This is a genomic window from Rhodanobacter sp. UC4443_H10 (assembly GCF_052978325.1).
Map to the genome: position 1 here is coordinate 2781761 of NZ_CM129668.1, position 57671 is coordinate 2839431.

Below are 57671 nucleotides of genomic sequence, written 5' to 3' on the forward strand. Positions count from 1 at the left end.
CTGGACAACATCACCCGCACCCTGCTCGACGACGGCACCCTGGCGCGCTACATCAACGAGGACTCGATCACCGGGCTGACCTCCAACCCGAGCATCTTCGACAAGGCGATCGGCGACGGCGATGCCTACGACGCCGGCATCCACGCCAAGACGCTGGCCGGGCTGGACGGCGAGAAGCTGTTCGTCGAGCTGGCGCTGGAGGACTTGCGCCGCGCCGCCGACCTGTTCGCACCGGTGTACCAGCGCACCGATGGCGTGGACGGCTGGGTGTCGATGGAGGTCTCGCCGCTGCTGGCTGCCGACACCGCCGGCTCGATCGCCGCGGCGCGGCAGATCCACGCCGCCGGCAAGCGCGACAACCTGTTCGTGAAGATCCCGGGCACGCCCGAGGGCGTGGGCGCGATCGAGGAGTCGATCTTCCTCGGCATCCCGATCAACGTGACCTTGCTGTTCTCCTGCGCGCAGTACGAAGCCTCGGCGGAGGCCTACCTGCGCGGCATCGAACGGCGCATCGAGTCGGGGCTGGACCCGCGCGTGCGCTCGGTGGCCTCGCTGTTCGTCAGCCGCTGGGACGTGGCCGCCAACGAGCAGCTGCCCGAGGCGATGCACAACCAGCTCGGCGTCGCGGTGGCGCGGCAGGCCTATCGCGCCTACCGCCAGCTGCTGGCCTCGCCGCGCTGGATGAAGCTGGCTGCCGCCGGCGCCCAGCCGCAGCGCCTGCTCTGGGCCAGCACCGGCACCAAGGACCCGAAGGCCTCCGACACGCTGTACATCAGCACGCTGGCCGCACCCAACACGATCAACACGATGCCGGAGAAAACCCTGCACGCGTTCGCCGAACACGGTCAGCTCGACGGCGTGATGCCGCTGGACGGCGGCGACGCCGACGCGGTGGTGCAGAAGATCGGCCAGGCCGGCGTCGACGTCGACGCGCTGGCGGACAAGCTGCAGCGCGACGGCGCCGAGGCCTTCGTCAAATCGTGGAACCAGCTGCTGCAGCGCATCGCCGACAAGGCCGCGGCACTGGGCGACAAGGGCCAGGGACCGGCGATGTCATGAACCAGTCCCTGCCGACCACGCTGCCGGCCTGGCAGGCGCTGCAGCAACACGCCGCCGTCATCGGCCGCAAGCATCTGCGCGACTTGTTCGCGGACGATCCGCGGCGCGGCGAGACGTTCGCGCTGGAGGACGTCGACCTGTACCTGGACTACTCCAAGCAGCGCGTCGACGCCGACACGCTGCGCCTGCTGCGCGAACTGGCGCTCGCCTGCCACCTGCCGGAACGCACCGCGGCGATGTTCCGCGGCGAGCGGATCAACCGCACCGAGGACCGCGCCGTGCTGCACGTGGCGCTGCGCGCGCCGCGCGGCGAACGCATCGAGGTGGATGGTCGCGACGTGGTCACCGACGTGCACGCGGTGCTCGACCGCATGGCCGCCTTTGCCGAGCGCGTGCGCGGGGGCGAGTGGCGCGGCCACAGCGGCAAGCCGATCCGCCACGTGATCAGCATCGGCATCGGCGGCTCGGACCTCGGCCCGGTGATGGCGTACGAGGCGCTGCGAGACTACAGCCGGCGCGACATGACGTTCGGCTTCGTCTCCAATGTCGACGGCACCGATTTCGTCGAGGCCACGCGTGCCCTGGATGCGGCCGAGACGCTGTTCATCGTCTGCTCCAAGACCTTCACCACGCTGGAGACGCTGACCAACGCGCACGCTGCGCGGGCCTGGTGCGTCGCCGCGCTGGGCGACGAGTCGGCCGTGGCGAAACACTTCGTGGCGGTGTCCACCAACGCGGACGAGGTGCAAAAGTTCGGCATCGACACCACGCAGATGTTCGGTTTCTGGGACTGGGTCGGCGGGCGCTACTCGATGGATTCGGCGATCGGCCTGTCCACCATGCTGGCGGTCGGGCCGGAACATTTCCGCGAGATGCTGGCCGGCTTCCACGCCATGGACGAGCATTTCCGCCACGCGCCGTACGAGCGCAACCTGCCGGTGCTGATGGGCCTGCTGGCGATCTGGAACAACAACTTCCTGGATGCCGCCACCGTCGCCGTGCTGCCCTACGAGCAGTACCTCAAGCGCTTCCCGGCCTACCTGCAGCAGCTCACCATGGAGAGCAACGGCAAGCGCGTCACCCTCGACGGCACGGCTGTGGACTACGCCACCGGACCGATCTACTGGGGCGAGCCGGGCACCAACGGGCAGCACTCGTTCTACCAGCTGATCCACCAGGGCACGCGCCTGGTGCCGTGCGACTTCATCGGCTTCGCGCAGCCGCTCAACCCGCTGGGCAACCAGCACGACCTGCTGATGGCGAACCTGATCGCCCAGGGCGAGGCGCTGGCGTTCGGCAAGACCACCGCGGAGGTGCGCGCCGCCGGCACCGACGCGGCGCTGGCGCCGCATCGCACCTTCCCTGGCAACCGACCCAGCAGCACGATCATCGCGCAGCGACTGACGCCGCGCGTGCTGGGCAGCCTGATCGCGCTGTACGAGCACAGCGTGTTCGTGCAAGGCGTGATCTGGAACATCGACTCGTTCGACCAGTGGGGCGTGGAACTGGGCAAGCAGCTGGCCAAGACCACCATCGCCGAGCTGACCGCGGCCGACGAGCCGAAACTCGCCCACGACAGCTCCACCAACACCCTGATCCGCCGCTACCGCCAGTTGCGCGACGGTCACACCTGACCTTCTTCTTTGTAGGAGCGCACCTTGTGCGCGATGCCTTTCGTGACGTGACGAAGAGCATCGCGCACAGGGTGCACTCCTGCAGGGCACGGCATTCCCATCGCACGAACTCCGAGCATTCATGAGCCAGAAAATCAGCCCGCTCGCCGGCAAGCCGGCGCCGAAATCCATCCTGGTCGACGTGCCGAAGCTGCTCGCCGCTTACGCCGACACCCGGCCCGACCCGTCAGTGCCCGCGCAGCGCGTGGCGTTCGGTACTTCCGGCCATCGCGGCAATTCGCTGGAGGGCAGCTTCAACGAGTGGCATATCCTGGCGATCACCCAGGCGATCTGCGAGTACCGTGCCGGCAAGGGCGTCGACGGCCCGCTGTTCATCGGCTTCGATACCCACGCATTGTCGCAACCGGCGTTCGAGAGCGCGCTGGAAGTGCTGGCCGCGCACGGCGTCACCGCGATGGTTTCCAGTGGCGGCGAGTTCACCCCGACGCCGGCGATTTCGCACGCGATCCTCGTGCACAACCGCGGGCGCAACAGCGGACTGGCCGACGGCATCGTGATCACGCCTTCGCACAACCCGCCTGACAACGGCGGCTTCAAGTACAACCCGACCAACGGCGGCCCGGCCGACACCGACATCACCCGGTGGGTGGAGAACCGCGCCAACGCGCTGATCGAGGGCGGGCTGAAGGAGGTCAAGCGCATGCCGTTCGCGCAGGCGCGCAAGGCGGCCGGCACCCGCGAGCACGATTACCTTGACGCCTACGTGGCCGACCTCGCCAACATCGTCGACTTCGACGTCATCCGCAGCGCCGGCGTGCACATGGGCGTCGATCCGCTGGGTGGCGCCGGTGTGCATTACTGGGCGCCGATTGCCGAGCGCTACAAGCTCGACCTCACCGTGGTTAGTGACGTGGTGGACCCGCAGTTCGCCTTCATGAGCGTCGACTGGGACGGCAAGATCCGCATGGACCCGTCGTCGAAGTACGCGATGCAGCGGCTGATCGGCCTGAAGGACCAGTACGACGTGGCGTTCGCCTGCGACACCGACCACGACCGCCACGGCGTGGTCACCCGCTCCGGCGGGCTGATGGAGCCGAACCACTACCTGTCGGTGCTGGTCGACTACCTGTTCCGCCACCGCCCGCAATGGAGCGCGGATGCCGCGGTGGGCAAGACCGTGGTCAGCACCGCGCTGATCGACCGCGTGGTGAAGCGGTTGGGGCGCAAGCTTTATGAAGTGCCGGTCGGCTTCAAGTGGTTTTCCCAGGGCCTGTTCGACGGCTCGCTCGGCTTCGGCTGCGAGGAAAGCGCCGGCGCCTCGCTGCTGCGCCGCGACGGTTCGGTGTGGGCCACCGACAAGGACGGCCTGGTGCCGGCACTGCTCGCCGCCGAGATCACCGCGTGCGAAGGCCGCGACCCCGGCGAGCTGTACCGCAAGCTCACCGACGAACTCGGTCGCCCCTTCAGCAACCGCGTCGAAGCTGCCGCCACGCCGGCGCAGAAGGCGAAGCTGGCCAAGCTCTCGCCCGACCAGCTGCACACCGACCGGCTGGCCGGCGAGAAGATCGAGCGCGTGCTGGACAAGGCGCCCGGCAACGGCGCAGCGATCGGCGGCATCAAGGCGGTCGCCGCCAGCGGCTGGTTCGCCGCGCGCCCGTCGGGCACCGAGGCGATCTACAAGATCTACGCCGAAAGCTTCAAGAGCGAAGAACACCTGCAAGCGCTGCTCGACGAGGCCCAGAAAATCGTCGACACCGCCATCGCGTAATCGGGTGGACTCGCCCCCGCTGCCAACCCGATGGCGGGCAGTGCCCGCCCTGCGACCACAACCATTCCATCGGAGAAACCATCATGTCCCGCGACCTCGACCAGCAATGCATCAACACGCTTCGCTTCCTGTCGGTGGACATGGTGCAGAAGGCCAACAGCGGCCACCCCGGCCTGCCGCTGGACGCCGCGCCGATGGCCTACGTGTTGTGGACGAAGCACCTGAAGTTCCATCCGGCCGATCCGCACTGGCCGGACCGCGACCGCTTCGTGCTCTCCGCCGGCCACGGCTCGGCCCTGCTCTACAGCCTGTTGCACGTGACCGGCTACGACCTGTCGCTGGATGACATCAAGCAGTTCCGCCAGTGGGGCAGCAAGGCGCCGGGCCATCCCGAGTACGGCCACACGCCGGGGGTGGAGGTCACCACCGGGCCGCTCGGCCAGGGCCTGGCCAATGCGGTGGGCATGGCGATCGGCGAGGCGCAGCTGGCGGCCACCTACAACCGCGACGGCCACACCGTGATCGACCATCGCACCTGGGCCATCGTCAGCGACGGCGACCTGATGGAAGGTGTGGCCTCCGAGGCCGCCTCGCTGGCCGGGCATCTGAAACTCGGCAAGCTGGTGTGCCTGTACGACGACAACTACGTCACCCTGGCCGCCGGCACCGACATCACCTTCTCCGAGGATCGCGCCAGGCGCTTCGAGGCCTATGGCTGGCAGACGATCAAGGTGGACGACGGCAACGACGTCGCGGCGATCGACCAGGCGCTGAAGGATGCCGTGGCGGAGACCGCGCGGCCGACCCTGATCCTGGTGCGCACCCACATCGGCTACGGCTCGCCCAAGCAGGACAGCTACAAGGCGCACGGCTCGCCGCTGGGCGCGGACGCGGTCAAGGCAACCAAGCAGAACCTGGGCTGGCCGACGGAGCCGGACTTCCTGGTGCCCGAGCCGGCGCTAACGCATTTCCACGAAGCCGCGCAGCGCGGCGCGCAGGCCCAGGCCGAGTGGAACAGCCGTCTGGACGGCTATGCCAAGGCCTTCCCGGAACTGGCCGGGGAATTGCGCGGGCGCCTGCGCGGCGAGCTGCCGGAAGGCTGGGACGCCGACATCCCGAGTTTCGACGCCGATCCCAAGGGCCTCGCCACGCGCGAGGCCGGCGGCAAGGTGATGAACGCGATCGCGCCGCACCTGCCGGCGCTGTTCGGCGGCTCGGCCGATCTCGACTCCTCCACCTTCACCAACCTCAAGGGTTTCGGCGACTTCAATCCCGCCGCGGGCGCGCAGATGGACCTGCAGGGCTCGGACAGCGCCGGCTGGAGCGACGCCGGCCGCAACCTGCACTTCGGCGTGCGCGAACATGCGATGGGCGCGATCGTCAACGGCCTGGCCGTGCACGGCGGTTTCGTCCCCTACGGCTCGACCTTCCTGATCTTCTCCGACTACATGCGCCCGGCGATCCGGCTGGCGGCGCTGATGGGCGTGCACGCGATCCACGTGTTCACCCACGACAGCATCGCGCTGGGCGAGGACGGCCCCACCCACCAGCCGATCGAGCAGCTGGCCAATCTGCGCGCGATCCCCAACCTCACCCTGATCCGTCCGGCCGATGCCAACGAAACCGCGGTGGCGTGGAAGGTGGCGATCTCCACCACGGATCGTCCCGTGCTGTTCGCGCTGTCGCGGCAGAAACTGCCCACGCTCGACCGCAACCGCTACGCGAGCGCCGACGGCCTGCGCCAGGGTGCCTACGTGCTGCGCGATGCCGACGAGGGCAAGAAGCCGGCACTCATCCTGATCGCCAGCGGCTCGGAGGTCAGCCTGATCGTGCAGGCCGCCGAGCAGCTCGAAAGCCGCGGCATCGCCGTGCGCTGCGTGTCGATGCCGAGCTGGGAGCTGTTCGAGGCGCAGTCGCAGGCCTATCGCGATGAAGTGCTGCCGCCCGACGTCACCGCCCGGCTGGCGGTGGAACTGGGCGTGGCGCAGGGCTGGCAGCGCTACACCGGCGAGCACGGCGACATGCTCGGCATCGACCGCTTCGGCGCTTCTGCCCCGGCCGACGTGCTGCTGCGCGAATACGGCTTCACCGTCGACAATGTGGTGCAGCGGGCGAAGGCCTTGCTGCAGCGCTGAGCGCCGTCGGCGCTGCCGGCTTCAGGCCGGGCGCAGCCCGGCCGCCTCGCGCGCCAGCAACTCGATCCCGGCCCAGTCGCCCGCCGACAGCTTGTCGGCGGGGGTGAGCCACGAGCCGCCGACGCACAGCACGTTCGGCAAGGCCAGGAAATCCGCGGCGTTGGCGAGGCTGATGCCGCCGGTGGGGCAGAAGCGGATCTGCGGCAGCGGGCTGGCCCAGGCGCCAAGCAGCTTGGTGCCACCGGCGGGCACGGCGGGAAAGAACTTCAGGTGGCGGTAGCCGCGCTCGAGCAGGCTCATCGCTTCGCTGGCGGTGGCGGCGCCGGGCAGCAGCGGCAGCGCGCTGTCGTCGGCCGCGTCGAGCAGGCGCGGCGAGATGCCGGGCGATACCGCGAAGCGGGCGCCGGCCGCTTGCGCCGCACGCAGATCGCCAGCACCGAGCACGGTGCCGACCCCCACCGTGGCGCCTTCGACCTCCGCGGCGATCGCGCGGATCGCGTCCAGCGCCACGCTCGTGCGCAACGTCACCTCGATCGCCGGCGCACCGCCGGCAACCAGCGCACGCGCCATCGGCACCGCATCCCTCAGCGCGTGGATCACCACCACCGGAATCACCGGCGCCAGGCGCATGACGGCTTCCACCTGCTGCTGCTTCTGTTCGATCGTGCTGGTCACGTGAGTCTCCAGTGGTTGAACTCATCCCCTGCGGGCACGTCCGCGCCCTGATTCCGCAAAGCGCTTTCACGAATCCCCATCCCGGGCTTCAAAGCACTCCCGCGCCGAAATCCGCACTGGTGGCGGCCTGGCGGAACAGGCCGAACAGTTCGCGGCCCATGCCGCTGTGCTCGTGCGACAGGTCGGCGATGTGCGGCAGGCGGGCGTCCAGCTCGTCGGCTTCGAGAAGGACGTCCAGACGTCCATTTGCCGCATCCAGCCGGATCGTGTCGCCGTCGCGGATCTTCGCGATATTGCCGCCGGCGACCGCCTCGGGCGTCACGTGGATCGCCGCCGGCACGCGGCCGGAGGCGCCGGACATGCGCCCATCGGTGAGCAGGGCGATGCGGTGGCCGCGGTCCTGCAGCACCGCCAGCGTGGGCGTGAGCTTGTGCAGCTCCGGCATGCCGTTGGCGCGCGGGCCCTGGAAGCGCACCACCGCCACGAAATCGCGGTTCAGCTCGCCGCGCTGGTAGGCGCCGGCCACCTCGTCCTGGTCGTTGAACACGATTGCCGGCGCCTCGATCAGCAGGCGGTCCTCCGGCACCGAGGAGACCTTGATCACGGCGCGGCCGAGGTTGCCGTCCAGCATGCGCAGACCGCCGTCGGGGCGAAACGGCTCGTCCACGCCGCGCAGCACGCCGCGGTTGCCGCTCTGCTTCGGCACGGGTTTCCAGCGCAGCGTGCCGGCCTCGTCGAGATACGGCAGCTGCGCATAACCATCCAGGCCGGTGCCGAAGATGGTCTTGGCGTTGCCGTGCAGCAGGCCCGCGCCAAGCAGCTGGTCGATCAGGAAGGCCATGCCGCCGGCGTCGTGGAACTGGTTCACGTCGGCATAGCCGTTCGGGTAGACGCGCGCGAGCAGCGGGATCACCCCGGACAGCGCGTCGAAGTCGTCCCAGCGCAACTGGATGCCGGCGGCCTGCGCCATCGCCACCAGGTGCAGCAGGTGGTTGGTCGAGCCGCCGGTGGCGTGCAGCCCGATCACGCCGTTGATGATGGCGCGCTCGTCGATGTGGTGGCCGAGCGGGAGGTAGTGCTCGCCCAGTGCGCTGTTGGCGGCGACGCGGCACACCACCTCGGCGGTGAGCGCATCGCGCAGCGGCGTGTCCGGCGCGGTGAAGCTGGCGCCGGGCAGGTGCAGGCCCATGATCTCCATCAGCATCTGGTTGGAGTTGGCGGTGCCGTAGAAAGTGCAGGTGCCGGCGGTGTGGTACGACGCGGCTTCCGCCTCCAGCAGCTCGGCCTTGCTCGCCTTGCCGTCGGCGTAGGCCTGGCGCACTTTCGATTTCTGCTCGTTGGGGATGCCGCTGGGCATCGGGCCGGACGGCACGAAGCCGGCACTCAGATGGCCGAACGACAGCGCGGCGATCAGCAGGCCGGGCACGATCTTGTCGCAGATGCCCAGGAACAGCGCGCCGTCGAACATGTCGTGCGACAGCGCCACCGCGGTGGCCAGCGCGATCACGTCGCGCGAGAACAGCGACAGCTGCATGCCGGCACGGCCTTGCGTGATGCCGTCGCACATCGCCGGCACGCCGCCGGCCACCTGTGCGGTGAAGCCGTTGTCGCGGGCGATCCGGCGGATCATCGCGGGATAGCGTTCGTACGGCTGGTGCGCCGAGAGCATGTCGTTGTAGGCGGTGACGATCGCCAGGTTGGCGCGGTGGCCGTTGCGCAGGGCGTCCTTGTCTTCGCTGCCACAGGCGGCGAAACCGTGCGCAAGATTGCCGCAGGACAGATGCCCGCGCTGCGGTCCGCTGCGGTCCACCGCGTCGATCCGCGCGAGATACGCCGCACGCGTCTCGCGGCTGCGCTCGCGCAGGCGTTCGGTGACTTCGGCGACGACGGGGTGCAGCGTGGTCATGATTCAGATCCGGAAGTGAGAGGAGGGGGGCCAGAAGCGGGAAGTGAGTGGAGAGAAACGAGGAGTGAGAGAAGGCAGTGCCGAGGCAGGGGCAGGAGCTCTGGCTCCAGCCTTGGCTTTGGTTCCGGCTCTCTCTCACTTCTCACTTCTGTCCCCTCACTCCTAGCCTCAAGGACACCAGTACACCGCCACCGGCACGCGGTGCTGGGTCAGCACGGCGCGCACCGGATAGTCGCGCGCGGCGCCCAGGCCAAGCCGAGCGTCGGCGAGCACGTCGCGCTTCTTCTCGCCGGCCACCAGCAGGTACAGTGCGCGCGTTTGCAGCAGTGTGGGCAGGGTCAACGTGATGCGCGGCTCGCCGGCGTCGGGTGCGTGCATCGGCAACACGCGCGCGGTGCCGTCCGGGTCCAGCGCTTCGGCGAGGTGGTCGCCGCCGGGGAAGAACGAAGCGGTGTGGCCGTCGTCGCCCATGCCCAGCACCACCGCGTCGAACGGCAGCGGCAGCGCGGCGATGCGCGCTTCGGCGCGGGCCAGGCCGGCCTCCGGGCTGGCGTCGCCGGTGTACAGCGGAACGAACGGCGCCGCCGCGGCGGCATGCTGCAGCAGGTGCGTGTGCACCAGTCGCGCGTTGGAGCGCGCATCGCTTTCGGGCACCCAGCGTTCGTCGACCAGGGTCACCTGCACCCTGGCCCAGTCCAGCGCCTGGCGCGACAACTGCTCGAAGAAATCCTTCGGCGTGCTGCCGCCGGAGACCGCCAGCACGGCCTGGCCGCGCTGCGCCAGGCCCTCGCGCAGGCGCTCGGCCACGCGTTCGGCCAGCGCCACGGCTTGCGCCTGGCATCCGGTGAAGCTGTGGGTGGTGACGTTGGTGGGTGCGGTCATGGTGGGTTCGATCAGCGGCGACGTGGCGCTTCCAGTGTGGCTCGGGCGACGCAAGCATCGGGTGAAGCGCGCGCCTATTCGTTGTCGTCGTGCCAGGTGCGGCCGTCGCGCTCGATCAGCGCCACCGACGCGCTCGGCCCCCAGCTGCCGGCCGCGTACGGCCGCGGCGCCTCGCCGCTGTCGCCCCACGCGGCCAGGATCGGGCCGGCCCAGCGCCACGCCGCCTCCACTTCGTCACGGCGCATGAACAAGGTGGGGTTGCCGCGCACCACGTCCAGCAGCAGGCGTTCGTAGGCGTCCGGCTGGGACACGCCGAATGCCTCGGCGAAGCTCATGTCCAGCGGCACGTGGCGCAGGCGCAGCCCACCGGGGCCGGGGTGCTTGATGGTCAGCCACAGCTTCACGCCCTCGTCCGGCTGCAGCCGCAGCACCAGCCGGTTCTGCGCCAGCGAGCCGGAGGCGGCGTCGAAGATCGAATGCGGCACCGGCTTGAAGGTCACCGCGATCTCCGACACCCGATGCGCGAGGCGCTTGCCGGTGCGCAGGTAGAACGGCACGCCGGCCCAGCGCCAGTTGCCGATCTCGGCCTTCAGCGCGACGAAGGTCTCGGTGTCGGATTTCGCGTTGCCCAGTTCCTCGCCGTAGCCGGGCACGCTGGCGCCCTCGGCCACGCCGGCGCGGTACTGGCCGCGCACGGTGAGCTGGCCGGCGTTGGCCGCGTCGATGGGTTTGAGCGAGTGCAGCACCTTGAGCTTCTCGTCGCGCACCGCGTCCGGCGCCAGCGACGAGGGCGGTTCCATGGCCACCATGCACAGTAGTTGCAGCATGTGGTTCTGCACCATGTCGCGCAGCGCGCCGGCGCGGTCGTAATAGGCGCCGCGGTGGCCCACGCCCAGCGTCTCGGCCACGGTGATCTGCACGTGGTCGATGTGCGCGGAGTTCCACAGCGGCTCGAACAGCGCGTTGCCGAAGCGCAGCACCAGCAGGTTCTGCACCGTCTCCTTGCCGAGGTAATGGTCGATGCGGAAGGTCTGGGTTTCGTCGAACACCTGGCCGACCGCGTCGTTGATCCGGTTGGCGCTGTCCAGGTCGCGGCCGATGGGCTTTTCCAGCACCACGCGCGACTTGCCCTGGTTCAAGCCGTAATGGCCCAGCCGCTTGCAGATGTCGACGAACAATTCGGGGGAGGTGGACAGGTAGAACACGCGCACGTGGTCGGGCTCGGCGCCGATGAAGGCGGCGAAATCGTCCCAGCCCTCGTCCTTGCGTGCATCCAGCGGGCGGTAGAACACCTGCTGCAGGAACTCGTCCAGCTGGCGGGCGTCGCAGATCGCGATCAGCGCCTCGCGCAGTTGCGCGCGATAGCCGGCGTCGTCCAGCGCCTCGCGCGCCACGCCGACGATGCGGCTGCTGGGCGGCAACTGGTGGTCGAGAAAACGGTGGAACAGCGCCGGCAGCAACTTGCGCGCGGCGAGGTCGCCGGTGCCACCGAAAATCACCAGGTCGAACGGCTCGACCGTTTGGGGGGAAGCAGTCACGCGATCACCTCGACTCGATGCCGGCTGGCGGGCCGCGGCCGGATGCCGCTGCCCGGGTTTTCGCCGATGGTACCAGTGAAATACCAGAGCGACTACCCGGTTGCATACGAATTCATCGGCGGGATGAATCACGCCCGGTCGGCCACCCCTTCGCTTGCCCGCTCCACCTGGGCGCGGGCCGCAGGCCGGAGTCACAGCGCCGGCCGCTGGACGCCACCCCGGCGAAACCCCGTGCCGCTTGCGGCCGGTGGATCGCTATTGGTATGGTGCGCGCCATGGAAACTACCCTGTTCAAGGAATACCGCCGGATCTGCCGCGACCCGGCCAATCACCAGCCGCTGGCCTACCTGCGGCTGCGCCAGGCGATCCGCAACGTGGTGCAGCAGCACGATGTCGAGCCGGGCCACGCGCTGCCCAGCGAGCGCGACCTGGCGCTGGCGCTGAAGCTCTCGCGGGTCACCGTGCGCAAGGCGATCGCGGGCCTGGTCGAGGAAGGCCTGCTGACCCAGCGCCATGGCGCCGGCACCTTCATCGCCGAGCGCATCGTCAAGCCGATGTCGCGGCTGACCAGCTTCACCGAGGACCTGCGCGAACGCGGCCTGCGCCCGCGTTCGGAGTTCTTCGAGCGGGTGATCGGCGAGGTGACGCCGGAGGAGTCGATGGCGATGAACCTCTCGCCCGGCTCGCTGGTGGTGCGCCTGCATCGCCTGCGCTACGGCCAGGACGAGCCGCTGGCGATCGAGCGCAGCGTGGTGCCGGCCAGCGTGCTGCCCGACCCGATGCTGGTGCGCGACTCGCTGTACGAGGCGCTGGAACAACTCGGCTGCCGCCCGCGCCGCGCGCTGCAGCGCCTGCGCGCGGTGTCGCTGAACGCGCAGCAGGCGCGGCTGCTGCACGTGGCGGTGGGCAGCGCCGGCTTGAACATCGAACGGCGCAGCTTCCTCGACGACGGCCGCGTGGTCGAGTTCACCACCTCCTGGTATCGCGGCGACATCTACGACTTCGTCGCCGAATTGCACACCGACTGAAGGACAAGCATGAACGCCAGCGACACCCTGATGTTCCGCGAGGCGCACGAATCGGCCGCGGTGGTGGCGCGCCAGCTTGCCGCCAACGAAGCGGCGGTGAGTGCGCTGGCGCAGTCGCTGCGCGAGGTGCCGCCACGCTTCATCGTCACCTGCGCGCGCGGCAGTTCGGATCACGCCGCGGCGTATGCCAAGTACGTGTTCGAGACGCAGTTGGGTATCGCCACCGCCTCGGCGTCGCCCTCGGTGAGCTCGGTATATGCCGCCGAGCAGCAGTGGCAGGGCGCGCTGTTCATTGCCATCTCGCAGTCGGGCAAGAGCCCGGATCTGCTGCGCACCGCGGAGGCGGCGAAACGCGCCGGCGCCCGCGTGGTGGCGCTCGTCAACGTGGCCGATTCGCCGCTGGCCGCGCTGGCCGACACCGTGATCCCTTTGCATGCGGGCGCCGAGCGCAGCGTGGCGGCGACCAAAAGCTACCTCGCCGCGCTGGCCGCGGTATTGCACCTGTGCGCGCGCTGGAGCGGCGACGCCGAACTCAACGCCGCGCTGCCGATCCTGCCCGAGGCCCTGCGCACCAGCTGGGATGCGGACTGGTCGTCACTGAGCGAAGGCCTGGTCGGCGCGCACAACCTGTTCGTGGTCGGCCGCGGCTTCGGCCTCGGCATCGCGCTGGAAGCGGCGCTCAAGTTCAAGGAAACCTGCGGCCTGCACGCCGAGGCGTTCAGTGCGGCCGAGGTGAAGCACGGTCCGATGGCGATGGTCGGGCCGGACTTCCCGGTGCTGTGCTTCGCCCAGGACGACGACACCCTGGCCGGCACGCTGGCGGTGGCGCGCGAGTTCCGCGGCCGCGGCGCGCAGGTCTTCGTTGCCGCGCCCGGCCAGCACGGCCCCGGCACGCTGCCGGTGTCGGGCCGCCTGCCCGCGCTGTGCACGCCGCTGCTGATCATCCAGAGCTTCTACCGCGCCGCCAGCGAGCTTGCGCTGCGCCGCGGCTTCAACCCCGACGTGCCGCCGCATCTGAACAAGGTCACCGAAACGGTTTGAATCGCACAGGGTGCGCTCCTACACATCGGTCTGTGAGTATTCGCCATGATCCAATCGCTCGCCAATGCCCGCGTGCTGACCCCCGACGGCTGGCGCGACGACCTCGCCGTGCTGCTCGACGGCGAGCGCATCGCCGACCTGCTGCCGCCATCCGATCCGCGCTTGCGCGGCGCGCAACCGCACGATCTCGCTGGCGCCATGCTGCTGCCGGGCTTCATCGACGTGCAGGTCAACGGTGGCGGCGGCGTGCTGTTCAACGAGGCTCCGACGGTGGAGACGATCCGCCGCATCGGCGCGGCACACCGGCGCTACGGCACCACCGGTTTCCTGCCGACGCTGATCAGCGATCGGGTCGAGGTGATGCGCGAGGCAATGGCGGCGGTGGAGCAGGCGCTGGCCGAGGGCGTGCCGGGCCTGCTCGGCATCCATCTGGAAGGGCCTTACCTGGCAAGCGCCCGCAAGGGCGTGCACGACGCGAAATACTTCCACGTGCCCGGTCCCGACGAACTGGCCATGCTGTGCGCGTCGCATCGCGGCATCCGGCTAATCACGCTGGCGCCGGATCGGGTGCCGCCGGCGAGCATCCGCGCGCTGGTCGCCGCCGGCGTGATCGTCTGCGCCGGCCACACCGCGGCCGACTACGCCACCACCCGCGCCGCGCTGGATGCCGGCGTGCGCGGCTTCACCCACCTGTTCAACGCGATGACCCCGTTCGGCAGCCGCGAGCCTGGCGTGGTCGGCGCCGCGCTGGAAGATGCGGCGAGCTGGTGCGGCATCATCGTCGACGGCCACCACGTGCACCCGGCCAGCCTGCGCGTGGCGATCGCCGCCAAGGCGCGCGGCAAGATGCTGCTGGTCACCGATGCGATGCCGCCGGTCGGCGCCGACCGCCCCGATTACGTGCTCAACGGCGAAACCATCACCGTGAAAGGCGGCATCTGCCAGACCGCCAGCGGCACGCTCGCCGGCTCCGCGCTCGACATGGCCAGCGCCGTGCGCAACAGCGTGCAGATGCTCGGCCTGCCGCCGGAGGAGGCCGTGCGCATGGCCAGCACCTGGCCGGCCCGGTTCCTCGGCCTTGGCGAAAGCCGCGGCCGCATCGCGGCAGGCTGCCGCGCCGATCTGGTGGCGATGGACGACGCGTTCCGCGTGCAGCAAAGCTGGATCGGCGGTGCCATCGGGTAGGCGCGCATTGCCCGAATGGCCGTCCGCCGCTACAGTGGCGCGGTTCAGGTGTCCCGACGGTTCAAGGCCCAAGGGATGAAACGGGAAGCCGGTGCGTGGTGTGCGAACACCGCAAGGCCGGCGCTGCCCCCGCAACGGTAAGCGAAAGACACGAACGGCGAAGGCCACTGTGCGATGCACGGGAAGGCGCCATTCGCGGCGAGCGGAATCACCGCCCGCCATTCGCGAGCCCGGAGACCGGCCTGGACGATCCTTGGTGGCTCGCGGTGGGCGAGGCCGGACCACGGTCTGTCTGTCCGTCGTTCCGTCTCCGCTTTCTCCGCTTGGCTGCCATTCCCTCAGGACATGCGGCCGTGCGCGGGTGCGCGGCGAAGGAAGACGAAGATGAAGAAGACCTTGCTGGCCACCTTGCTGCTGGCCTGCGCCACCAGTGCCGGCGCGACCGGGCTGGACCCATCCGGGCAGGACCGCGCCACCGCGCTGGAGCCGGTGATCGTCACCGCCACGCGCACGCCGGTCGACATCGGCGACTCGCTCTCGTCGGTGAGCGTGATCAGCCGCGCCGACATCGAGCGGCTGCAGCCGGTGTCGATCGCCGACCTGCTGACCGGCCTGCCCGGCGTGAGTTTCGCCAACGCCGGCGGCTACGGCCAGCAGACCTCGCTGTTCCTGCGCGGCGCCAATTCCACCCACACCCTGCTGCTGGTCGATGGCGTGCGGGTGGCCTCGGTCAGCGCCGGGCTGGCCGCGTTCGAGCAGATTCCGGTGGAGCAGATCGAGCGCATCGAGATCGTGCGCGGCCCGCGCTCCAGCCTCTACGGCGCCGACGCGATCGGCGGCGTGATCCAGATCTTCACCCGCCGCGGCTCCCGCGACGGCGGCCTCGAACCGTCGCTGGCGCTCACCGCCGGCACCGACAGACTGCTGCGCGGTCAGCTCGGGCTGTCCGGCGGCAACGAGCACGGCTGGTACAACCTTGGCGCAGGCAGCCAGTACACCGGCGGCATCAACACCTGCCGCATCGGCGCCGCCGCGGCCTTCGCCGGCTGCTTCACCGACGAGCCGGACCGCGATCCGTCGCGCAACAAGAATCTCAGCGCCAGCGGCGGCTACCGCTGGGACAACGGCGCCGAGCTGACCGGCACCTGGCTGCGCAGCCTGGGCGAGGCGCATTTCGACGGCAGCTACCAGAACCGCTGGCGCACCGTGCAGCAGGTCGCCGGTTCCACCTTCGGCTTCCGCCCGCTGCAGGCATGGAAGAGCACGCTGAGCGTGGGCCAGAACCTGGACCGCTACGACAACTACGAGAACGCGAGCTTCGTCGGCTACATCTATTCGCGCCGCAACCAGGCCTCGTGGCAGAACGACATCAACCTGGCCGCGGACCAGCTGCTGACGCTCGGCGCCGACTGGCAGGGCGAGCACATCGACAGCGACACCGGCTTCCTCGCCACCCGTCGCCACGACACCGGCTTGTACGCCCAGTACCAGGCCACGTTCGGCCCGAACGAGCTGGCGCTCTCGGCGCGGCGCGACAAGAACAGCCAGTACGGCCACCACGACACCGGTGCGCTGGCCTGGGGCCATCACTTCGACAACGGCATGAAGCTCACCGCCAGCTACGGCAGCGCCTTCCACGCACCCACCTTCAACGATCTGTACTACCCCTACGGTAGCGGCAATCCGGACCTGAAACCGGAGACCTCGCGCAGCGCGGAGCTGGGCCTGAGCCAGCAGCACGATGGCTGGAACTGGGCGCTGAACGCCTACCAGACGCGCATCGACCAGCTGATCGCGCTGGACAGCCAGTACTTCCCGCGCAACATCAGCAAGGCGCGCATCCGCGGCGTGGAAGCCCAGTTCGGCGCCAAGCTCGGCGGCTGGCAGCTGCAGAGCTACCTGACCTGGCTGCAGCCGCGCAACGAGGACGGCGGCCCGAACGACGGCAACGTGCTGCCGCGCCGCGCCGGGCAGACGGCGCGCATCGACCTGGACCGCCGCTACGGCGCCTTCGGCGTCGGCGCCACGTTCAACGCCGCCGGCCACCGCTATGACGACGCAGCCAACGCGCACCGGCTGGGCGGCTATGCCACCACCGACCTGCGCGCCAGCTGGCAGTTCGACCGCGCCTGGCAACTGGAGGCGCGCCTGGCCAATGCGTTCGATCGTCACTACGAGACGATCTGGTACTTCAACCAGCCCGGGCGCGAGTTGCTGCTGACCTTGCGCTATCGTCCCGGCGCGCACTGATCGTCGAGGGAGAAAGCCGGCGGGCACCGCCCGCCGACCCCCGACCACAGGCACATGCGCCGCACCGTCGGTCCGGGCATAACCGGCGCGATGAGCCATCGAGCCGAAGCTTTCATTTTTCCCGGCATGTTCCGCGTGCGCGCCGCCTGCCACTGCCGTTGGCCTGACGCGTGCCGTTATGCTTGGGTGCCAGGGAGAGCCACGTGAACGCATTCGCGCCGATGATCCGCCGCCCGGTCGGCACCTCGCTGCTCGCCATCGGCCTGATGATCGCGGGCGTGTGGGCCTACCTGCTGATCGGCGTGGCGGCGTTTCCGTCGATCGAGTTTCCCGGCGTGGCGGTGATGGCGGGCATGCCCGGCGCCAGCGCGCAGACCATGGCCACCACGGTGATGGCGCCGCTGGAACGGCACATCGGGCGCATCCCCGGCGTGCAGTTCATGTTTTCCAACGCCAGCGAAGGGCGCGCGCAGATCCAGGTGCTGTTCAAGTACGGGCGCTCCACCGATGCGGCTGCGCGCGACGTGCAGGCGGCGCTCAATGCCGCCGCCGCCGACCTGCCGCCGGGCATGCCGGCACCGCCGCAGTACTTCAAGTTCGATACCTCGACCATCCCGGTGCTGCTGGTCACGCTGACCTCCAGCAGCCTGCCGCCGGACCGCCTCTACGACCTCACCGACACCCTGCTCAAGCCCGCGGTGGCGCAGATCCCCGGCGTGGCGCAGGTGCAGGTCGGCGGCGGCACCCCGCACGCGGTGCGCATCGCGCTGAACGCCAACGCGCTGGCGATCAAGGGCATCACCACCAACCAGGTCGCCAACGCGCTGCGCGCGGCCAACGTCACCTCGCCGCAGGGCATCCTCAGCGACGGCGTCAGCCAGATGACGGTGACCGCCAACGACGCGCTGCACACGCCGGCGGATTTCGCCAGCCTGGTGATCGCCAGCAACAACGGCGTGCCGGTCCGGCTGGCCGACGTGGCCACGGTGAGCGGCGGGCAGCAGGACCAGTACGCCGCGGCCTGGTTCAACGGCACCCGCGCGGTGACCCTGCAGATCAGCAAGCGCCCGGACGCCAACGCGATCGCCGTGGTCAAGGCGATCCGCGCGGCGCTGCCCGGGCTCAGCCACGTGTTGCCCGCCGACGTGAAGATCACCCCGATCTTCGACCTCACCCCGACGACAGAATCGGCGCTGCACGAGGTCGAGGTGGCGCTGGGCATGAGCATCGTGATGGTGGCGCTGGTGATGCTGCTGTTCCTGCGCCGGCTGCGGCCGACCCTGATCGCCATGCTCAGCGTGCCGCTGTCGCTGGCCGGCGCGCTGATCGTGATGTGGATGCTCGGCTTCACCCTGAACATCTTCTCGCTGGTGGCGCTGGTGCTGTGCGTGGGTTTCGTGGTGGACGACGCGATCGTGGTGATCGAGAACATCGTGCGCCACATCGAGCAGGGCATGGCGCCGCTGCAGGCGGCGCTGACCGGCGTGCGCGAGATCGGTTTCACGGTGGTGTCGATCACGCTGTCGCTGATCGCCGTGTTCGGGCCGATGGTGTTCGGCGACAACATGTTCACCATGCTGATGCGCGAGTTCGCGGTGACCCTGGTCGCCACCATCGTGATCTCCGCGGTGGTCTCGCTCACCCTCACCCCGGCCCTGTGCGGGCGCAGCCTGGTGCACGAGCCGGAGGGCAGCCGCACGCCCGGGCGGCTGGAGCGGCTGGCCGAGCGCTTCGATGGCTGGCTGCTCGCGCAGTACCGGCGCGCGCTGGACTGGTCGATGCGCCATCGCCGCCTGATGCGCTGGCAGCCCGCCGTGCTGCTCGTGCTCACCGGCGTGCTGGCGGTGCTGGTGGTGATGACCGCCGGCGGCGGCCTGATGCCGAAGGAGGACACCGGCCTGGTGCAGGTGCAGATCACTGCCGGCCCGAACATCTCGCCGACCCGGCTGACCACGCGCTCACGCGAGGTGGCCGCGGTGTTCCAGGCCGACCCGGCGGTGCTGGACGTATCCACCATCGTCAACGGCGGCAACGGCGCGCACCTGTTCGTCGACCTCAAGCCGCTGGGCGATCGGCCGGACGATCGCCACGTCACGGTGCAGCAGGTGGTCGACCGCCTCGCCGCCCACTTCAAGGGCGTCACCGACCTCGACGTGGCGGTGTCCGCGGTGCAGTTCTTCGGTGGTGGCGGTGGCGGCGGCCTGGGCGGCGGCAATGTCGGGCGCTACTCGTTCCAGCTCGACAGCCTGGACGGCACGCCGCTGCAGGAACCCACCCTGCATCTCGAACACGTCATGCGCGGCATGAAGCAGTTCAAGGATGTCACCAGCAGCTTCGACGGCATCGGCACCCAGCAGATGGTGCAGGTCGACCGCGCCGCCGCCGCGCGGCTGCAGGTGAGCATGGGCCAGATCGACTCGGCGCTGTACAACGCGTTCGGGCAGAACCAGATCTCCACCATCTATTCGGACATCAACCAGTACCGCGTGGTGCTGACCGCCGACCGCGGCGACGAGCTGAGCCCGCAGGGATTGCTCGGCACCTATGTGCGCAGCAGCCGCGGCGAGATGATCCCGCTCTCCGCGCTGGCCACGATCCAGCCGCACCTGGCACCGGCCACGGTCAGCCACTTCAACCAGCTCGAATCGGCCTCGATCAACTACAACCTGGCCGAGGGCATCACCCCGGCGGAAGGCCTGAAGCTGGTCGACCAGGCGATCTTCGCCGCCGCGCTGCCGAACGGCATTCAGCGCAAGTACACCGGCGAGAACCAGAACCTGGTCGACGCGCTGAGCGACGTGCTGTTGCTGCTGCTGGCGGTGATCCTGGTGATGTACGTGGTGCTGGGCGTGCTGTACGAGAGCCTGATCCACCCGCTGACCATCCTCTCCACCCTGCCCGCCGCCGGCATGGGCGCGTTCCTCGCCATGCTGGTGACCCATACCCAGCTGACCCTGATGTCGGTGATCGCGGTGCTGATGCTGATCGGCATCGTCAAGAAGAACGCGATCCTGATGGTCGATTTCGCCCTGGTCGCCGAACGCGAGCGCGGCCTGTCGCCGCCCGAGGCCATCCGCGAGGCCGCGCTGGTGCGCTTCCGCCCGATCACGATGACCACCCTGGTGGCGATGGGCGCGGCGCTGCCGCTGGCGGTGGGCTTCGGCTACGGCTCGGAGCTGCGCCAGCCGCTGGGCATCGCGATCCTCGGCGGCCTGCTGGTGTCGCAGCTGCTGACCCTGTTGAGCACGCCGGCGATCTACCTGTGGCAGCACGACCACCGCGAGCGCAAGGCGGTGCAGAAGCGCATCCGCGAGGAATTCCGCCGCGGCCGCGGCGTGCCCCCGCCGATGCCGGTGTTGCCCAAATAGCCGGGATTCGGCCATTCGACAAGCTCAGGATGGTGAATCCGGGATTCGCGACGAGCTGGTGGGCGCTCCCCGCCCTGCCCGCGGCTCTCCCGAATCCCGTCGCCCAACCCCCTGCCTTCCGGCACGGTGCGTACTTCAGGCACATACGCCTCCGGATGCCCGGTGGCATAAAGCCGCCATGAAAGGAACTCCGCTGCCCACTGCTGGTCTTGCGTACTTGGCGCACGCGTGCGCCGTGCGCCGCTCCGCTTCCTCGCCGCGGGTATTCGCGTGAACGTGTTCGCCCCGTTGATCCGCCGCCCGGCCGGCACCTCGCTGCTTGCCGTCGGCCTGGTGCTGGCCGGGCTGTGGGCTTACCTGTTGCTCGGCGTGGCGGCGCTGCCCTCGCTGGACTTCCCCGGTGTCTACGTGGTGGCGAACATGCCCGGCGCCAGCGCGCAGACCATGGCCAACACGGTGATGGCGCCGCTGGAACGCCATCTTGGCCAGATCCCCGGCATCGACGACATGTACGGCAACGCCAACGAAGGCGCGGTGGGGATCGGCGTGCGCTTCAACTTCAGCCGCACCGCCGACAGCGCCGCGCGGGACGTGCAGGCGGCGCTGAATGCCGCGGCGGCCGACCTGCCCGCGGGCATGCCTTCGCCCCCGCAGTACTTCAAGTTCGATACCTCGCAGATCCCGATCCTCTTCATCACGCTGACCTCCGAGGGCATGCCGCAGGACAAGCTGTTCGACCTGGCCGACACCTTGCTGAAACCCGCCGTCGCGCAGATCGACGGCGTGGCCCAGGTGCAGGTGTTCGGCGGCACGCCGCACGCGGTGCGCATCGACCTGGACAACCGCGCGCTGGCCGCCAAGGATCTCACCGCCAACGACGTCGCCAACGCGTTGCGCGCAGCCAACGTCAACTCGCCGCAGGGCATCATCAGCGACGGTCGCACGCAGATGACGGTGAGCGCCAACGACGGCCTGCGCGAGCCGGCCCAGTTCGCCGACCTGCTGATCGCCGAGCGCAACGGCGCGCCGGTGCGGCTGTCCGACGTGGCGCATGTCTACTCCGGCCAGCAGGATCAATACCAGGCGGCGTGGTTCAACGGCGCGCGCACGGTCGGCCTGCAGATCACCAAGCGGCCGGAGGCGAACGCGGTGGCCACGGTGGCGGCGATCCGCGCGCGCCTGCCGCAACTGGCCGCCTCGCTGCCCTCTGACGTCAACATGCAGCCGGTGTTCGACCTCACCCAGACCACGCAATCGGCGCTGCACGAGGTGAAGGTCGCGTTGCTGATCTCGATCGCGATGGTGGCGCTGGTGATGCTGGTGTTCCTGCGCCGGCTGCGGCCGACCCTGATCGCCATGCTCAGCGTGCCGCTGTCGCTGGCCGGCGCGTTCGTGGTGATGTGGATGCTCGGCTACACGCTCAACACCTTGTCGCTGGTGGCGCTGGTGCTGTGCATCGGTTTCGTGGTGGACGATGCGATCGTGGTGATCGAGAACATCGTGCGCCACATGGAGCAGGGCATGGCCCCGCTGCCGGCGGCGTTGACCGGTGTGCGCGAGATCGGTTTCACCGTGGTGTCGATCACGCTGTCGCTGGTGGCGGTGTTCGCGCCGCTGCTGTTCGGCAACAACATGCTGATCATGCTGCTGCGCGAGTTCTCGGTGACGCTCACCGCCGCGGTGGTGATCTCGGCGATCGTCTCGCTCACCCTCACGCCTGCGCTGTGCGGCCACCTGCTCAAGCACGAGCCGGTGCCGGCGCCCCCGCCGGGGCGCATCGAGCGGGCGGTGGAGCGTTTCGATCGCGGCCTGCTGCGGATGTACGAAAGCGCGCTGGACTGGGCCATGCGCCACCGCCGGCTGATGCGCTGGCAGCCGCTGCTGCTGCTGTTCCTCACCTTCGCGCTGGGCGCGGCGGTGGTGAAGACCGCCGGCGGCACCTTCATGCCCGACGAGGACACCGGCCAGCTGCAGGTGGAGATCGACGCCGACGCGAACATCTCGCCCACCGTGCTGGCCGACCGCGCGCGGCAGGTGCAGAAGATCATGCAGGCCGACCCTGCCGTGCTCGACCAGCTGACCCTGCTCGGCGGCAACGGTGCCGGCGGCGCGGTAGGCAACAGCGCGCAGATGTTCGTCGACCTCAAGCCGCGCGGCGATGGCCCGGGCGAGCGCGATGAAGGCATCAAGGCGGTGATCGAGCGCCTGTCGAAACAGTACGACCGCCTGCCCGACGTCAAGGTGTCGGTCAGCGCCTCGCAATTCCTCGGCGGCGGCGGCAGCGGCGACCGCGGCGGCCAGTACGAGTTCCAGCTCACCAGCACCCAGGGCAGCGACCTGCAGCCGTGGGCGTTGAAGATGGTGCGCCAGTTGCGCACGCTGAAGGAGTTCCGCGACGTCAGCAGCCCGTTCGACCAGGTCGGCAAGCAGCAGCAGCTGCGCATCGACCGCGAGGCCGCCGCGCGGCTGCACGTCAGCGTGGGCGCCATCGACACCGCGCTGTTCAGCGCGTTCGGCCAGCGCCAGGTGTCGCAGATCTACTCCGACATCAACCAGTACGCGGTGGTGCTCAACGCCAGCCCGAACGAGAACCTGAGCCCGCAGTCGCTGCTGAACATCCGCGTGCGCAGCGAGCAGGGCAAGATGATTCCGCTTTCCGCGCTGGCCACCATGGAGCCGGCGATCAGCCCGCTGCGCGTGCGCCACCACAACCAGCTGCAGGCGGTGACCATCAGCTACAACCTGGCCAAGGACGTCACCCAGGATCGCGGCGTGGCGCTGGTCGACCAGGCCGCCTTCGCGCTGCACCTGCCGGACGGCGTCAAGGTGGAATACACCGGCGCCAACCAGCGCCTCAAGCAGGCGCAGTCGAACGGCATGGTGCTGCTGCTTGGCTCGATCCTGGCCATGTACATCGTGCTGGGCATCCTCTACGAAAGCCTGGGCCACCCGCTGACCATCCTCTCCACCCTGCCCGCCGCCGGCGCCGGCGCGTTCCTGGCGATGCTGGTCACGCAGACGCAGCTGTCGCTGATGGCGATCATCGCGATCCTGATGCTGATCGGCATCGTCAAGAAAAACGCGATCCTGATGGTCGACTTCGCCCTGGTGCGCGAGCGCGAGCACGGCATGTCCGCGCCCGATGCCATTCGCGAAGCCGCACTGGTCCGCTTCCGCCCGATCACCATGACCACCCTGGTGGCGATGGGCGCGGCGATGCCGCTGGCGATCGGCTTCGGCATCGGCTCCGAAATGCGCCAGCCGCTCGGCATCGCCATCGTCGGCGGCCTGCTGGTCTCGCAACTGCTGACCCTGCTCAGCACCCCGGCGATCTACCTGTGGAATCACGACCGCAAGATCCGCAAGGCGGCGCGCAGGGAGCGCAAGGCAGAGAAGAAGCGGTTGAAGGCGTTGGCGCGTCCGCAGCCCGCGGCCTGATCGCCGTGGACCGGGCGATCGAGGATTCGCGCGGCTCCCGCTGCGCGCGCCGCTACGGCGTTCGGTTTCTGCGGGGTGGCTGCGTCACGGAATCGTGCTCCAGGCGCGGGCCCGGGCGGTCGTCATGTGCGCAGTTCGCCGGCGACGTGATCGATCAGCTCCCTCGTGTTCCTGCAGTACTCCGCTTCCAGGTCGATCCCGCACTTGTCCGCCAGCACGATGATCGACCACAGGCAGTCCGACAACTCGTGGCCAAGCTTCGCCTTGCAGTCGTCGATCTCGCGGACCCCCGCGTTCGCCTGGATCAGCTTCGCCAGGTCGCCGACGTCGCCCATGAAACCCAGCGCCAGCTCCTGCGTGGTCCAGGCGCGTCCGTACATCCTGGTTTCCAGCTGCTCGTAGAGGTCGTTGAGCCGCAGCGCGGATTTTTCCAGATCGGAAAAGTTCATGGGGACTCCAGGTGAGGACAGCATCGAGCAGTACCGCGCGGACTCGCCGGTGCGCAGGGCAGATGGCGGTAGCCCACACTAGTCACTGGTCATCCAGACGCCGGCAATGATGAGCCACGCGAAGGCAACGGGCCAGATGGCTGCGGGCCGGACGCCGGCGGACGAGGCCAGTCGCCGCATGCTGAGCGAGCCGGCAACCACGACCAGGCTGGCGAACACGAAGCCCCACGCGATCCAGCTGGAAACGAGGATGTGGGTGCGCGCATGAGCGCCGACCCGCGAAATGTGCCAGGCGTACACCGCGCCGAACGCGAGCGCCACGCACAACTGCGTCGCAGACAGGATCTTCAGCACCTTGTTCCAACCGGCGTAGGTCGAGCGGGACTGAATGGTCATGGCGCCGTGATGTTCGAGTGGAGTGCCGGGACAGCCGCGCTTTTGTCAGCGTGCAAGCCGTCCGCAAATGGATGCCTTGGGCGAGACGACGATACGTGGCGTCGAGTGCCGAGAGCAAGGGAACAACTGGAGTAGTTGGCCGGACACGCTTGCCATGCCGCGGGATTCTGCTGCACTGTCCGGTGCAGTCATTCGATGGCGTCACGCAGGGCACGAAGCCGATGGGCCAGAATCCCGAATTGTTGCGCCGCCTGCTGCGCGCGAAGGACCGGATGGACGCAGCCTCCCACGAGGAGTGGCCGGTCGGGCGGCTGGCGCAGGTGAGCGCGGTGTCGGCGGCGCACTTCGCGCGTTCGTTCCGGGAAGCGTTCGGCGTGCCGCCGCATCGCTATCTGCTCACGCGCCGGATCGAACGCGCCACGGCGCTGCTGCGCGATGGCGATCTGCCGGTCACCGAGGTCGCGCTGCGGACCGGTTGGAACAGCATCGGCACGTTCGGGCGGATCTTCCGCGACATCACCGGCGAGAGTCCGGGCGAATTCCGCGCGCGCCAGCGCGCGATCGGGCATGGACACGGACATGTTCCGGAATGCTTCGTGCGCGCCGCGCACCGGCCCGACCTCAGGAGCGCAGTTTCGGAGAAGCGCCGCCGTGCGGCCCCCGGTAAAAAGGCACTCCAATCCACGGAGGTCCCATGACTCAAGGTGTCGATGTAGCCGGACTCTATGTCCGCGACCAGGATGAAGCGCTCGCCTTCTATGTCGGAAAGCTGGGCTTTGTCGTCAGTGCCGATGCGCGCAACGGCGACTATCGCTGGCTCACCGTGCAGCATCCGGAGCAGCCCTCGTTCCAGCTCGGTCTGTTCAGGCCGGGGCCGCCGGTCCACGACGCGGCGACTGCGCAGACGCTCTGCGAGATGGTGGCCAAGGGTGCGATGCCGCCGTTGGTGTTGGCGGTGGACGATTGCCAGGCCGCTTTCGAGCGGCTGCAAGCGCTGGGCGTGGAGTTCACGCAGGAGCCGATGCGCCGCTACGGCACCGTGGATGCAGGCTTCCGCGATCCCTCCGGCAATGGCTGGAAGATGATCGAGGCCAGGGCGAAGGGCGCGGCATGAGCGCGAGCCAGTGGATCCGCCAGAGCCACCGCTGGCTGTCGATCGTGTTCACCCTGACCGTGATCGCGAACTTCGCCTGGCGCGGGATGAGCCCGCACGAACCGCCGGCATGGCTGACCTATGCGCCGCTGCCGCCGCTGTTCGCGCAGTTGTTCAGCGGCCTGTACCTGTTCGCGCTGCCGTACGCCGCGGCAGCGCGCCGCAGGGCCTGAGGCCGCGGGCGCGGCGCGTTCCCGGTCCCCGCCATCGGCAACTGCGGTTCGAGTGGCGAACAGCGAATCGAGTGCCGCGCGCCTACTTGCCGCCTGCCGTGACGCCGGGTCCGATGCTCGAACCGATGAAGTCGAGCATCTTCCCGTACAGCTCGGCGACGTTGGCCTCGTCGTAGAAGCCGTGCATCTCGCCGGGCTTTTCCAGCCAGACGTGCGGCACGTGGCGCTTGAGCAGCGCCTCGTGCAGGTTCGTGCCCTGGATCGGCGGCACGCGCCGGTCCTGGCCGCCGACCACCAGCATCACCCGCGCCTTGAGCGCATCGAGCTGGTTGATCGGCGAGCGCTGCGCCAGTTGCGCCAAGTCGTCGCCCAGCTGGCGCTTCAGGTAATTCTCGCCGCTGACCGTTTCGGGAATGTCGCCGCGCCGGTACATCAGGGGCAGGTCGTAGATGCCGACGTAGCCGATCGCGCACTGGTAGAGGTCCGGCTCCTTCACCGCGCCTTCCAGCGCGGCATAGCCGCCGTAGCTGGCGCCGTAGATGCACAGGCGCTGCGGGTCGGCGATGCCCTGGGCGATGGCCCAGCGCGTGGCGTCAGTGACGTCGTCCTGCATCTTGCCGCCCCACTCGCGCCAGCCGGCCTGCTCGAACGCGTAGCCGTAGCCGCCCGAGCCGCGGAAATTGACCTGCACCACGACGTAGCCGCGCGTCGCCAGCGCCTGCACGTCGGCGTCGTACTCCCAGCGGTCGCGCACGGAGAACGGGCCGCCATGGACCATCACCACCGTGGGCAGGTGCTTGTCCTGCTCATGGCCCGGCGGGTAGCTCAGGTAGCCCTGCAGCTTCATGCCGTCCCGCGCGGCGAACTCGAACGGCTGCTTGGTCGCCATCGACTGCGGATTGATCCACGGCGCGCGCTTGAGCAGCGGCGTCAGCCTTGCGGCCTTGGCGTCGAACAGGTAGAACGTGCCCGGATCGGCATCGGCCTCCACCAGCACCACGCTCAGGCTGCCATCGCTGGTGCCGGAGACGAAGCGCACGCTTTCGCCCGGGAACTGCTTCATCAGCGCCACCAGCATGCGCGCCGCCGGCGACTGCATGTCGAACGGCGCAATGCCGGCGCGGCCGTCCATGTAGGCGACACCGGCGATGTCGTCTTCGGCCAGCCCCTGCAGCAGGCCGTCCGATTCGACAGTGGGATTGCTCCACACCTCCTGCAGCGTGGGCTTGTCTTCGCTCCAGCGGCAGATGCCGAAACCGCCGCTGGGGACCGGGCAGCTGAAGTACGCCCCGCTGTCATCACGGTCGAAGGCGATCGGCACGGAATGGCTGGCGCCCAGTTCGGGCATGGGCTTCCAGTCGCCGCCCCCGAGCGGCAGCTGGAACACCCGGACGTCGCCCTGCTCGTCCTCGCCCCAGGCAAACCGGATCCGGCCCTGATGGTCGCCGACGAAAAATGCGTCGCGCATCGGTGCGGTGATGATTTCCCGCAACTTGCCGGTGCGCACGTCCATGCGGGAGGCGGTGGCAAACACCCCGTGCTTGCCGTTGGCGTCCCACAGCCGGGTAGCGACCAGGATGTGTTTCGGATCGCCGGCAATGGTGCCGATGAACTCCGCCGAGCCGCGTTCGCTCACCACCTGCTTGACCAGCGTACCGGTGGTCATGCCGTCCTTGCGAAAGCCGTACAGCATGGTCGAGCCTGTTCCATCGGCATTGACCGCATACAACTCGCCGGTGGGCAACGGGCGGTCGTAGCCACCCAGCCGTGTCCCCACCGTGTACACCACGCGGGTGGGAGAGATCCACCAGAAGTCCGTCACCGCGTCTTCGTTGCGCTGGCGGATCAGCTGCCCCTTCTTGTCGGCCAGGCGAATCAGCGCCAGCAGACTGTGGCCATCCACCAGGGCGGTGGTGGCAAGGTACTTGCCGTCAGGCGAAATCTTCACGGCTTCGTATTGCATGTGCCGTGCGAGATCGGCAAGCGGTACCGGTTCGGCGTGCAGGAACGTGGCGCACAGCAGCACCAGCGCGACCAACCAGCGTCGAGTATCCATGGCGATTTCCCCTGTTTTGCGATGTGCGCGGCCGCGTTCCGCGGCCATCCGGCCATCCGACTCTAATGCAAAGTGCGCGGCGGCAGGATCAGGACGCCGCCGTCGCCGCCGGCGCTGCCCCGATGCTGCGCAGCGCCGGGCTGCGCATGCAGCCCAGGGCGATCGCGGTGAGCAGCAAGCCGGCGCCGGCGAACAGGCCGGTGAGCGGGATCAGCCTGAGCAGGCTGCCGGCGATCGCGGCCGAGATCGGCCCCAGGCCCATGAAGGTGAACATCAGCACGCTCATGGCGCGGCCCATCATTTCCGGCGCCACGCGACGCTGGATCCAGCTGACGATGGCGATCTGCGCGATGCCGGCGAGCACGCCGGTGGCGGCCAGCAGCACCGCGCCGGTGACCGTCGCATGCACCAGCGCCAGCGTGGCCAGGGCCAGGCCGGCGAGGCTGTCGATGGTCAGCACCATCAGGCCGAGACGGCCGCGCACGATGCGGCTGGCCGGGCCGGAGAGAAAGCTGCCCAGCAGCATGCCGCCGCCGTTGGCGGTCATCAGGATGCCGAGCGAGGCGGCGCCCAGATCCATCCGCGTATCGGCCAGCACCGGCAGGCCCACCTGCAGCGGGCCGCCGACGAACACCGAGACCACGGCCGCGTAGAGCATGAACGCGCGCAGCGGCAGGTCGGCCCAGATCATCCGCACGCCGCTGGCCACGTTGGCCAGCACGCCGCCCGCGGCGGGCTTCGGATCGAAGTCGGCGGACACGCGGATCAGCAGCAGCGACGCCAGCGAGAAGGCGAAGCTGATCGCGTCGATGGTGAATGCCAGGCCCAGTCCCTCCGCATCCTGCAGCGCCTGCGGCTGTGCGCCGTGCGCGCCCGCGCTGATCACCACGCCGGCCAGCGCCGGACCGACGAACATGCTGAGCTGGCGCATGCCCATCACCAGCGCATTGGCCGGTTGCAGCTGATCCTTGCGCACCAGTTGCGGCAGGATTGCCGAGCCGGCCGGGTAGGCGAACGCGGTGGACAGGCCGATGCCCAGCGCGATCAGGTACACCAGCCACATGCGGATGTCGCCCAGCAGCACCAGCGCGGCCAGCAGCGCCACCAGCAGCGCGTTCGCCCCGCGCGCGGCGAGCAGCACGCGGCGCGGCGACAGCCGGTCCACCACCGCGCCGCCGATCAGCATGAACAGCGCGCGCGGCAGTGCCATCGCCGCCAGCACCAGCCCCAGCGCGGCCGGATTGCCGGTGAGTTTCAGCACCAGCCACGGCAGCGCCACCAGGGTGAACTGGTCGCCCAGCATCGAGATCGTGCTGCCGCCGAACAGCAGGCGGAAGTTGTGGTTGGCGAAAACGGAGTCGCGGCGGGCGGGCGGCATCGAGGGTTCCGGGTCGGGCAGGCCGACGGCGCAAGAGGCGTGTCGGCGAAAAAGCGGTCGGCGAGATGCGGGAAGGCCTGCCGTGCGGCATTGGCCAGGCGGGCGATGATCGCGCACCTCGGGCTCGGCCACCACTGTCACCGGTCGGTCGTCGCGCCGCGGCCGCAAGTCACGCGCACGATCCCCGGCGAGCTTGCTAAGGTAGGCGCCTTGCCCAGGAAGGAGTGCACCGGATGAACCTGCGCCTGCCGCGCCTCGTGCTGCTTGTCCCGCTGATCGCCTGCGCCGCGTGGGCCCCGCCCCCGACCACGGCGGCGCAGCTGAGCATCCCCCCGATCCAGTACCACCAGCGCACCTTGCCCAACGGCTTGCAGGTGCTCAGCGTGGAGGATCACGCCAGCCCCAACGTGGCAGTGCAGGTCTGGTACCACGTCGGCTCCAAGGACGATCCGCAGGGGCGCTCCGGTTTCGCGCACCTGTTCGAGCACCTGATGTTCAAGAGCACGAAGCACATGCACGCCGAGCAGTTCGACCGGCTGACCGAGGACGTCGGCGGCGCCAACAACGCCTCCACCGGCGACGACGTCACCAACTATTTCGAGATCGTGCCCGGCAACCACCTGCAGACCCTGCTGTGGGCCGAGGCCGAGCGACTGTCCAACCTCAACGTGGACGAGAAGAACTTCACCTCCGAGCGCGCGGTGGTGGAGGAGGAATACCGCCAGAGCGTGCTGGCCAATCCGTACGGCAAGCTGTTCAACGCGATCGACCCGAAGTCGTACACGGTGCATCCGTACCAGCGCCCGGTGATCGGCAGCATCGAGGACCTGGAAGCCGCCTCGCTGCAGAACGTGATCGACTTCCACCGCACTTTCTATCGTCCGGACAACGCAACCCTGATCGTGGCCGGCGACTTCGACCCCAGGCAGCTCGATGCCTGGGTCGACCAGTATTTCGGCTGGATTCCCAGGCCGGCCACGCCGATCCCGCAAGTCACCGCGAAGGAGCCCGTACGCAAGCAGGACAAGCGCTACACCGTCACCAGCGAGACCGCACCGCTGCCGGCGGTGGCGATGACCTGGCTGATCCCGCCGGCATCGGACAGCGCCGACCGCATTCCGCTGCAGGTGGCCGCCGCGCTGCTGTCGCAGGGCGATTCCTCGCGGCTGTACCAGTCGCTGGTGTATCGCCACCAGGTCGCGCAGGAGATCGGCGCGTTTGCCGACACCCGCGTGGGCCCGGGCCTGTTCACCGTCTACGCGGTGCTCGCCAGCGGCCATGAACCGGCCCAGGCCGAGAAACTGCTGAACGAGGAAATCGTCTGGCTGGCGACCCAGCCGATCGCCGACGCCGAGCTGGACAAGGTCAAGACGCAACTGCTCACCAGCGAACTGAAACAGCGCCAGACCGCGCAGGGCATCGCCTTCGCGCTCGGCCAGGCCAGCCTGATCGACGGCAACGTGCAGCACGTCAACGACGACCTGGCCGCGCTGCAGAAAGTCAGCGCGAACGACGTGCATCGCGTGCTGCAGAAATACGTCACCAGCGCGAAGAAGGTGACCATCGACTACCTGCCGCAGGCCAAGGCCGCGCCGGACACCGCCAAGGGAGCAGCGAAATGAGCCGCGCCAACCATTTTCGTCTGGCCGTCTTTACGGCCATCGCGCTGACCGCCGGCATCGCTGCCGCGGCCGATTTTCCGGCCACGCCGCCGGCACCCGGTCCGGCGCCGCAGTTGAACGTGCCCACGCCCACCGCGCAGACCCTGCCCAACGGCCTGGAGGTCATCAGCGTGCGCCGCGCCAACCTGCCGCTGGTGACCGCGCAGCTGTGGGTGCGCCGCGGCGGCGAGATGGACCCGCCGCGGCTGGCCGGCCTGGCCGACCTCACCGCCAACCTGCTGAGCAAGGGCGCGGCGGGCAGGAGCGCGCCGCAGATCGCTGCCGCCGCCGAGGCGCTGGGCGGCTCGCTGGATGCTTCCGCAGGCTGGGACGAGAGCGCCATCGGCATCACCGTGACCACGCCGAAACTGCCGCAGGCGCTGGGCCTGCTGGCCGAAGTGGTGCGCCAGCCGGATTTCGCCGAGACCGAGGTTCAGCGCGCCCGCAGCCAGGCGATCGACGACCTGCGCCTGCAGCTGAGCCAGCCCACCGCGCTGGCCTCGCTGGCGGCCAACCGCGGCGTGTTCGGTGAAGGCGCCTATGGCCATTCGCGCCACGGCACGCCCGACTCGCTCAAGCGCATCACCCGCGCCGACGTGCAACGCCTGCACGACGCGCTGTACCGGCCGGACAACGCGATCCTGATCCTCGCCGGCGACATCACTCCCGCGCAGGCCTTGCAGCTGGCGCAGGCCAGCTTCGGCGACTGGGCCAAGCCGGCCACGCCGCTGCCGCCGCGCCCGGCCGGCAGCGCTGCCAGCCAGCTGCCGCCGATCCTGCTGATCGACCAGCACGGTGCCGGCCAGGCTGGCGTGGTCGCCGCGCACGCCGCCCCGCCGCGCCGCGACGACAGCTACTACGTCGGCAGCGTGGCCAACGCGGTGCTGGGCGGTTCGTACTCGGCACGCCTCAACGAGGAAATCCGCATCAAGCGCGGCCTCTCCTACGGCGCCGGCAGCCGGCTGCAGGGGCTGGGCGATGGCGGCGTCTGGCTGGCCTCGGCGCAAACCAAGAACCCGTCCGCGCCGCAGGTGGTCGAGCTGATGCTGGGCCAGTTCAAGCAACTGGGCGACAGCCGCGTGGATGCCGATGAACTCGCTGCGCGCAAGGCCACCCTGATCGGCGCTTACGGCCGCAGCCTGGAGACCACCGCGGGGCTGGCCGGCGAGGTCGCCGAACTGGCGATCTACGGCGTGCCGCTCGACAGCATCGGCAAGTACGTCACCGAGGTGCAGGCGGTCACGCCGAAGCAGATCGAGAAATACGCCCGCAAGCACCTGGCGGCCGACGACCTGCACGTGGTGGTGGTGGGCGATGCCGCGCAGTTCGGCGCGGCGATCCGCAAGGATCATCCGCAGGCGGTGCTGCTGCAATCCACCGCGCTGGACCTGGACAGCCCCAGCCTGCAGGCGCCGGCCGGTCGCTGAAGTTCCGGCGGAACGCGCACGGGAACCCCTGCAACGGCAGGGGCATCCCGTGGCCGCGGGGCATCGCGGCAATCATTCTTCGCCACCCCTTGGTTTCACTTCGGTTCGACGTTATTTAGTGAACCATCAAGTTCACTAAAATTCCACCCCGTCCGAGGTTGCCATGCACGTCCCGTTTTCCGCCCGCCTGCTGCTGCTGGCGCTGGCGTCGTCTCCGCTGCCGCTGCTGGCGCAATCGGTCCATCTGCAGGTGCAGGGCGGGCGCAGCTACATGGATGGGCATGGCACTCCCGCGCTGTTCGTCGAAGCGGTGTTCGACGACCATGCGATCGGCGACAGCCGCTGGAGCCTGGCACCCGACGTCTCGCTGGGCTGGATCGACGGCCGCGACATCGCCCGCTTTCGCGACAATCGCTACCCCACCCGGGAGCAAGCCTGGCTGCTGGCCGCCGGTGCGCGCCTGCAGTACCGCACGGCCGATGGTGCGCCAGGCCACTGGTTCGCCAGTTTCCAGCCGGCGCTAAACAGCGCGCGCACGCAGGCGCTGAGCAGCCCGTACGAGTTCGTCAGCACCCTCGGCTGGCAGGGGCGTCGCTTCAGCTTCCAGATCCGGCACGTTTCCAACGCTCGCCTGCATCAGCCCAACCGCGGCGAAACCATGGCGCTGGTGGGCATCGGCTTCGATCTCTGACCGATCGCCTCAGTGCCCGCCCGCGACCGGCCGCGCCTTCGGCGTGAACGGCGGCTTGGCCAGCCAGATCACCAGCATCAGGCCGATGAAGATCCAGCCCAGCGCGTGGAACACCTCGTTGAACGAGATCTGGTAGCTCTGCTGGGTGATCATGCCGTTGATCACGCTGCCGCCCAGCTGCGGATCGCCGTGGCCCAGCTGCTGCATCGCGGCCTGGCTGACCGGACTGTAGGGCGTGATGTGCTCGGCCAGCTGCTCGTGGTGGTTCACCGCGCCGCGGGTCCACATCAGCGTGGTGATCGAGGCGGAGAAACTGCCGCCAAGCGTGCGCAGGAAGGTCGACAGGCCGGAACCGGCGGCGATCTCGTCCTGCTGCAGGTCCGACAGCAGGATGGTCAGCGTCGGCATGAAGAACAGCGCCACGCCCAGGCCCTGCAGCAGCTGCACCATCGCCACGTGGTAGAAGTCGATCTGCAGGTAGAAGTCCGCGCGCATGAAGCAGGTCGCGCCCATCACCAGGAATGACGCCGCGGCGAGCAGGCGCAGGTCCATGCGGGTGGCGTACTTGCCCACGAAGAAGGTCAGCAGCACCGGGATCACGCCCAGCGGCGCGGTGGCGAAGCCGGCCCAGGTGGCGGTGTAGCCCAGGTTCTGCTGCAGCCACAGCGGCACCAGCAGCGCGATGGCGAAAAACGCGGCGTAGCCCAGCACCATCGCCACCGTGCCGGTGGTGAAGTTGCGGTGGCGGAACAGCTTCAGGTCCACGATCGGGTCGGGGTCGGTCAGCTCCCAGATCAGGAAGATCGCGATCGCGATGGCCGAGATGATGCTGGCCACGATGATGAAGTTGGAGTTGAACCAGTCCGCGTCGTTGCCCTTGTCCAGCACGATCTGCAGCGCGCCGACGCCGATGATCAGCGTGATCAGGCCGACGTAGTCGATGCGCGGGCGCTCGGTCTTCTCGACCTTGCCGCGCAGCTGGTTGGCCACCACCACGCTGGCGAAGATGCCGATCGGCAGGTTGATGAAGAAGATCCACGGCCACGAATAGTTCTCGGTGATCCAGCCGCCCAGGATCGGCCCGGCGATCGGCGCCACCACGGTCACCATCGCCAGCAGGGCCAGCGCCATGCCGCGCTTGGCCGGCGGGTAGATGCTGATCAGCAGGCTCTGCGTGATCGGGTACATCGGGCCGGCCACCGCGCCCTGCAGCGCGCGGAACACCAGCAGCATGCCCATGCTTTGCGACACGCCGCACATGAACGAGGAGGCCACGAACAGCAGCGTGCACGCGGTGAACAGGCGCACCTCGCCGAAGCGGCGGGTGAGGAAGCCGGTCAGCGGCAGCGAGATCGCCATGCTCACCGCGAACGAGGTGATCACCCAGGTGCTCTGGTCGTTGCTGACGCCGAGGTTGCCGGCAATCGTCGGCAGCGAGACGTTGGCGATCGTGGTGTCCAGCACCTGCATGAAGGTGGCCAGCGACAGGCCGACCGTGCTCAGTGCCAGATTGGGTGGGCGGAATGGGGTGGTCATCGGGTTCGGTCAATGAAGAATGCGTAGGAGCCCGCTCGCGGGCGATGCCGTTGCTCTGGTGCCCGTTGAAAGATCAAGCAGGAGCATCGCCCGCGAGCGGGCTCCTGCGGGGAGCTATTTGTCGCCGGCCATGTTGGCGTGGATGATCTCCTTGATCGCCGCATCCGCCTTGGCCAGCTGCTGCTTGTAGATGTCGGTGCTGAAGGCGGGTTGCGAGGGCGCGCGCTGCGCCAGCGTGGGGCCGCTGCGGTCATGCAGGTTGACGTCCACGTTGAGCGACATGCCCAGTCGCAGCGGGTGCTGCTCCAGCTGCTTCGGGTCGGTGAACACCACCCGCACCGGGATGCGCTGCACGATCTTGATCCAGTTGCCGGTGGCGTTCTGCGCGGGCAGCAGCGAGAACGCGCTGCCGGTGCCGATGCCCAGGCTCTCCACCTTGCCGGTGTAGCTCACCGCGCCGCCGTAGACGTCCGATTCGATCTCCACCGGCTGGCCGATGCGCATGTCGGTGAGCTGGGTCTCCTTGAAATTGGCGTCGATCCACACCTGGTGAAGCGGCACCACCGCCATCAGCGGCGTGCCGGGCTGCACGCGCTGGCCGACCTGCACCGAGCGTTTGGCCACATAGCCGTCCACCGGCGCCAGCAACTGCGTGCGCGCGTCGGCGAGGTAGGCGGCGCGCAGCTGGGCCGCCGCCACCTGCACGTCCGGGTGCGAGGCGACCACGGTGTCGTCGACCAGCACCTTGCTGGTCTGGTACTGCTGCTGCGCTGTGATGAGGGCGTTCTGCGCGGTGGTCAGCGCGTCGCGGGCATGCGCCAGTTCCTCGGCCGAGATCGCGCCGGACTTGGCCAGCGCCACGCGCCGCTCGTAGTCGGAGCGCGCCTTCGCCACCGCGGTCTGGCTGGCGGCGACGTCGGCGTGTGCGCCGCTGACGCTGGAGTACAGGCCGCGCACCTTGCGCACGGTCAGCGCCAGGTTGGCCTTCGCCTCGGCCAGGGCCACGTCGGCATCGCTGGGGTCGAGTTTCACCAGCACGTCGCCGGCGTGCACCAGGTTGCCGTCGTCGGCGCCGATGCTGACCACGGTGCCGGGCACCTGCGGGGTGATCTGCACCACGTTGCCGTTGACGTAGGCGTCGTCGGTGCTCTCGTACCAACGGCCTTCGAGGAAGTACCAGAGGCCCCAGCCAATGGCGGCGAGCAGCACTACCACGCCGAGCGCGCGCAGCAGCGCGCCGCGGGATTTCTTCGGCGCCGGCAGCGGCGGCCTGGACTCGGCCTTGCTCTCGTTCGAGTCGGATGAGGGTTGAGCAGACATGGGGGAAGCCTCAGCGATGCGCAAAAGTGGAAGATGACGGTGCCGGCGCGCCGGCCTGCGGCGGGTAGCCGTCGCGGGGTGCCTGATCCTGCGGGCGGTATCCACCGCGGGATGCTTGATTCTGGGGGCGGTATCCACCGCGGGGTGCTTGATTCTGCGGGCGGTATCCACCGCCCAAGGCCTGGATCAACTGGATCGAGCGGTCGACCTGTTGCGCCTGCAGCGCGGCCACGCCGCGGTCGGCGGCCAGCAGCTGCTGGCGCACGCTGAGCGCTTCCAGGTAGCTGCCGACGCCGGCCTGGTAACGCTGCAGCGCGAGATCCCACGCCTGCCGCGCGGCGGCCTGCGCGCGCTGCTGGGCAGCGAGCTGCCGCTGCAGCGATTGCGTCGCCGAGACGTCGTCGGCAACCTCGTTCACCGCGCCGACCAGGGTCTGGTTGTACTGCGCCACGGCCAGGTCGTACTGGGCGTCCTTGGCCGAAAGGTTGGCGCGCAGCCGGCCGCCGTCGAAGATCGGCAGGCTCAGCGAGGGGCCGAGCTGGTAGAAGCGCGCCGGCAGGGTGAACGGGTTGCCGCCGCCGAGCCGGAGCACGCCGGCCATCGCGCCGATGCTGATGTTGGGCAGGAACTCGGTCTTGGCCGCCTTGATGTCCTTGCCCGCGGCCTCGACCCGCCAGCGCGCGGCGACCAGGTCGGCGCGATGGCCGATCAGTTCCAGCGGCAGATTCTCCGGCACCGCCAGTTCGGCCGGCGCCAGCACCTGTGGACGGGTGATCTCGTCGCCGCGATCCGGGCCCTTGCCGAGCAGCACGGACAGCGCGGAGCGCGCAGCATCCACCGCGCGGTCGGCCAGCGCGGCTGCCTGCTCATCCGTGGCCACTTCGGCCTCGGCCTGCTTCAGCACGATGCGGTTGTCGATGCCGGCGGCCACGCGCTGCGCGGTGAGCCGCTGCGACTGTTGCGCGCGCTTCAGCTCGCCGGCGGCCAGATCCTGCTGGGCGAAGGCATAACCGAGTTGCGCATAGGCGCGGGCCACGTTGCCGGACAGTTCGATGCGCGCGGCGCGGGCCTCGACCTCGGCGGCGCGCGACGCGCCCAGCGCGGCTTCCCACGCGGCGCGCTTGCCGCCCCACAGATCCAGGCCCCACTTGAAGCTGCCATAGGCGTAGCTGGCCAGGTTGAAGTGGCCGCCGCCGGCATCGGCCGGCATCACCGTGGTCGGGATGCGCGCGCCGGAAACGCTGGCCCCGGCATTCACGCTGGGGCGGCGCGCGGTGTCGGCCAGGCCGGCGGCCGCCTGCGCCGCGCGGGCGCGCGCATCGGCCACGGCCAGGCCGGGATTGTCGGCCAGCGCTTCGCGGATCAGCCGGTCGAGCTGCGGGTCGCCCAGCGCGCTCCACCAGTCGCTGTCGGGCCAGGCGGCCGCGATGTCGTTCGCGCCGAGATGGTGCGCGGCTTTCAGCGAGGCGGGGTCGAGCGGCGCGCCGTTCGGATGCAGGCCGCCGCTGCTGGCGCAGGCGGCCAGCGCGAGGGTCAGGGCGGTGGCAGCCGCAAGGTGATGCAGACGCATACGTGGGGGGCTCCGAGGGGGAGGGTCAGTTCTTGTCGCGAAGGGCGTGCAGCACGCGCTCCAGGTAGTCGTGCAACCGGGCCTGTTCGGCCTCGTCCAGCGAGCGCTGGGCGGCATTCAGCACGCGTTCGTTGCAGTCGGTCAGCTGCTGCCAGATCGCCTGGCCCGACTCGGTCAGCTCGATCCGCAACGCGCGGCGATCCTGTTCATGCGGGCAGCGGCGCAGGTAGCCCTTGCGTTCGAGCTGGTCGAGCTGGCGGGTCATCGCGCCGCCGTCCAGTTCGACCGAGCGGGCCAGCTCGCTGGCCGACATCGGGCCGAGCCTCGCCAACCGCTTGAGGATCAGGAACTGGGTGAAGCGCAGGTTCACGTTCTGCGCGGCCAGCTCGGCTTCCATCGCCCGCACGATCTCCGCGCGCACCAGCCCGAGCAGGATGCCCAGGCTTTCTTTCGGGGTGGCAAAGGCGAGCGACTCGGTATTCATGGCCGCGCATTCTATTGCCTCAAGTATATTTGTCAAGGCAAATATGTGCTGGAATGCTTTTGCCTTGGCAAGATGTCAGGCGGCACGCACCCGCTGGGCCTGCAGCTCGTCGCGCACCAGCGCGTGCAGCGCCGGATCGCGGAGGGTGAACAGTTCGAATACGCCCAGCGCCTGCAGGATCGGCAGTTGCGCCAGCAGGCGCGGTTCGGCTTCGCGGCGCACCGATTCCGGGGTGGCCGGATCCAGCATCAACTGGGCATGGATCACGAAATCGGTGAGCGCATCGATGCGTGGGGCATGGACGGGGGTGGGGACGGGGAGTAACGACATGTCGATCTCCTGCATGGGTTGGCACAAGGACGTCGGCGGGTGCCGCGTCGTGACAGGCTGCAAGACAGCGCGGCGGGCGTGGCGGCTGGAGGTGCGCCGCGGACGGGCGTGACCGCATCGCCGGCGTCACGGTCACGTGTGGGCACATGACTTGGGGGACAGGCGACATTAGGTCGCTGCGACGTAGCATGGGAAGGCAGTCCCCACTGCTGGTACTCCCACTACCCGTTCCGGATCGCCCATGAAAGCATCCATGCAACGCACCGAGCTGAAGGCCTTCCTGCGCACGCGGCGTGCCGCGCTCACGCCCGAGGCGGCGGGTCTGCCGCGGGGTTCGCGCCGGCTGACGCCGGGACTGCGCCGCGAGGAAGTGGCGGCGCTGGCCGAGGTCGGCGTCACCTGGTACACGTGGCTGGAGCAGGGCCGTGCGATCAACGTATCGGCGGCGGCGCTGACCCGGATCGCCCGCGCGCTGTCGCTGTCGCCGACCGACGAGGCCTACCTGTTCGCCCTGATGGGGCTGTCGCGCACCGACGTGCCGGAACATCACTTCAGCCTGCCGCCGGTGATGCACGAGGTGCTGCGGATGTACCAGGCGCCGGCCTTCGTGCTGGACACGGTGTTCAACGTGCTGGCCTGGAACCGCATGGCCGAGTGCCTGTACGACTTCGGCGAGTTCGACGGCCCGTTCGCCGACAACCACCTGTGGAACGCGTTCATGAATCCGGCGCGGCGGCGGCTGTATCCGGATTTCGAGAACGGCGCGCTGAACCTGCTCGGCATGTTCCGCATGAACCAGGCGGCGCATCCGGAAGACCCGCGCTTCGCCCGGCTGACCGAGGCGCTGGCCGAGGCCAGCGCGGAGTTCGTCGAACTCTGGCAGCGCTGCCACACCGCGCCGCTGAGCGCGATCGTGGTGCCGTTCTTCCATCGCGAGTTCGGCGACCTCAGCATCCATTCGATGCGCCTGCCGATCCGCGACAGCGACCACGTCGATCGCGCCACCGCGTTCTTCTTCGCGCCGGCGAATGCCGAGACCGCGGCGAGCTTCGCGCGCGTCGCCCGGCGCCTCGCGGCGGAGCAGGCCGCGCAATCGGCGTGATGCGGCGACCGTTGCCGCAGGGGCCATAATCTCCGCGATCCCGATTTCACCGCGAGGAGACGGACATGCCAAGCCCCGACGTGCGGGCGTTCTTCGACCAGGCCAGCCATACCTTCAGCTACGTGGCCTGGGACCCGGCCACCCGAAGGGCCGCCGTGCTCGATGCGGTGCTCGATTACGAGGCGGCCTCCGGGCGCACCGGCCACGCCGCCGCCGATGCCGTCATTGCGTTCGTGCGCGCCGAGGGACTGACGCTCGACTGGGTGATCGACACCCACGTGCATGCCGACCACCTGTCGGCGGCGTCCTACGTGCAAGCGCAGCTGGGCGGCAAGCTGGCGATCGGCGAGCACATCCGCGAGGTGCAGGATACGTTCGGCGCGCTGTTCAACGCCGGCGACGGGTTCGCCCGCGACGGCAGCCAGTTCGACCACCTGTTCACCGATGGCGAGCGCTATCGGGTAGGCGGGATCGAGGCGCAGGCGATTCACACGCCGGGGCACACGCCGGCGTGCATGACCCATGTGATCGGCGACGCGGCGTTTGTCGGCGACACGCTGTTCATGCCCGACTACGGCACCGCACGCTGCGACTTCCCCGGCGGCGACGCGGCTACGCTGTACCGCTCGATCCGGCGCATCTTCGCGCTGCCGGAGGCCACCCGGATCTTCCTGTGCCACGACTACAAGGCCCCCGGCCGCGACGAGTTCGCGCACCAGACCACGGTGGCGGCCGAACGCCAGGGCAACATCCACGTGCATGACGGCATCGGCGAGGAGGAGTTCGTCGCCATGCGCCGCGCGCGCGATGCCACGCTGAAGGTGCCGCAACTGCTGCTGCCGGCGGTGCAGGTGAACATGCGCGCCGGCCAGTTGCCGCCGGCCGAGGACAATGGCGTGCGCTATCTGAAAATTCCGCTGGACGCGCTGTAGGCGTCCATCCCTTCCTACGGAGCATTGCATGCAGATCCATCCGCTTGCCGGCGCGCTGAGCGTCAGCGCGCAAATCGACGTCGACGACATCGCGGCACTCGCCGCGCAGGGTTTTCGCGGCATCGTCAACAACCGCCCCGACGACGAGGAACCCGGCCAGCCGGACAATGCCACGCTGGAATCGGCGGCGCGTACCGCCGGCCTGGCCTGGCGGCATATCCCGGTGGCGGGCATGCCGTTCGCGCCGGCCGCCCTGCACGAATTCAGCGCGGCGCTGGAAGAACTGCCCGGCCCGCTGCTGGCGTTCTGCCGCAGCGGCACGCGCAGCAGCGCGCTGTGGGCGATGCAGGCGCCGGGCACGGCCGACGAGATCCTGGCCACGGCGCGCGCGGCGGGCTACGACCTGTCGATGCTGCGGCCGTGGCTGGGCTGACGCCTTGAGGCGCCGCCGCGCGCGGCGCGACTGACTCGCGTGCCGCTTGCGGCACAATGCGCGCTGTTTGTCGCGGGAGGGTCGGATGTTCTTCGTGCTGTTGAGCGTGTTGTGCAGCGTGGCGGTGTCGGTGCTTCTGAAGCTGGCGCGGCGCTGGCGCATCGACGTGGGCCAGGCGATCGCCTGGAACTACGTGGCCACCAGCGCGCTCACCGCGCTGCTGCTGCGGCCGTCGCCGGCGAGCCTGCGCGGCGGCGAGGTGCCGTGGCTGGCACTGGTTGCACTGGGCATCCTGCTGCCCACGATCTTCCTGGCGCTGGCCGCGGCGGTGCGCCACGCCGGCATCGTGCGCAGCGACGCGGCGCAGCGGCTGTCGCTGCTGCTTTCCCTGCTGGCCGCGTTCGTGCTGTTCGGCGAGCAACTCTCCGCGTTCAAGCTCGGCGGCATCGCGCTGGGCCTGCTTGCCCTGCTGGGCATGGTCTGGCGCAGCGAACGCTCGCCGGCCGATCCCGGCGCGGCCGGCTGGCTGTATCCGCTGCTGGTGTTCGCCGGCTTCGGCGTGATCGACATCCTGTTCAAGCGCGTGGCCCTCGCCGGCGTGGCGCTGGGTACCTCGCTGCAGGCGATGTTCGCGCTCGCCCTGCTGGTCGCCTTCGCCATGCAGTTGTGGCGGCGCGCCCGCGGCACCACCCGTTTCACCGCCCGCAGCGCGGCGGCCGGCCTGCTGCTGGGACTGGCCAACTTCGGCAACATCCTGTTCTACCTGCGCGGCCACCGCGCCCTGCCCGACCACCCGGCGCTGGTCTTCGCCAGCATGAACATCGGCGTGGTGGCATTGGGCGCGCTGGTCGGCCTGCTGCTGTTCCGCGAACGGCTGAGCCGGCTCAACCTCGTCGGCGTGGCGCTGGCGGCGGTGGCGATCGGGGTGCTGGCGCGCGGCTGACGGGTCGCCTGCCTGCCGATTTTGTCTATCGGCCAGCTATCGGGCGGGCCGGATCATCGACGCCGCTTCGCCTCGCGCTCGCGAGTCGGGCGAACGCACCCGGTGAGGCATTTTCAAAGCGGTCCAGCAGCAGTTTCACGAAGGCGGCCACGCGGGCGCTCAGGTGGCGGTGCGAGGGATACAGTGCCCAGACTTCGACCGGACGTCCGGCGAGCACGCCCCAGTCGAGCAACCGGCCCGCGTCGATGTCGGCCTGCACCAGCGAGCGCGGCATCGCGGCGGCGCCCACGCCGGCGAGCACCGCATCGTGGATCATCGCCATCGACGACAGACGCAGCACCGTATGCGTGGCGATGCGGCGCACGCTGCGTGCGCGACTGAGCTGCCAGGTCGCATCGGGCGGCGTGCGCGGCAAGGTGATTGCGGGCACCACGGCGTCACTTCTTCCCGCTGGCCGCGGCAGTGACGGCGTGGCTACGACCACCATCACGTCGCGCAGGAAGCAGCGGCCGGCCAGGTCGGTCGAGGGGTCGGGATTGGCGCGGATGATCAGGTCGAAATCGTCTTCCACCGGATCGACGAAGCGATCCTCGGTGACCACTTCCAGCTGCACCTGGGGGTAGGCGAGCGCGTAGTCCGCGGCGATGCGGCCCAGGCCGCGCTGGCCGAACAGCACCGGCGCGCTGATGCGCAGGCGGCCGCGGGGCGTGCCGATACTCCCGCGCAACGCTTCGCCCACTTCGTCGATGTGTTCCAGCAGCGACTGCGTCCGTTCCTGCAGCTCGCGTCCTTCCGGCGTGAGCCGGAGCGTGTGGCCGCCGCGCTCGAACAGGCGAACGCCCAGCGCATCCTCCAGCTGGCGTACCCGTCGCGACAGCGTGGCCTTGGGTCGGCCGGTGGCCCGGGCGGCGCGGCCGAAGCCGCCGTGTCGCGCCACGTCGTTGAAATCGGCCAGGGCGAGCAGATCCACGGGTGTTCCATGAGCGAGACGGGGTGTCCAGATTATGCGGCTATCGGGACGCTTCGTGAAACATCAGGATGGCGCTGTCCACCACCTCGAAGGAGATCCCCATGAACATTCTCGTCACCGGCAGCACCGGCACGATCGGCAGCCTCGTCGTCCGCGGCCTGGCCGCGCAGGGCGCCAGCGTCCATGCGCTGACGCGCAACCCGGACCAGGCGTCGTTCCCCGACGGCGTCATCGCGGTCAAGGGCGACATGACCGACGTTCCCTCCATGCGTGCCGCACTGAAGGAGGCCGACACGCTGTTCCTGCTCAACGCCGTGGTTGCCGATGAAGTGACCCAGGCCATCGGCACGCTGAGCCTGGCGCGCGAGGCCGGCATCAAACGCATCGTGTATCTGTCGGTGCTCAACAGCGACAGATACACCGACGTGCCGCATTTCACCGGCAAGTACACGGTGGAGCGGATGATCGAGCAGTTCGACCTGCCGGCGACCGTGCTGCGCCCGTCCTACTTCATGCAGAACGACGCGATGCTTCGCGACGGCCTGTTGCAACAGGGCCGCTACGGCATGCCCATCGGCAACGTCGGCGTGGCGATGGTCGACGTGCGCGACATCGCCGAGGTCGCGGTGGCCGCGCTGCTGCGTCGCGCGCGAGCGGCGGCGCCGCTGCCGCGCGAGGTGATCGAGATCAGCGGGCCGGACGTGCTGACCGGCGATGCGCTGGCGACGATCTGGTCCGGCGTGCTCGGCAGGCCGGTGACGCCTGCGGGCAACGACCTTGATGCCTGGGAGGCTTTCATGGCCGGCCTGATGCCGTCCTGGGCAGCCCATGACCTGCGCCTGATGCTGGCGCGGTTCCATGTCGACGGCATGCTCGGCAAACCTGGCGCGGCGGAAATCCTCACTGGCCTGCTCGGGCATCCGCCGCGCCGTTACCGCGATCTTGCCGTCGAACTGGCCGCGGCCTGGCAGGCGGGGTAAGCGCATGGGCGACGGGCGAACGGCGCGGGCACACGGGGCGCCATCCGCGCCCCGTTCCGCGTGAACCTCACGGCGTGCGCGATCCCGCATACGCCGCCACCGCAATCATGTCGTCGACGGTCAGCTGCGAGGCTTCCACCCGCATCGGCGCGGCGGCCGGATTCGAACGCTGGCCAGCGCGGAACAGCAGCAGCTCGCGCACGATGTAGGTCGGCGAGCGTCCGGCCAGCGGCGGGACGGCGTCGGTGCCCTGCAGCCTGGCGCCGTGGCAGGACTCGCATGCTGGCGCCGCGCCGCTGCCGCTGGCCGCGATCGCCGCGCCACGCGCGATGCTGCCGGGCGGCACGTAGGCGACATAGCGGGTGCGGCCGCTGCCGTATCGATAGTCATCGAAGGACACCGGTACCTCGACGATGCGCTCGCCCAGCGCTTCGCGCGTGCCATCCCGGTCCGGCACCTGCACGAATTCCATCCAGTGGGTCTTCGGCACGTTCGCGCTTTCGACCACGCGCGTATGCGGCACGAACTTCAGCCGCGAAAAATAGCCGGCGGCGAGCTGCAGATCGTCGTCGCTGAGGCTGCGCGCCTCGTCGGCCATGTCCTGCGTGGTGCGCGGTGCGCTCGCCCCGCGCTGGCCGTGCCGGAACGCGGCCACCTGTTCGAGGATGTAGCCCTTCGGCAAACCCATGATCTGCGCAGTCGCGGGAACGCCGGCGCCATTCACCATGTGGCATTCCGCGCACGGCCATGGCCAGCCGGGCTGGCGATCGACGGTGACGATCGGTGGCGCGGCCGAATGGTCCTGCGGGAACCAGTCGGGAACGAAGTGCTCGACGTCCAGTTGCGCCTGCGTGTAACTGCGCGTGCTGCCTGCCACGTGAATGATTCTGGTCGGGTCGGACTTCGGCGCGTGCGGGTCCGGCGGCGGAAATCGCGGAAACGCCCATGCCTCGGCCGCGCCAATCTCCGCGTCTGGCGATTCCCCGCCGACCGGAGCGTGGGTCGCGACCACGGGGAACACCTGGCACAGAAGAGCTGTGGTGATGAGCGTCGTCCACTTCCTGCCTTCGATTCGCATGTCGTTCCCCTTGCCGGTTGAAAAACTCCACGCTGCGCCGGCGTGAGCTGGCGCTATCGGTCACAAAGCCGGGCGGCCGGGTTCATGAGCAAACAAAAGCCTGCGCACCGGGGGCCGGCGTGGGCTTGCACAGGTCCGGCCAGCCGTACTGCTTCCAGTACGCGAGCATGCCGAGGCGTTGCGCAAAGCCCTGGAAGGCGGGATCGCGGCGCGCCTTCCGCGACCACGGTTCCGGCTGCCACAGCCAGTTCAGGTAGGCATCGGACAGGCCGCTGTGGCCGTGCTCATACAGATCGAATGAACGCGCCGGTGCGCCGAGTTGCAGCAGCATGGTTGGCGCCCAATTGTCATCGGCGTGCGTGGCGACGATCTGCAATGCGGCCTGGCGTTGTGCGGCATCGCCGTAGGTGCCGCGGTAGATCTCCTGCAAATCCGCGCGGGAAATCTTCGTGCCCATCTCGCTGGTGGAGCTTGCGAAGTCCCGCGCGGAAGCCTGCACGTCGCCGTGCGCGGCATCGTAGAACTCCAGCATCAACGCGCCGAACGCCGAATCCGCCACGCCGGCGCGATGGACGTAGGCCAGCGCGCCAGCCTGATCGCCTTCGCGCCAGCGCAGCATGCTCTTGTAGAACAGCAGCAGGGGATTGGCCGGATCGTCGACGAGCGCCGCATCGATGCGCGCCTCTGCGGTGCGGGTGCGGCCCATCGCGGCGAACTCGTTGGCGGCCCAGTAGTTGACCGCGGAGTTCTCCGGCGCCAGCTTCAGCGCCCGCTGCATCGGCTCCACCATGGCCGTGTAGTGGCGCTGCGAAAACTGGTTGTAGCTGAGCGCGGCATAGGCTTCCGCGTCGCCCGGATCGAGCGCCAATGCACGATGGGCGGCATCGTCGGATGTCTTCCAGCTCGCGTTCCAGTCACCGGCCACATATTGCGGCAGCACCGCGTTGGCCACGGCGAGCTTGGACCAGGCGCGCGCGAAGCCCGGATCAAGTGTCGTCGCCTGCTGCAACAAGACAATCGCGCGCGGCAGGCTGTCGCCCACGCGGCGATTCACCAGTTCCTGCGCGGTGATGAAATCCGCGTACGCGTCCGCGCTGCGGGTGGCCACCGGCACCAGCCGCGTGTTGCCGACATCGCCCAGCACCACTTTCAGGTGCTCGGTGATCGCCCGGGCGATCCGCTCCTGCAGGTCGAAGATGTTGTCCAGGTTGCCGTCGTAACTCTGCGACCATGCCTCGAAACCGTCGCGGGTGCGGATCAGTTGCACGCTGATCCGCACCGCCTGGCCCTGCGTGCGCACCGAACCTTCCAGCACGTTGGCCACATCCAGCGCCTTGCCGATCGTGCGCAGGTCGGCATTGTGGTCGCCGTAATAGAACGAGGAGGCGCGCCCGGCGACGCGCAGATCCTGCACGCGCGCCAGCGCATTCAACAGTTCCTCGGCCATGCCGGCGGAGAAATAGCCGTGATCGTGGGCGGGACTCAAATCCTCGAACGGCAGCACGGCGATGGATTTTGCCGGAACGATGGGCCCCGGACCGTCGCCCAATCCCGCGCCCTTGCGCCATACAAACGTATTTGTCAGCAGCAGCACGACCGCGACCAGCAGCACGCCGATGATCCACTTGTCCAGCTTGCGGCCAGTGGCGTGCGCGATGGAATCGCCCGTCGCGATCTCGCTCTCGCGCTTCAGGCCTTCAGGCGTGAATTCATAGAACCACGCGAACGCGATCCAGAACGGGAACCCGATGACCGCCGCAATCAGGAACCAGCGCGTCGCCCAGTCCGGCAATCCGACCGCCGGGCTGAACTGCGACAGGCCCTGCCCGAACGCCCACACCGTGCCCGCGTAGAGCATGGCCGCGCGCCATACGTTGCGGCGCTTGAGTTCGGCGAATAGCGACGACCGGGCGCTCATGGCGTGGCGGATTTCCATGGGGCGTAGGGCAGGTCGATCTTCCTGAGCATCGCCTTGAAACGAGGATCGTCGCGGATCGGATCGAACGCCGGATACCACAACAGTTGCGGCGTCGTGCTGTCGCCGTTCAGCGCGAATTCGTCGAGCATGGCCAGGGCGCGCTCATTCTGGCCAAGCGCGACGAGGAACACGGCATGCACGATGGCGTCATGGCGAAGGTTGTCCAGTGCAGGGGAAGTCTCCAGGGACTCGACCGCGCTCGCACGCAAATGCGGATCGGCGATGCCGCGTACCAGCAGCGCACTGACATCGGAATGACGCGGGCTCGACAGGCGCATCTGCCGTTCCGCTTCGGGGTAACGATGCGAGGACAGATACACCCACACCGCGATGCGATGTTCCAGCACGCCATTGGGATGCGCGGCCAGGGTGCCCTCGATCTGCTTCAAGGCCTCATCGTTGCGATGCAACGCGAACAGGAGCTGCGCGCGCACCGCGCCACTGACGCCGGAAAGCGGATCGCGCTGCAGCGCGCGCTCGATCTCGGCCAGGGCGGGTACGAGCTGCCCGGCTGCGTACAGGAACTGCGCGTATTGATCCATCGCCTCGGCGTCACCCGGCGCCAGCGCCAGCGCGCGACGGAACACGCGATCGGCCTCGGCCCAATGCATCTGGTTGGTGTAGACGATGCCCTGCGCGACATACGCCAACGCCACATCGGGATTCAGCGCAAGCGCATGTTGCGCGGCGGCCAGCGAATCGACATCGGCGGTCTGCATCGACACCGGCATGTATGCCGGCAGTAACGCATGCGCTTCGGCCAGCGATGCCCAGGCTTGCGCGTAATCCGGGTCAATCGCCACGGCCTGCCGGAACGCATCAACGGCTTCCCCCACCGAACGTGCGGCCAGCAAGGTGAGCCCGCGCAGATAGGCATCGTGTGCGCGCGGATCACCGGTTTTTTGCGGAACCAGCGACTGGCCGCTCCCGCCCGCCAACTGCACCTTCAGCTTGTCGGCAATCGCCTTGGAGATTTCATCCTCGACGGCAAAGATGCTGGTCAACTTGCGATCGTATTTCTCCGACCACAGGTGGTAGCCGCTGCGCGTGTCGATCAGCTGCGCGGTGATGCGCACCTCGTCGCCGGACTTCTGCACGCTGCCTTCCAGCACGGTGGCGACGTCCAGCACGTCGCCGACCTTGCGCAAGTCCTCGGCCTTGCCCTTGAACGCAAAAGCGGACGTGCGCGCGGCGACCTTCAGGTGCGGCAACTGCGCCAGCGCGTCCAGGATTTCCTTGGTGATGCCGTCGCTGAAGTAGTCGTTCTCCGGATCGCCGCTCATGTTGACGAACGGCAGCACCGCGATGGACTTGGCGGGCAGTGTTGGCGCGAGTGATGCGCTCGCGGATGGCCCGGCCGTCGGCGGGTTGGCGCGAACCGTCGACGTGGATGCTGCCGCGACACCCTGCATCGGCTGCCTGGCGTCGTGCTGGAAATGCCACCAGCCAAGTCCCGCGATGGCAGCGACCAGCACGCCGATCAGGCCGACCGCGACGCCGGCGTGGTGCGCCGGTGAGGGCGCCATCGAATCGGTGCCGATGGTGCCGTCCGTGCGCACGATACCTCGGGGCGTGGCATCGAATGCCCATGCCAGCACCAGCGCGATCGGGAAGCCGAGCAGGATCAGCAATACCACCGCCTGATCGATCCAGTCCGGCAGGTGGAACACCGGCAGCACCTGCGTCGCCACCTGGATCAGCAGCCAGCCGACAATGGCATACGCAGCCGCCACGCGATACACGTGGCGGCGCCTGATCTCTCGCCAGAATCCCCGCTGGACCATGGGCGTGCGCCGAGTCGCGAAAGCGCGTCGTCCCTGCCCGTTCCGCGGCGGCATTCTGGCATAGATCGCGGGGCTTTCCGCTGCCTTCGGCCAGTCCGTGGCCGCGGCTTTTGCAGCCACGCAAGTTCCTGCGCAATGACTTCTGGCGGATGAAGGCCGGCCGGGGCGGAGCCTAAGCTCGGCGCTTCGCCTGCCGGATGCCAGCCCATGCGCAAACTTCCCCTCGCCGCGGTGCTTGCCGCGCTGCTGCTCACCTCGACGGCTTTTGCCGGCACGGACAAGAAGGACGACAAGGCGCCCCCCGAGTCGAAGCCCGACGCGGCGCTGGTGCAGCCGCAGTCCTCGACCAGCGAGGGGTCGGTGTCGGTCGAGGGCAAGCGGGTCGACTACAAGGCGGTGGCCGGCACGCTGGTGCTGCACGGCAGCGGCGACAAGGAGGACGAGCCGCAGGTCAGCATGTTCTACGTCGCCTATTTCAAGAAGGGCGTCGATGCCGGCAAGCGGCCGGTCACCTTCATCTACAACGGCGGTCCCGGCTCGGCCACGGTGTGGCTGCACATGGGCGCGTTCGGGCCCAGGCGGGTGGTCACCAGCGACGACACGCACACGCCGGCGGCGCCGTACCAGCTGGTCAACAACGACTACAGCCTGCTCGATGCCTCCGACGTGGTGTTCATCGATGCGCCCGGCGCCGGCTTCAGCCGGCTGATCGCGAACGACGAGGACAAGGCCAAGCGCGAGGAGCAGATGAAGGACCGGCGCAAGGCGATCTACGGCGTCGACGGCGACGCGCATGCCTTTGCCCAGTTCATCACCCGCTTCCTGTCGAAGTACGACCGCTGGAACTCGCCGAAGTACCTGTTCGGCGAAAGCTACGGCACCACCCGCTCGGCGGTGCTGGCCAACATCCTGGAGAACGAGGACAGCGTCGACTTGAACGGCGTGATCCTGCTCTCGCAGATCCTCAATTTCGACACCAGCATCGACGGGCCGGAGTTCAATCCGGGCGTCGACCTGCCGTATGAGCTGGCGTTGCCGACCTTCGCCGCCACCGCGTTCTACCACCACAAGTTGCCGCAGCAGCCGGCCGCGCTGGAGCCGTTCCTGCGCGAGGTGGAGCAGTACGCGCTGGGCGAGTACGCGCAGGCGCTGATGGCCGGCTCGCGGCTGCCCGAGGCGCGCAAGCAGGCGGTGGCGGAGAAACTGCACCAGTACACCGGGCTGCCGGTGGCGTACCTGCTGAAGGCGAACCTGCGCGTCAGCGGCGGCATGTTCGAGCACGAGCTCCAGGCCGGCGACGACACCACCACCGGCCGGCTCGACACGCGCTTCTCCGGCCCGACGATCGATCCGCTGGGCAAGGCTTCCGAATACGACCCGCAATCCTCGGCGATCAGCTCGGCCTACGTGTCCGCGTTCAACGACTACGTGCGGCGCGAGCTGAAGTTCGGCCAGGGCCGGCAGTACCGGCTGTTTGCCGACATCGACCATTGGGACTTTTCGCACAAGGCGCCGGGCGTCCAGGGCGAGGCGCTGCAGTCCTCGACCAACGTGATGCCGGACCTGGCGATGGCGATGAAGACCAATCCGGGTCTCAAGGTCTACCTCAACGGCGGCTACTACGATCTGGCCACGCCCTACTTCGCCGCCGACTACGAGATGCACCACCTGCCGATCCCGGCCAGCCTCGAAGCCAACATCAGCTACGCGTGGTATCCGTCCGGCCACATGGTGTACGCGCACGCGCCGTCGCTGAAGCTGCTGCACGACAACGTCGCCCGCTTCATCGAGCAGACCGACAACGTGAAGTAATCGCCCGCCCTGGGGGGCGATGGCCGGCTGTTCAGCGCCGTGAGGTGGTGTGCCGCGGCGCGGTGGAACCGCGCACGACCAGTTCCGGGCTGAAGCCCTCGTTGGTGCCTTGCGCCGGCTCGCCGTGGGCGGCGCGCTGCAGGTCGCCGATCAGGCGTTGCGCGGCGTGGCGGGCGATCTCCTCGGTGGCCTGGCGGGCGGTGGTCAATGCCGGCCAGGACTGCTTGGAGAACGGGCTGTCCTCGAAGCCGGCGATGGAGAGCTCGTACGGCACGTTGATGCCGTCCGAGTGCGCCGCGGCCAGCACGCCGGCGGCGATCTCGTCGTTGGAGCCGAAGATCGCGGTGGGCCGGTCCTTCAGCGCCAGCAGCTTGCGCGCGCCGCGGAAACCGTCGTCGAAGGTGAAATCGCCGGGCAGGATCAGCTTGCGGTCGAGCGCGATGCCGTAATCCTTCAGCGCATCCTCGTAGCCCTGGTAGCGCTCCGGGCTGGAGCGGTGCTCGCGCCCGCCCCACAGGAAGCCGATGCGCTGGTGGCCGAGCTGGATCAGGTGTTCGGTGATCGCATAAGCCGCGTCACGGTCGTCCACGTAGACGCAGGGGTAGCCATCCTGCGGGTCCTTGCGCGCGGAGATGATGCGGATGAACGGAATCCCGGCGTCGCTCAACGCCTGGATCAGGGCGGGCTGCTCGGACATCGGCGGCGCCAGCACCAGCCCGGCCAGGTGCGAGCGGCGCACCAGCGTGCACAGCTCCTCGGCCAGCGTCGGCGAGGAGGAATCGCAGGGATGGATCTGCAGGCCGAAGCCGCTGGAGCGGCACACCGACAGCACGCCGCGCTGCAGGTTGATGATGTAGTGCGCGTTCGGGTTGTCGTAGACCAGGCCGATCGCATAGGCACGCGTGCTGCGCAGGCTGCGCGCGGTGGGGTCGGGCTGGTAGCCGAGCGCGTCGATCGCCTGCTGCACCCGCTCGCGCGTGCGCGCATGCACCGAGGGCTCGTTGTTGATGACGCGCGACACCGTCTTCAGCGAGACGCCTGCCCGTTCCGCGACATCCTTGATGGTGGCGCTGCGCACCGCTGGACCTCGTGCATCGTGAGTGGGGCGCCGGCAGCGCCATGTGCCGACACCGCCGCACAGCCGGTGTGCGGCGGCGTGTGCATCCTAGCGTATGGCCCCGGGACTGGCGAACGGCGCGATCACGGTGCCGCGCGCCGCTGGCCCACGCGGTGGCCGGCCAGTCCGAAGTACAGGATGTACAGGTAGCACGGCACCATCAGCACGGTGAAGGCGAGCTGGAAGTCGATGTGCTGCTTCAGGTGCACGAACAGCTGCGGCACCACCGCGCCGCCGGCGATCGCCATGATCAGCAGCGCCGAACCGCGCTCGGTGAGATCGCCCAGGCCCTTGATCGCCAGCGGAAAGATCGCCGGCCACATCATCGCGTTGGCGAAGCCCAGCGCGGCGACGAAGCCGACCGAGACGTAGCCGTTCGTGAGGTAGGCGCCGATCGAGAACAGCACGCCGAGCACCGCCGATACCGCGAGGTAACGCTGCTGCGAGATGTAGCGCGGGATCAGCACCAGGCCGACCAGGTAGCCGGCCAGCATGCCGCTCAGGGTGAATGCGGTGAAGACCTTGGTGCGGTCCAGCGGCAGGTGGAAGCCGGCGCCGTAGGTGCCGATCGCGTCGCCGGCCATCACCTCCACGCCGACGTAGAGGAACAGGCACAGCACGCCCAGCCACAGGTGCGGGAAGCTGAAGATGCTGCCGTGCCCGTGGCCGATCGCGCGCTCGCTGTTGGCGCCTTCCGGCGTGATCTCCGGCAGCGACGAACGCGCGATCCAGATCGCCAGCACCACCAGCAGGCCGGCCATCACCATGTACGGCGTGTGCACCTTGCCGGCGAAGGCGTTGAGCAGCGCCTCGCGCGCCTCGACGGTGGGCGCCGCGGCAACCTGCTCGCCGAAGCTGCCGATGCCGCTGAGCACCAGCGCGCCGAACACGAACGGGGCCAGCACGCCGGCCACCTTGTTGCAGATGCCCATGAACGCGATGCGCTGCGCGGCGCTGTCGATCGGGCCAAGGATGCTGATGTACGGGTTCGATGCGGTCTGCAGCAAGGACAGCCCGGCACCGATCACGAACAGCCCGGTCAGCGCGCCGGCGAACACGCGCAGGCTGACGAACTGGCCGAACAGCACGGCGCCGACCGCCATCACGAACAGGCCCAGCGCCATGCCTTTCTTCATGCCGGTGCGGCGCAGGATCATCGAGGCGGGCAGCGAGAACACCAGGTAGGAAATGTAGAACGCGAACGGCACCAGGAACGCATAGGCGTCCTCGACCTGGAACGCCAGCTTGACGAAGGTGATCAGCGGACCGTTGAGCCAGGTCACGAAGCCGAAGATGAAAAACAGCAGGCCGATGATCAGCATCGGCCCGAGTTGCTGCTGCCGGGACGGCGCGGCCGCCAGTGTGGTGCTCATGGTCGTGGATCTCCCCGGGTGCCGTGTCGCTGCGGCCGGCTGGCCGTGCTGACAGGAATGTCTCCTTATTCCGCAAAAAGTGCAACGTTGTCAATCGACGCCGGCGACGGGACATCGCGGCGGCGGATGGTCGAGCGCATCCGCCGCCGTTCGGATCGTGTCGTTGCGGCAGTGCAACAGGTGGTCCGGACCGCCAGGCGGCCACGAATATGGCTTGCACAAAGCCTCCAAGCGCACACTTGAAGCAACCTCGCAGGTTGCCATGACAGCTTTGCTGCGACGCCGCAGCCGCGTCGCGAAATTGGACGGCGATCACAGTTGACAACGTTGTCATCTTGACCACAGACTCGCCCTCCATCAGGCCGGCGTGCGGCCGTGCCGAGTGACCGGCGCACGCGTCGGGATCGCAGCGGAGTTTCGGGAGATCGTCCGTGGGGGAAGTCGCCAACCAGCGCCATGCCGTGTCGCCGTCGACCACCGTGCCGGTCGCTGCGGCGTCGTCGGAGCGGGTATCTGCGGCGTCGGACGGCGAGGCGGCGCAGCCGTTCCTCGCTGCCGATGTCGGCGGCACGCATGCGCGGGTCGGCCTGGTCAGCGGCTGCGGCGATGCGCACGGCCCGGTCAGCGTGCTGCACTTCCGCCGCTACGCCTGCGCCGAGTGGCCCGACCTCGCCGCGATGCTGCGCGACTTCGTCGCACAACTGGCACACACGCCGCATGCGGCCGCGGCCGCCGGCATCCGCGAATGCGCGGTGGCCTGCGCCGGTTACGTGCTGGACGACGCGATCGTCAACGGCAACCTGGCCTGGCCGGTGTCGATCCGCGCGATCCGCGACGCGCTGGGCATCCGGCAGTTGGCCGTCATCAACGACTTCGAGGCGGTGGCCTATGCCACCCAGTTCCTCGACGCGGCCGATACCCGCTGCATCATCGAGGCGCCCGCACCGCCGCCGGGGCCGGTGCTGGTGATGGGTCCGGGCACCGGGCTGGGTTCGGCGGTGCTGTTGCCGGGCTCGCCGCGCGCCCGCGTGCTGGCCACCGAGGCGGGACAGATCTCGCTGGCGCCGGGCACCGAGCGCGAGATCGAGATCCTGCGCCTGCTGCGTCGCGAGCGCAGCCACGTCTCGTTCGAGGATGCGCTGTCCGGGCCGGGCCTGCTCAAGCTCTACCGCGCGCTGGCCGAACTGCACGGCCGCGCGCCGCGCTGGAGCACGCCGGCCGAAGTCACCGCCGCGGCGCTGGAAGGCCGCGACCCGGTCGCCCGCGAAGTGCTGGAGATTTTCTGCGGCCTGCTCGGCAGCTTCGTCGGTGATCTCGGCCTGCTCTACGGCGCCCGCGCGATCTACCTGGCCGGCGGCATCCTGCCGCGCATCCACGATTTCCTGCTGGCGAGCACGTTTGCCGAGCGCTATTTGAACAAGGGCGTCATGCGCGCCTGGCTGCAACAGGTTCCGGTTCGACTGATTGAGCACGGCCAGCTTGGTGTCATCGGCGCCGCAGGCTGGTTTCTGGATGAAGGGCGCAACCCCAGGCAAGGAGCTTGAGATGAGCCCGATCCCGCAGCACGGCGCCACGCCCACCGTCGTTGTCCGCTGTCCACCGCCACCACGCGTCACCCACAGTCCGCGACCGCATCCACGCCGGTCCTGATTCGATCCAGCCTCTTGAGGGGAGGAACACCATGAACCATCGCAAGACATTGCTCGCCGCCAGCATCATCACCGGTCTGTGCGTCTCCGGTGCGTTGTTTGCGCAGGACAGCACGGCCGCGGCCGACGCCAACCAGCCGAAGAAGACCAACGTCAAGGAACTGGCCACGGTAACCGTCACCGGCATCCGCGACAGCGAGGCCGAATCGCTGGCGTTGAAGAAGGCCGCCGATGCGCACGTGGAAGTGGTCACCGCCGAGGACATCGGCAAGCTGCCGGCCAAGAACGTGGCCGACACGCTGCAGCGACTGCCCGGCGTCAGCGTCGGCACCTCCAGCGCGGGCGAAGGCGGCTTCGACGAGAACGACCGCGTCAGCCTGCGCGGCACCGCGCCCAGCATGACCCAGACCCTGGTCGACGGCCACAACATCGGCACGGGCGACTGGTTCGTGCTCAACCAGACCGCCACCGTGGGCCGCAGCGTCAGCTACAGCCTGCTGCCGGCGGAAATCGTCAGCGAGGTGGTGGTGAACAAGACCTCCGAGGCGCGCCTGGTCGAGGGCGGCGCGGCCGGCACGGTCAACATCATCACCCGCAAGCCACTGCAGTTCGACAAGCCGGTGACCGTGCACGCGTCCGTCGGCGGCGTCTACTCCGACCTGCCCGGCACCACCAAGCCGCAGTTCAGCGGCCTGTTCAACTGGAAGAACGACGCCGGCACCTTCGGCGTGATGGCGCAGGCGTTCTACGAGGAGCGCAGCCTGCAGCGCAACGGCCAGGAAGTGCTCGGCCTGGAGCAGCTCAAGAGCACCGACGCCATCGTCGCCGCGCACCCGGATCTGAACGGCGTCTACTTCCCCAGCCTGATCGGCAACGTGCTGTTCACCCAGAAGCGCAAGCGCACCGGCGGGTCGGTGGACGTGCAGTTCAAGCCGACCGACAACGTGACGGTCAACCTGAACGGCTTCTACAGCAAGCTCAAGGCCAACAACTTCAACCGCAACTACATGATGTGGGCCACCCACTTCGTGCACGGCGCCACCAACCTCCAGCCCGGCTACGTCGTGGCCAACAACACGTTGACGAATGCCGTCTTCTCGCCCAGCAACGACGCGACGAACTACGGCATCTACGACCAGATCTCGCGCGAGGCCTCCGCCTCGACCCGCTTCTTCACCGCCGACGTCGACTGGCGCGCGACCGACCGCCTGAGCTTCTCGGCCCAGCTCGGCACCACCAAGGGCGAAGGCTCCAGCCCGAAGCAGGACGTGCTGGAACTGAACACCGCGCCGGGCACCGGCGCCGCATGGGATTTCCGCGGCACCGGCAAGCCGGTCAACTGGTCGCTGGGGCCGGACAACAGCTCGCCGGCGGCCTCGGGCGTCAGCGCCAACTGGATCTTCGGCGAAGGCGGCATCAACGTCGAGGACAAGGAGAACTGGGGCAAGATCGACGGCGAGCTGGATTTCGACGACAGCACGCTGGCCTCGCTGCAGTTCGGCGTGCGCTACGCCGACCACACGCGCGAAAACCCGTATGCGTTCGCGCAAGGCCCGAACGGCGGCGACTGGAGCAACCCGGCCAACTTCCCCGCCAGCTTCGGCCATTACCCGGGTGATTTCGGCAGCTCGCTGGGCGGCTCGTTCCCGACCAACATCTGGTACTACTCGCAGGCCGACTTGGCCGCCTACGACTCGAAGTACGCCAACCGCGGGCCGGAGCGGCTGTACCCGAACGACATCTACAAGGTGAACGAGAAGGACGGCGCGATCTACCTGCAGGCCAACTTCATCGGCGACCGCTGGAGCGGCAACGTGGGCGTGCGCTACGTGCACACCAAGCAGGCGGTGAACTACACCAGCACCTCGCCGCAGGAGACCGAAGTGCAGGGCCCGATCCTCGGCTCGGCGTTCTTCCCGGCCGGCTACTACTGGAACACCAACAACGCCAGCTACAGCAAGGCCCTGCCCAGCGCCAACCTGAAGTTCAACCTGACCGACGACGTGCTGGCGCGCGTGGCGGTGTCGCAGACGCTGACCCGGCCGGACTACTCGGCACTGGCCGGCACGGTGTCGCTGGATGACACCGGCCACACCGGCAGCGGCGGCAACCCGAACCTGAAGCCGCTGATCTCGACCAACTTCGACGCCGACCTGGAGTGGTATTTCGCGCCGCGCGGCCTGTTGTCGGCCGGCGTGTACCAGATGTCGCTGCAGAACTACGTCACCTTCGCTTCCGAGTCGCGCCTGTACAAGGACATGCCGGCCAGCACGGCGGCAGGGCACGATGTCTACTCGGCCTACCAGGTGAACATCCCCAGCAACGTCGACGGCAAGGTGCGCGGCGTGGAGTTGAACTACCAGCAGCCGATCGGCGACAACTTCGGCGTGGCGCTCAACTACACCTACGCCACCGGCAACGCCGACAACGGGCAGGACCTGCAGGGCACCTCGAAGAACACCGCCAACGCATCGGCCTTCTTCGAGAACGACAAGTTCAACGCGCGGGTGAGCTACACCTACCGCTCGTCGTACTTCGCCGGCCCGGACCGCGGCGGCTTCTTCTACATGCAGGGCACCGGCTACCTGTCCGCGTCGCTGGGCTACAGCATCAACGACTGGATGTCGGTGTCGCTGGACGGCCTCAACCTCAACAGCCCGAAGCTGCGCTACTACGTCAAGGGCGACGGTTACGGCATCCAGCCGCGTTCGACCTACATCAACGGTCGCCAGTACTACATGAACCTCCGCTTCAAGTTCTGACGCAACGCCGCGGCATGGCGCGCCACGGACGGCGCGCCGACACCCTCCCCGTGCGGGCCCCGGCATTGGTTGGCGGGCCCGCTTTTTTTTGGCGTCGCATGGTGGCCCTGCGTGGCACCATGCGAGCGCGCACCGGAGAATGCGGATGACCCGTCGATGCCTGCCGACCCTGTATTGCCTGCTCGCGTTGCTCATGCTGCTGCTGCCACTGCCGCCGGCAAGCGCGA

The 57671-nt window shown here is 68.8% G+C and carries 44 protein-coding genes and 1 riboswitch (2 of these 45 running past the window's edge); of the genes, 25 read left to right on the forward strand and 19 right to left on the reverse strand.

The genetic code is table 11. The features are described 5' to 3' along the window. From tal to tkt, 4 genes are all read left to right on the forward strand, one after another. Window positions 1-1059: the 3' portion of a transaldolase gene (gene tal / locus ACVCMB_RS12695; protein ID WP_447107116.1), read on the forward strand. It extends 45 nt beyond the left edge of the window; only the last 1059 of its 1104 coding nucleotides appear in the window; its start codon lies off the left edge, out of view; its stop codon occupies window positions 1057-1059. Then, window positions 1056-2693, forward strand: coding sequence for a glucose-6-phosphate isomerase (gene pgi / locus ACVCMB_RS12700; RefSeq protein WP_447107117.1), 1638 nt, complete (start codon window positions 1056-1058; stop codon window positions 2691-2693). Before tal ends, pgi begins: the two co-directional genes overlap by 4 nt. Window positions 2694-2814: 121 nt before the next feature. Next, window positions 2815-4461, forward strand: a complete 1647-nt coding sequence (gene pgm, locus ACVCMB_RS12705; protein ID WP_447107118.1) for a phosphoglucomutase (alpha-D-glucose-1,6-bisphosphate-dependent) — start codon at window positions 2815-2817, stop codon at window positions 4459-4461. Window positions 4462-4544: 83 nt separating this feature from the next. Beyond that, window positions 4545-6596: a transketolase gene (gene tkt, locus ACVCMB_RS12710; RefSeq protein WP_447107119.1), complete on the forward strand. Its 2052-nt coding sequence runs from the start codon at window positions 4545-4547 to the stop codon at window positions 6594-6596. Between the two features lie 21 nt (window positions 6597-6617). Here tkt and eda read toward each other — a convergent pair whose 3' ends face one another. The 4 genes from eda to zwf form a co-directional block, all read right to left on the reverse strand. Further along, window positions 6618-7271 (reverse strand): bifunctional 4-hydroxy-2-oxoglutarate aldolase/2-dehydro-3-deoxy-phosphogluconate aldolase, encoded by a 654-nt coding sequence (gene eda, locus ACVCMB_RS12715; protein WP_447110567.1) that lies wholly within the window; start codon window positions 7269-7271, stop codon window positions 6618-6620. An 88-nt stretch (window positions 7272-7359) separates the two neighbouring features. Next, window positions 7360-9177: a phosphogluconate dehydratase gene (edd, locus tag ACVCMB_RS12720; protein ID WP_447107120.1), complete on the reverse strand. Its 1818-nt coding sequence runs from the start codon at window positions 9175-9177 to the stop codon at window positions 7360-7362. 168 nt (window positions 9178-9345) lie between these two features. Further along, window positions 9346-10059 carry a 6-phosphogluconolactonase gene (gene pgl, locus ACVCMB_RS12725; protein WP_447107121.1) on the reverse strand — a complete coding sequence of 238 codons (714 nt, stop codon included), beginning with the start codon at window positions 10057-10059 and terminating at the stop codon, window positions 9346-9348. A 74-nt stretch (window positions 10060-10133) separates the two neighbouring features. Beyond that, window positions 10134-11597, reverse strand: a complete 1464-nt coding sequence (gene zwf, locus ACVCMB_RS12730; RefSeq protein ID WP_447107122.1) for a glucose-6-phosphate dehydrogenase — start codon at window positions 11595-11597, stop codon at window positions 10134-10136. A gap of 275 nt (window positions 11598-11872) precedes the next feature. Between zwf and ACVCMB_RS12735 the strand changes: the two genes are divergently transcribed. The 6 genes from ACVCMB_RS12735 (at window position 11873) to ACVCMB_RS12760 (ending at window position 23907) form a co-directional block, all read left to right on the forward strand. Continuing rightward, window positions 11873-12625, forward strand: a complete 753-nt coding sequence (locus ACVCMB_RS12735) for a GntR family transcriptional regulator (protein WP_447107123.1) — start codon at window positions 11873-11875, stop codon at window positions 12623-12625. A gap of 9 nt (window positions 12626-12634) precedes the next feature. Then, entirely contained in the window at window positions 12635-13666 is a 1032-nt protein-coding gene (locus tag ACVCMB_RS12740) for an SIS domain-containing protein (RefSeq protein ID WP_447107124.1), read from the forward strand. Window positions 13667-13711: 45 nt separating this feature from the next. Then, a complete protein-coding gene (gene nagA / locus ACVCMB_RS12745; protein WP_447107125.1) occupies window positions 13712-14851 on the forward strand; it encodes an N-acetylglucosamine-6-phosphate deacetylase in 1140 nt (379 codons plus the stop codon). A gap of 29 nt (window positions 14852-14880) precedes the next feature. Continuing rightward, window positions 14881-15111, forward strand: a riboswitch (cobalamin riboswitch). A 124-nt stretch (window positions 15112-15235) separates the two neighbouring features. Next, the gene (gene btuB, locus ACVCMB_RS12750) at window positions 15236-17101 is read left to right on the forward strand and encodes a TonB-dependent vitamin B12 receptor (RefSeq protein WP_447107126.1); all 1866 of its coding nucleotides are present in this window, start codon (window positions 15236-15238) and stop codon (window positions 17099-17101) included. 203 nt (window positions 17102-17304) lie between these two features. Then, entirely contained in the window at window positions 17305-20469 is a 3165-nt protein-coding gene (locus ACVCMB_RS12755) for an efflux RND transporter permease subunit (RefSeq protein WP_447107127.1), read from the forward strand. A 270-nt stretch (window positions 20470-20739) separates the two neighbouring features. Further along, window positions 20740-23907, forward strand: coding sequence for an efflux RND transporter permease subunit (locus ACVCMB_RS12760; protein ID WP_447107128.1), 3168 nt, complete (start codon window positions 20740-20742; stop codon window positions 23905-23907). A gap of 122 nt (window positions 23908-24029) precedes the next feature. Here the strand turns inward: ACVCMB_RS12760 and ACVCMB_RS12765 are convergent, their stop codons facing one another. Together ACVCMB_RS12765 and ACVCMB_RS12770 are read right to left on the reverse strand one after the other, a co-directional pair. Further along, complete coding sequence (locus tag ACVCMB_RS12765) at window positions 24030-24356, reverse strand: nucleotide pyrophosphohydrolase (protein ID WP_447107129.1); 327 nt, start codon at window positions 24354-24356, stop codon at window positions 24030-24032. 78 nt (window positions 24357-24434) lie between these two features. Beyond that, window positions 24435-24752 (reverse strand): hypothetical protein, encoded by a 318-nt coding sequence (locus tag ACVCMB_RS12770; protein WP_395120880.1) that lies wholly within the window; start codon window positions 24750-24752, stop codon window positions 24435-24437. Window positions 24753-24973: 221 nt separating this feature from the next. On the opposite strand from ACVCMB_RS12770, the gene ACVCMB_RS12775 reads away from it, so the two are divergent. The 3 genes from ACVCMB_RS12775 to ACVCMB_RS12785 are packed head-to-tail and all read left to right on the forward strand — an operon-like array spanning window position 24974 to window position 26078. Beyond that, window positions 24974-25450, forward strand: a complete 477-nt coding sequence (locus ACVCMB_RS12775) for a helix-turn-helix transcriptional regulator (RefSeq protein ID WP_447107172.1) — start codon at window positions 24974-24976, stop codon at window positions 25448-25450. Next, entirely contained in the window at window positions 25447-25866 is a 420-nt protein-coding gene (locus ACVCMB_RS12780; RefSeq protein WP_395120882.1) for a VOC family protein, read from the forward strand. The genes ACVCMB_RS12775 and ACVCMB_RS12780 overlap by 4 nt, the downstream gene beginning before the upstream one ends. Then, window positions 25863-26078 carry a hypothetical protein gene (locus tag ACVCMB_RS12785; RefSeq protein WP_395120883.1) on the forward strand — a complete coding sequence of 72 codons (216 nt, stop codon included), beginning with the start codon at window positions 25863-25865 and terminating at the stop codon, window positions 26076-26078. The genes ACVCMB_RS12780 and ACVCMB_RS12785 overlap by 4 nt, the downstream gene beginning before the upstream one ends. An 82-nt stretch (window positions 26079-26160) precedes the next feature. On the opposite strand, the gene ACVCMB_RS12790 is transcribed toward ACVCMB_RS12785, so the two are convergent. Beyond that, on the reverse strand, window positions 26161-28134 hold the full coding sequence (locus tag ACVCMB_RS12790; protein WP_447107130.1) for an alpha/beta fold hydrolase: 1974 nt from the start codon (window positions 28132-28134) through the stop codon (window positions 26161-26163). A gap of 88 nt (window positions 28135-28222) precedes the next feature. After that, window positions 28223-29512, reverse strand: a complete 1290-nt coding sequence (locus ACVCMB_RS12795; RefSeq protein WP_447107131.1) for an MFS transporter — start codon at window positions 29510-29512, stop codon at window positions 28223-28225. Between the two features lie 233 nt (window positions 29513-29745). Here ACVCMB_RS12795 and ACVCMB_RS12800 point away from each other — a divergent pair, with 233 nt between their 5' ends. The 3 genes from ACVCMB_RS12800 (at window position 29746) to ACVCMB_RS12810 (ending at window position 33291) form a co-directional block, all read left to right on the forward strand. Beyond that, window positions 29746-31134, forward strand: coding sequence for a M16 family metallopeptidase (locus tag ACVCMB_RS12800; protein ID WP_447107132.1), 1389 nt, complete (start codon window positions 29746-29748; stop codon window positions 31132-31134). Beyond that, complete coding sequence (locus ACVCMB_RS12805; protein WP_447107133.1) at window positions 31131-32600, forward strand: M16 family metallopeptidase; 1470 nt, start codon at window positions 31131-31133, stop codon at window positions 32598-32600. Before ACVCMB_RS12800 ends, ACVCMB_RS12805 begins: the two co-directional genes overlap by 4 nt. Before the next feature lie 163 nt (window positions 32601-32763). Beyond that, window positions 32764-33291 (forward strand): acyloxyacyl hydrolase, encoded by a 528-nt coding sequence (locus ACVCMB_RS12810; protein WP_447107134.1) that lies wholly within the window; start codon window positions 32764-32766, stop codon window positions 33289-33291. Between the two features lie 9 nt (window positions 33292-33300). On the opposite strand, the gene ACVCMB_RS12815 is transcribed toward ACVCMB_RS12810, so the two are convergent. The 5 genes from ACVCMB_RS12815 to ACVCMB_RS12835 form a co-directional block, all read right to left on the reverse strand. Then, a complete protein-coding gene (locus tag ACVCMB_RS12815; RefSeq protein WP_395120890.1) occupies window positions 33301-34827 on the reverse strand; it encodes a DHA2 family efflux MFS transporter permease subunit in 1527 nt (508 codons plus the stop codon). A gap of 114 nt (window positions 34828-34941) precedes the next feature. After that, entirely contained in the window at window positions 34942-36147 is a 1206-nt protein-coding gene (locus ACVCMB_RS12820; RefSeq protein WP_395120891.1) for an HlyD family efflux transporter periplasmic adaptor subunit, read from the reverse strand. A 10-nt stretch (window positions 36148-36157) separates the two neighbouring features. After that, window positions 36158-37717, reverse strand: coding sequence for an efflux transporter outer membrane subunit (locus ACVCMB_RS12825; RefSeq protein ID WP_447107135.1), 1560 nt, complete (start codon window positions 37715-37717; stop codon window positions 36158-36160). A gap of 25 nt (window positions 37718-37742) precedes the next feature. Beyond that, complete coding sequence (locus ACVCMB_RS12830; protein ID WP_395120893.1) at window positions 37743-38201, reverse strand: MarR family winged helix-turn-helix transcriptional regulator; 459 nt, start codon at window positions 38199-38201, stop codon at window positions 37743-37745. 75 nt (window positions 38202-38276) lie between these two features. After that, a complete protein-coding gene (locus ACVCMB_RS12835; RefSeq protein ID WP_447097594.1) occupies window positions 38277-38531 on the reverse strand; it encodes a hypothetical protein in 255 nt (84 codons plus the stop codon). Between the two features lie 241 nt (window positions 38532-38772). Between ACVCMB_RS12835 and ACVCMB_RS12840 the strand changes: the two genes are divergently transcribed. The 4 genes from ACVCMB_RS12840 to ACVCMB_RS12855 all read left to right on the forward strand — a co-directional run bounded on the left by ACVCMB_RS12840 (window position 38773) and on the right by ACVCMB_RS12855 (window position 41941). Then, window positions 38773-39633 carry a helix-turn-helix transcriptional regulator gene (locus tag ACVCMB_RS12840; protein ID WP_447107136.1) on the forward strand — a complete coding sequence of 287 codons (861 nt, stop codon included), beginning with the start codon at window positions 38773-38775 and terminating at the stop codon, window positions 39631-39633. 65 nt (window positions 39634-39698) lie between these two features. Continuing rightward, window positions 39699-40565, forward strand: coding sequence for an MBL fold metallo-hydrolase (locus tag ACVCMB_RS12845; protein WP_395120896.1), 867 nt, complete (start codon window positions 39699-39701; stop codon window positions 40563-40565). Window positions 40566-40593: 28 nt separating this feature from the next. After that, window positions 40594-40998 carry a TIGR01244 family sulfur transferase gene (locus ACVCMB_RS12850; protein WP_447107137.1) on the forward strand — a complete coding sequence of 135 codons (405 nt, stop codon included), beginning with the start codon at window positions 40594-40596 and terminating at the stop codon, window positions 40996-40998. Window positions 40999-41083: 85 nt separating this feature from the next. Beyond that, window positions 41084-41941: an EamA family transporter gene (locus ACVCMB_RS12855; protein WP_447107138.1), complete on the forward strand. Its 858-nt coding sequence runs from the start codon at window positions 41084-41086 to the stop codon at window positions 41939-41941. A 25-nt stretch (window positions 41942-41966) separates the two neighbouring features. Here the strand turns inward: ACVCMB_RS12855 and ACVCMB_RS12860 are convergent, their stop codons facing one another. Continuing rightward, the gene (locus ACVCMB_RS12860) at window positions 41967-42911 is read right to left on the reverse strand and encodes a LysR family transcriptional regulator (protein WP_447107139.1); all 945 of its coding nucleotides are present in this window, start codon (window positions 42909-42911) and stop codon (window positions 41967-41969) included. 101 nt (window positions 42912-43012) lie between these two features. Here ACVCMB_RS12860 and ACVCMB_RS12865 point away from each other — a divergent pair, with 101 nt between their 5' ends. After that, window positions 43013-43891, forward strand: a complete 879-nt coding sequence (locus ACVCMB_RS12865) for an NmrA family NAD(P)-binding protein (RefSeq protein ID WP_447107140.1) — start codon at window positions 43013-43015, stop codon at window positions 43889-43891. Window positions 43892-43958: 67 nt separating this feature from the next. On the opposite strand, the gene ACVCMB_RS12870 is transcribed toward ACVCMB_RS12865, so the two are convergent. From ACVCMB_RS12870 to ACVCMB_RS12880, 3 genes are all read right to left on the reverse strand, one after another. Then, window positions 43959-44768, reverse strand: a complete 810-nt coding sequence (locus ACVCMB_RS12870; protein ID WP_447107141.1) for a c-type cytochrome — start codon at window positions 44766-44768, stop codon at window positions 43959-43961. A gap of 283 nt (window positions 44769-45051) precedes the next feature. Further along, a complete protein-coding gene (locus tag ACVCMB_RS12875; RefSeq protein ID WP_447107142.1) occupies window positions 45052-46887 on the reverse strand; it encodes a tetratricopeptide repeat protein in 1836 nt (611 codons plus the stop codon). Continuing rightward, window positions 46884-48680, reverse strand: a complete 1797-nt coding sequence (locus ACVCMB_RS12880; protein ID WP_447107143.1) for a tetratricopeptide repeat protein — start codon at window positions 48678-48680, stop codon at window positions 46884-46886. The genes ACVCMB_RS12875 and ACVCMB_RS12880 overlap by 4 nt, the downstream gene beginning before the upstream one ends. A 258-nt stretch (window positions 48681-48938) precedes the next feature. Here ACVCMB_RS12880 and ACVCMB_RS12885 point away from each other — a divergent pair, with 258 nt between their 5' ends. Continuing rightward, the gene (locus ACVCMB_RS12885) at window positions 48939-50543 is read left to right on the forward strand and encodes a S10 family peptidase (RefSeq protein ID WP_447101221.1); all 1605 of its coding nucleotides are present in this window, start codon (window positions 48939-48941) and stop codon (window positions 50541-50543) included. A gap of 31 nt (window positions 50544-50574) precedes the next feature. Here ACVCMB_RS12885 and ACVCMB_RS12890 read toward each other — a convergent pair whose 3' ends face one another. Beyond that, window positions 50575-51621 carry a LacI family DNA-binding transcriptional regulator gene (locus ACVCMB_RS12890; RefSeq protein ID WP_395120906.1) on the reverse strand — a complete coding sequence of 349 codons (1047 nt, stop codon included), beginning with the start codon at window positions 51619-51621 and terminating at the stop codon, window positions 50575-50577. A gap of 122 nt (window positions 51622-51743) precedes the next feature. After that, complete coding sequence (locus ACVCMB_RS12895) at window positions 51744-53033, reverse strand: sugar MFS transporter (protein WP_447097584.1); 1290 nt, start codon at window positions 53031-53033, stop codon at window positions 51744-51746. Between the two features lie 431 nt (window positions 53034-53464). Here ACVCMB_RS12895 and glk point away from each other — a divergent pair, with 431 nt between their 5' ends. From glk to ACVCMB_RS12910, 3 genes are all read left to right on the forward strand, one after another. Then, window positions 53465-54577 carry a glucokinase gene (gene glk, locus ACVCMB_RS12900; RefSeq protein WP_447097583.1) on the forward strand — a complete coding sequence of 371 codons (1113 nt, stop codon included), beginning with the start codon at window positions 53465-53467 and terminating at the stop codon, window positions 54575-54577. 137 nt (window positions 54578-54714) lie between these two features. Next, window positions 54715-57444 (forward strand): TonB-dependent receptor, encoded by a 2730-nt coding sequence (locus ACVCMB_RS12905; RefSeq protein ID WP_447105305.1) that lies wholly within the window; start codon window positions 54715-54717, stop codon window positions 57442-57444. Window positions 57445-57589: 145 nt separating this feature from the next. After that, on the forward strand, window positions 57590-57671 hold the 5' portion of the coding sequence (locus ACVCMB_RS12910) for a beta-N-acetylhexosaminidase (protein ID WP_447105306.1). Its footprint extends 2231 nt past the window's final position; only the first 82 of its 2313 coding nucleotides appear in the window; it begins with the start codon at window positions 57590-57592; its stop codon lies beyond the right edge, outside the window.

Excerpts from the sequence above, each read along its gene's own strand:
- ACVCMB_RS12865 (WP_447107140.1), top strand. The coding sequence starts at position 43,013 with ATGAACATTCTCGTCACCGGCAGCACCGGCACGATCGGCAGCCTCGTC.
- ACVCMB_RS12820 (WP_395120891.1), bottom strand. The coding sequence starts at position 36,147 with ATGTCTGCTCAACCCTCATCCGACTCGAACGAGAGCAAGGCCGAGTCC.
- tkt (WP_447107119.1), top strand. The coding sequence starts at position 4,545 with ATGTCCCGCGACCTCGACCAGCAATGCATCAACACGCTTCGCTTCCTG.
- ACVCMB_RS12845 (WP_395120896.1), top strand. The coding sequence starts at position 39,699 with ATGCCAAGCCCCGACGTGCGGGCGTTCTTCGACCAGGCCAGCCATACC.
- btuB (WP_447107126.1), top strand. The coding sequence starts at position 15,236 with ATGAAGAAGACCTTGCTGGCCACCTTGCTGCTGGCCTGCGCCACCAGT.
- ACVCMB_RS12795 (WP_447107131.1), bottom strand. The coding sequence starts at position 29,512 with ATGCCGCCCGCCCGCCGCGACTCCGTTTTCGCCAACCACAACTTCCGC.
- ACVCMB_RS12800 (WP_447107132.1), top strand. The coding sequence starts at position 29,746 with ATGAACCTGCGCCTGCCGCGCCTCGTGCTGCTTGTCCCGCTGATCGCC.
- ACVCMB_RS12735 (WP_447107123.1), top strand. The coding sequence starts at position 11,873 with ATGGAAACTACCCTGTTCAAGGAATACCGCCGGATCTGCCGCGACCCG.
- pgl (WP_447107121.1), bottom strand. The coding sequence starts at position 10,059 with ATGACCGCACCCACCAACGTCACCACCCACAGCTTCACCGGATGCCAG.
- ACVCMB_RS12790 (WP_447107130.1), bottom strand. The coding sequence starts at position 28,134 with ATGGATACTCGACGCTGGTTGGTCGCGCTGGTGCTGCTGTGCGCCACG.
- ACVCMB_RS12785 (WP_395120883.1), top strand. The coding sequence starts at position 25,863 with ATGAGCGCGAGCCAGTGGATCCGCCAGAGCCACCGCTGGCTGTCGATC.
- ACVCMB_RS12840 (WP_447107136.1), top strand. The coding sequence starts at position 38,773 with ATGAAAGCATCCATGCAACGCACCGAGCTGAAGGCCTTCCTGCGCACG.
- ACVCMB_RS12825 (WP_447107135.1), bottom strand. The coding sequence starts at position 37,717 with ATGCGTCTGCATCACCTTGCGGCTGCCACCGCCCTGACCCTCGCGCTG.
- ACVCMB_RS12875 (WP_447107142.1), bottom strand. The coding sequence starts at position 46,887 with ATGAGCGCCCGGTCGTCGCTATTCGCCGAACTCAAGCGCCGCAACGTA.
- ACVCMB_RS12770 (WP_395120880.1), bottom strand. The coding sequence starts at position 24,752 with ATGACCATTCAGTCCCGCTCGACCTACGCCGGTTGGAACAAGGTGCTG.
- pgm (WP_447107118.1), top strand. The coding sequence starts at position 2,815 with ATGAGCCAGAAAATCAGCCCGCTCGCCGGCAAGCCGGCGCCGAAATCC.
- ACVCMB_RS12805 (WP_447107133.1), top strand. The coding sequence starts at position 31,131 with ATGAGCCGCGCCAACCATTTTCGTCTGGCCGTCTTTACGGCCATCGCG.
- edd (WP_447107120.1), bottom strand. The coding sequence starts at position 9,177 with ATGACCACGCTGCACCCCGTCGTCGCCGAAGTCACCGAACGCCTGCGC.
- ACVCMB_RS12765 (WP_447107129.1), bottom strand. The coding sequence starts at position 24,356 with ATGAACTTTTCCGATCTGGAAAAATCCGCGCTGCGGCTCAACGACCTC.
- ACVCMB_RS12775 (WP_447107172.1), top strand. The coding sequence starts at position 24,974 with ATGGGCCAGAATCCCGAATTGTTGCGCCGCCTGCTGCGCGCGAAGGAC.
- ACVCMB_RS12830 (WP_395120893.1), bottom strand. The coding sequence starts at position 38,201 with ATGAATACCGAGTCGCTCGCCTTTGCCACCCCGAAAGAAAGCCTGGGC.
- ACVCMB_RS12815 (WP_395120890.1), bottom strand. The coding sequence starts at position 34,827 with ATGACCACCCCATTCCGCCCACCCAATCTGGCACTGAGCACGGTCGGC.
- ACVCMB_RS12780 (WP_395120882.1), top strand. The coding sequence starts at position 25,447 with ATGACTCAAGGTGTCGATGTAGCCGGACTCTATGTCCGCGACCAGGAT.
- nagA (WP_447107125.1), top strand. The coding sequence starts at position 13,712 with ATGATCCAATCGCTCGCCAATGCCCGCGTGCTGACCCCCGACGGCTGG.
- ACVCMB_RS12905 (WP_447105305.1), top strand. The coding sequence starts at position 54,715 with ATGAACCATCGCAAGACATTGCTCGCCGCCAGCATCATCACCGGTCTG.
- ACVCMB_RS12895 (WP_447097584.1), bottom strand. The coding sequence starts at position 53,033 with ATGAGCACCACACTGGCGGCCGCGCCGTCCCGGCAGCAGCAACTCGGG.
- pgi (WP_447107117.1), top strand. The coding sequence starts at position 1,056 with ATGAACCAGTCCCTGCCGACCACGCTGCCGGCCTGGCAGGCGCTGCAG.
- ACVCMB_RS12810 (WP_447107134.1), top strand. The coding sequence starts at position 32,764 with ATGCACGTCCCGTTTTCCGCCCGCCTGCTGCTGCTGGCGCTGGCGTCG.
- ACVCMB_RS12855 (WP_447107138.1), top strand. The coding sequence starts at position 41,084 with ATGTTCTTCGTGCTGTTGAGCGTGTTGTGCAGCGTGGCGGTGTCGGTG.
- ACVCMB_RS12740 (WP_447107124.1), top strand. The coding sequence starts at position 12,635 with ATGAACGCCAGCGACACCCTGATGTTCCGCGAGGCGCACGAATCGGCC.
- ACVCMB_RS12835 (WP_447097594.1), bottom strand. The coding sequence starts at position 38,531 with ATGTCGTTACTCCCCGTCCCCACCCCCGTCCATGCCCCACGCATCGAT.
- ACVCMB_RS12885 (WP_447101221.1), top strand. The coding sequence starts at position 48,939 with ATGCGCAAACTTCCCCTCGCCGCGGTGCTTGCCGCGCTGCTGCTCACC.
- ACVCMB_RS12850 (WP_447107137.1), top strand. The coding sequence starts at position 40,594 with ATGCAGATCCATCCGCTTGCCGGCGCGCTGAGCGTCAGCGCGCAAATC.